The organism is Bordetella genomosp. 4 (genome assembly GCF_002261185.1).
In the GTDB taxonomy this organism is placed as follows: Bacteria; Pseudomonadota; Gammaproteobacteria; order Burkholderiales; family Burkholderiaceae_B; genus Bordetella_A.
This window is the reverse complement of sequence record NZ_NEVQ01000013.1, coordinates 629,806-687,476: the sequence shown is the minus strand read 5'-3', so window position 1 is coordinate 687,476 and position 57,671 is coordinate 629,806. Positions and strand designations below refer to the sequence as shown.

General features: G+C 53.4%; 45 protein-coding genes and 3 pseudogenes (2 of these 48 only partly in view). 37 read left to right on the top strand and 11 right to left on the bottom strand.

From position 1 onward, the window contains the following. The 11 genes from CAL20_RS13405 to CAL20_RS13355 form a co-directional block, all read left to right on the top strand. Positions 1-84: the 3' end of an AAA family ATPase gene (locus CAL20_RS13405; RefSeq protein ID WP_094838111.1), read on the top strand. Its footprint begins 2,547 nt before the window's first position; 84 of the gene's 2,631 nt are visible here — the last part of the coding sequence; the start codon falls outside the window, past its left edge; its stop codon occupies positions 82-84. Positions 85-369: 285 nt separating this feature from the next. Beyond that, a complete protein-coding gene (locus tag CAL20_RS13400) occupies positions 370-3,270 on the top strand; it encodes a monovalent cation/H+ antiporter subunit A (protein ID WP_094838110.1) in 2,901 nt (966 codons plus the stop codon). Continuing rightward, positions 3,270-3,614, top strand: coding sequence for a Na+/H+ antiporter subunit C (locus CAL20_RS13395; RefSeq protein ID WP_094838109.1), 345 nt, complete (start codon positions 3,270-3,272; stop codon positions 3,612-3,614). The genes CAL20_RS13400 and CAL20_RS13395 overlap by 1 nt, the downstream gene beginning before the upstream one ends. Next, on the top strand, positions 3,611-5,236 hold the full coding sequence (locus CAL20_RS13390; RefSeq protein WP_094821632.1) for a monovalent cation/H+ antiporter subunit D: 1,626 nt from the start codon (positions 3,611-3,613) through the stop codon (positions 5,234-5,236). The genes CAL20_RS13395 and CAL20_RS13390 overlap by 4 nt, the downstream gene beginning before the upstream one ends. Beyond that, positions 5,236-5,712 (top strand): Na+/H+ antiporter subunit E, encoded by a 477-nt coding sequence (locus CAL20_RS13385; protein WP_094821631.1) that lies wholly within the window; start codon positions 5,236-5,238, stop codon positions 5,710-5,712. Before CAL20_RS13390 ends, CAL20_RS13385 begins: the two co-directional genes overlap by 1 nt. Then, positions 5,709-5,990 (top strand): K+/H+ antiporter subunit F, encoded by a 282-nt coding sequence (locus CAL20_RS13380; protein ID WP_094821630.1) that lies wholly within the window; start codon positions 5,709-5,711, stop codon positions 5,988-5,990. The genes CAL20_RS13385 and CAL20_RS13380 overlap by 4 nt, the downstream gene beginning before the upstream one ends. Beyond that, positions 5,987-6,319 carry a monovalent cation/H(+) antiporter subunit G gene (mnhG, locus tag CAL20_RS13375; protein ID WP_094821629.1) on the top strand — a complete coding sequence of 111 codons (333 nt, stop codon included), beginning with the start codon at positions 5,987-5,989 and terminating at the stop codon, positions 6,317-6,319. Before CAL20_RS13380 ends, mnhG begins: the two co-directional genes overlap by 4 nt. Positions 6,320-6,445: 126 nt before the next feature. Next, a complete protein-coding gene (locus CAL20_RS13370) occupies positions 6,446-7,012 on the top strand; it encodes a hypothetical protein (protein WP_094838108.1) in 567 nt (188 codons plus the stop codon). A gap of 57 nt (positions 7,013-7,069) precedes the next feature. Continuing rightward, positions 7,070-7,918: an HAD family hydrolase gene (locus tag CAL20_RS13365; protein ID WP_094821627.1), complete on the top strand. Its 849-nt coding sequence runs from the start codon at positions 7,070-7,072 to the stop codon at positions 7,916-7,918. Positions 7,919-7,955: 37 nt separating this feature from the next. Next, complete coding sequence (tadA, locus tag CAL20_RS13360) at positions 7,956-8,405, top strand: tRNA adenosine(34) deaminase TadA (protein WP_217903926.1); 450 nt, start codon at positions 7,956-7,958, stop codon at positions 8,403-8,405. Beyond that, positions 8,402-9,394, top strand: coding sequence for an LD-carboxypeptidase (locus CAL20_RS13355; protein ID WP_094821625.1), 993 nt, complete (start codon positions 8,402-8,404; stop codon positions 9,392-9,394). The genes tadA and CAL20_RS13355 overlap by 4 nt, the downstream gene beginning before the upstream one ends. Before the next feature lie 315 nt (positions 9,395-9,709). On the opposite strand, the gene CAL20_RS13350 is transcribed toward CAL20_RS13355, so the two are convergent. From CAL20_RS13350 to CAL20_RS13330, 5 genes and pseudogenes are all read right to left on the bottom strand, one after another. Then, complete coding sequence (locus CAL20_RS13350; protein ID WP_094838107.1) at positions 9,710-10,507, bottom strand: enoyl-CoA hydratase/isomerase family protein; 798 nt, start codon at positions 10,505-10,507, stop codon at positions 9,710-9,712. Between the two features lie 78 nt (positions 10,508-10,585). Then, positions 10,586-12,550, bottom strand: a complete 1,965-nt coding sequence (locus CAL20_RS13345) for a TRAP transporter large permease (protein ID WP_094838106.1) — start codon at positions 12,548-12,550, stop codon at positions 10,586-10,588. A gap of 62 nt (positions 12,551-12,612) precedes the next feature. Next, positions 12,613-13,242, bottom strand: a pseudogene (locus CAL20_RS13340) (TRAP transporter small permease subunit); the annotation flags it as partial. Between the two features lie 270 nt (positions 13,243-13,512). After that, entirely contained in the window at positions 13,513-14,637 is a 1,125-nt protein-coding gene (locus CAL20_RS13335) for a TRAP transporter substrate-binding protein (RefSeq protein WP_094838105.1), read from the bottom strand. A 211-nt stretch (positions 14,638-14,848) separates the two neighbouring features. Continuing rightward, on the bottom strand, positions 14,849-15,952 hold the full coding sequence (locus CAL20_RS13330) for a glycosyltransferase family 4 protein (protein ID WP_143277069.1): 1,104 nt from the start codon (positions 15,950-15,952) through the stop codon (positions 14,849-14,851). A gap of 86 nt (positions 15,953-16,038) precedes the next feature. On the opposite strand from CAL20_RS13330, the gene rfbB reads away from it, so the two are divergent. The 22 genes from rfbB (at position 16,039) to CAL20_RS13220 (ending at position 45,874) form a co-directional block, all read left to right on the top strand. Then, positions 16,039-17,115 (top strand): dTDP-glucose 4,6-dehydratase, encoded by a 1,077-nt coding sequence (gene rfbB, locus CAL20_RS13325; protein ID WP_094838103.1) that lies wholly within the window; start codon positions 16,039-16,041, stop codon positions 17,113-17,115. Beyond that, positions 17,073-18,017, top strand: a complete 945-nt coding sequence (rfbD, locus tag CAL20_RS13320; RefSeq protein ID WP_094838102.1) for a dTDP-4-dehydrorhamnose reductase — start codon at positions 17,073-17,075, stop codon at positions 18,015-18,017. Before rfbB ends, rfbD begins: the two co-directional genes overlap by 43 nt. A gap of 21 nt (positions 18,018-18,038) precedes the next feature. Continuing rightward, entirely contained in the window at positions 18,039-18,917 is an 879-nt protein-coding gene (gene rfbA / locus CAL20_RS13315; protein ID WP_094838101.1) for a glucose-1-phosphate thymidylyltransferase RfbA, read from the top strand. A gap of 10 nt (positions 18,918-18,927) precedes the next feature. Next, positions 18,928-19,479: a dTDP-4-dehydrorhamnose 3,5-epimerase gene (rfbC, locus tag CAL20_RS13310; protein WP_094838100.1), complete on the top strand. Its 552-nt coding sequence runs from the start codon at positions 18,928-18,930 to the stop codon at positions 19,477-19,479. Between the two features lie 9 nt (positions 19,480-19,488). Beyond that, positions 19,489-21,489 carry a capsular polysaccharide biosynthesis protein gene (locus CAL20_RS13305; RefSeq protein ID WP_094838099.1) on the top strand — a complete coding sequence of 667 codons (2,001 nt, stop codon included), beginning with the start codon at positions 19,489-19,491 and terminating at the stop codon, positions 21,487-21,489. 202 nt (positions 21,490-21,691) lie between these two features. Continuing rightward, complete coding sequence (galU, locus tag CAL20_RS13300) at positions 21,692-22,531, top strand: UTP--glucose-1-phosphate uridylyltransferase GalU (RefSeq protein WP_094838098.1); 840 nt, start codon at positions 21,692-21,694, stop codon at positions 22,529-22,531. 50 nt (positions 22,532-22,581) lie between these two features. Then, positions 22,582-23,490: a glycosyltransferase family 2 protein gene (locus CAL20_RS13295; RefSeq protein WP_094838097.1), complete on the top strand. Its 909-nt coding sequence runs from the start codon at positions 22,582-22,584 to the stop codon at positions 23,488-23,490. A 484-nt stretch (positions 23,491-23,974) separates the two neighbouring features. Next, on the top strand, positions 23,975-25,627 hold the full coding sequence (locus CAL20_RS13290) for a glycosyltransferase family 2 protein (RefSeq protein WP_256981476.1): 1,653 nt from the start codon (positions 23,975-23,977) through the stop codon (positions 25,625-25,627). 125 nt (positions 25,628-25,752) lie between these two features. Further along, positions 25,753-26,550, top strand: coding sequence for an ABC transporter permease (locus CAL20_RS13285; RefSeq protein WP_094838096.1), 798 nt, complete (start codon positions 25,753-25,755; stop codon positions 26,548-26,550). Between the two features lie 78 nt (positions 26,551-26,628). Further along, the gene (locus CAL20_RS13280) at positions 26,629-27,210 is read left to right on the top strand and encodes an ABC transporter ATP-binding protein (protein WP_306431384.1); all 582 of its coding nucleotides are present in this window, start codon (positions 26,629-26,631) and stop codon (positions 27,208-27,210) included. A gap of 15 nt (positions 27,211-27,225) precedes the next feature. Next, positions 27,226-28,338 (top strand): ABC transporter permease, encoded by a 1,113-nt coding sequence (locus CAL20_RS13275; protein ID WP_094838094.1) that lies wholly within the window; start codon positions 27,226-27,228, stop codon positions 28,336-28,338. A 49-nt stretch (positions 28,339-28,387) separates the two neighbouring features. Continuing rightward, positions 28,388-29,443 (top strand): polysaccharide biosynthesis/export family protein, encoded by a 1,056-nt coding sequence (locus tag CAL20_RS13270; protein WP_094838093.1) that lies wholly within the window; start codon positions 28,388-28,390, stop codon positions 29,441-29,443. A gap of 164 nt (positions 29,444-29,607) precedes the next feature. Next, a complete protein-coding gene (locus tag CAL20_RS13265) occupies positions 29,608-31,587 on the top strand; it encodes a glycosyltransferase family 2 protein (RefSeq protein WP_094838092.1) in 1,980 nt (659 codons plus the stop codon). A 164-nt stretch (positions 31,588-31,751) separates the two neighbouring features. Next, positions 31,752-32,918, top strand: coding sequence for a nucleotide sugar dehydrogenase (locus CAL20_RS13260; RefSeq protein ID WP_094838091.1), 1,167 nt, complete (start codon positions 31,752-31,754; stop codon positions 32,916-32,918). A 37-nt stretch (positions 32,919-32,955) separates the two neighbouring features. Next, the gene (locus CAL20_RS25705; protein ID WP_218830712.1) at positions 32,956-33,525 is read left to right on the top strand and encodes a hypothetical protein; all 570 of its coding nucleotides are present in this window, start codon (positions 32,956-32,958) and stop codon (positions 33,523-33,525) included. A 26-nt stretch (positions 33,526-33,551) separates the two neighbouring features. Further along, complete coding sequence (locus CAL20_RS13250; RefSeq protein ID WP_094838090.1) at positions 33,552-36,398, top strand: glycosyltransferase family 2 protein; 2,847 nt, start codon at positions 33,552-33,554, stop codon at positions 36,396-36,398. 75 nt (positions 36,399-36,473) lie between these two features. Next, on the top strand, positions 36,474-37,280 hold the full coding sequence (locus tag CAL20_RS13245) for a glycosyltransferase (protein WP_094838089.1): 807 nt from the start codon (positions 36,474-36,476) through the stop codon (positions 37,278-37,280). Positions 37,281-37,490: 210 nt separating this feature from the next. Further along, the gene (locus CAL20_RS13240) at positions 37,491-38,435 is read left to right on the top strand and encodes an alginate lyase family protein (RefSeq protein ID WP_179266670.1); all 945 of its coding nucleotides are present in this window, start codon (positions 37,491-37,493) and stop codon (positions 38,433-38,435) included. Positions 38,436-38,674: 239 nt separating this feature from the next. Further along, entirely contained in the window at positions 38,675-41,764 is a 3,090-nt protein-coding gene (locus CAL20_RS13235) for a polysaccharide pyruvyl transferase family protein (protein ID WP_094838087.1), read from the top strand. A 178-nt stretch (positions 41,765-41,942) separates the two neighbouring features. Continuing rightward, positions 41,943-43,025, top strand: coding sequence for a hypothetical protein (locus CAL20_RS13230; protein ID WP_143277068.1), 1,083 nt, complete (start codon positions 41,943-41,945; stop codon positions 43,023-43,025). 1,056 nt (positions 43,026-44,081) lie between these two features. Continuing rightward, positions 44,082-45,563: a glycosyltransferase gene (locus CAL20_RS25470; protein ID WP_143277066.1), complete on the top strand. Its 1,482-nt coding sequence runs from the start codon at positions 44,082-44,084 to the stop codon at positions 45,561-45,563. A gap of 44 nt (positions 45,564-45,607) precedes the next feature. Next, complete coding sequence (locus tag CAL20_RS13220; protein WP_094838084.1) at positions 45,608-45,874, top strand: hypothetical protein; 267 nt, start codon at positions 45,608-45,610, stop codon at positions 45,872-45,874. A gap of 55 nt (positions 45,875-45,929) precedes the next feature. Here CAL20_RS13220 and CAL20_RS13215 read toward each other — a convergent pair whose 3' ends face one another. Beyond that, positions 45,930-46,847: a glycosyltransferase family 2 protein gene (locus tag CAL20_RS13215; RefSeq protein ID WP_179266668.1), complete on the bottom strand. Its 918-nt coding sequence runs from the start codon at positions 46,845-46,847 to the stop codon at positions 45,930-45,932. Between the two features lie 58 nt (positions 46,848-46,905). Beyond that, positions 46,906-48,513, bottom strand: coding sequence for a glucose-6-phosphate isomerase (gene pgi / locus CAL20_RS13210; protein WP_094838082.1), 1,608 nt, complete (start codon positions 48,511-48,513; stop codon positions 46,906-46,908). 372 nt (positions 48,514-48,885) lie between these two features. On the opposite strand from pgi, the gene CAL20_RS13205 reads away from it, so the two are divergent. Further along, positions 48,886-50,226 (top strand): capsule biosynthesis protein, encoded by a 1,341-nt coding sequence (locus CAL20_RS13205; protein ID WP_094838081.1) that lies wholly within the window; start codon positions 48,886-48,888, stop codon positions 50,224-50,226. 183 nt (positions 50,227-50,409) lie between these two features. On the opposite strand, the pseudogene CAL20_RS13200 reads toward CAL20_RS13205, so the two are convergent. Next, positions 50,410-50,532, bottom strand: a pseudogene (locus CAL20_RS13200) (transposase domain-containing protein); the annotation flags it as partial. A gap of 75 nt (positions 50,533-50,607) precedes the next feature. Here CAL20_RS13200 and tnpA point away from each other — a divergent pair. The 3 genes and pseudogenes from tnpA (at position 50,608) to tnpC (ending at position 53,050) form a co-directional block, all read left to right on the top strand. Beyond that, positions 50,608-51,015, top strand: coding sequence for an IS66-like element accessory protein TnpA (gene tnpA / locus CAL20_RS13195; protein WP_094838080.1), 408 nt, complete (start codon positions 50,608-50,610; stop codon positions 51,013-51,015). Beyond that, on the top strand, positions 51,012-51,344 hold the full coding sequence (tnpB, locus tag CAL20_RS13190; RefSeq protein ID WP_094838079.1) for an IS66 family insertion sequence element accessory protein TnpB: 333 nt from the start codon (positions 51,012-51,014) through the stop codon (positions 51,342-51,344). The genes tnpA and tnpB overlap by 4 nt, the downstream gene beginning before the upstream one ends. A 142-nt stretch (positions 51,345-51,486) precedes the next feature. Next, positions 51,487-53,050, top strand: a pseudogene (gene tnpC / locus CAL20_RS13185) (IS66 family transposase). A gap of 48 nt (positions 53,051-53,098) precedes the next feature. Here tnpC and CAL20_RS13180 read toward each other — a convergent pair. From CAL20_RS13180 to CAL20_RS13165, 3 genes are all read right to left on the bottom strand, one after another. Beyond that, a complete protein-coding gene (locus tag CAL20_RS13180) occupies positions 53,099-53,644 on the bottom strand; it encodes a Hint domain-containing protein (RefSeq protein ID WP_218830711.1) in 546 nt (181 codons plus the stop codon). A 666-nt stretch (positions 53,645-54,310) separates the two neighbouring features. Continuing rightward, entirely contained in the window at positions 54,311-56,602 is a 2,292-nt protein-coding gene (locus tag CAL20_RS13170; protein WP_094838076.1) for a tail fiber domain-containing protein, read from the bottom strand. Positions 56,603-56,708: 106 nt separating this feature from the next. After that, a protein-coding gene (locus tag CAL20_RS13165) for a hypothetical protein (RefSeq protein ID WP_094838075.1) crosses the window boundary here: on the bottom strand, positions 56,709-57,671 show its 3' portion. 168 nt of this gene lie beyond the right edge of the window; only the last 963 of its 1,131 coding nucleotides appear in the window; the start codon falls outside the window, past its right edge — the gene reads right to left on this strand; it ends in the stop codon at positions 56,709-56,711.

The window sequence follows — 57,671 nt, the reverse complement described above, 5'->3', positions numbered from 1 at the left end:
GCTTCGCGGCACCAGATGCTGCTGCTGACCTGTCATGGCGAGGCGTGGCAAGACATGGGAGTGGGGGTGCGGGCGGTGCCCTGATTGGGCCGGCTGTTTCATTTGGTTGCCTGCTAAAAGAGTCAAATTAACGCGAAAAATGTATTTAAAGCACTGATCAACCAAAAAAATCACTTAGATCGCCATGCGAACCTTACAAGAATCTGATATTTTTCGGGGTGGATACTTGGTTGGCGCTTGTCGGCAGCTTGACACCGGATTGGCGGTGTTACGGCAACGATGGGTTCAATTTCGCATCTGTATAACGTCACCCCGGTCTCAAATCTGGCTCCTGCCCAAGAGCCAGGCCGCCGGCCCTCCCGGAATACCATGTCGCTGATTCTCATACTCGCTCTGCCGTTTATCGGCAGCCTGTGCGCCGCGCTGTTGCCTTCCAACGCCCGTAATGCCGAGGCGTGGCTGGCAGGCTTGATGGCGCTGAGCTGCTTCGTCCTGGTGGCCAGTCTCTATCCCCAGGTCGCCGATGGCGGGGTGGTTCGTGCCGATCTGGAGTGGGCACCGGCACTGGGCCTGCAGTTCACCCTGCGTATGGACGGCTATGCCTGGTTGTTCGCCTTGATCGTCTCGGGCATGGGCGCTTTAGTGGTGCTCTACGCACGCTATTACATGTCGCCCGAGGATCCGGTGCCGCGGTTTTTCTCGTTTTTCCAGGCCTTCATGGCGGCCATGCTGGGCGTGGTGCTGTCGGGCAACCTGATTCAGTTGGTGCTGTTCTGGGAAATGACCAGTCTGGCGTCGTTCATGCTGATTGCCTATTGGCATCATCGCCAGGACGCCCGGCGCGGCGCGCGGATGGCGCTGACGGTCACGGGCGCGGGTGGCTTGTGTCTGCTGGCTGGGGTCTTGATCCTGGGCAATATCGTGGGCAGCTACGACATGGACCAGGTGCTGGCCGCCGGCGAGGTGGTTCGCGCTGATCCCTGGTATCCCGCCGTGTTGGTGCTCGTAGCGCTGGGCGCGCTCACCAAGAGCGCGCAATTCCCTTTCCAGTTCTGGCTGCCGAATGCCATGGCGGCGCCGACACCGGTATCGGCCTATCTGCACTCTGCCACGATGGTCAAGGCAGGGGTGTTCTTGCTGGCGAGATTTTGGCCCGTGCTATCGGGTACCGAAGAATGGTTCTGGATCATAGGCGGAGCAGGGCTGTGCTCGCTGGTCCTGGGCGCCTATGCCGCGATTTTCCAACAGGACATGAAGGGCGTGCTGGCGTACTCCACGATCAGCCATCTGGGTCTGATCACCTTGTTGTTGGGGATGAACAGCTCGTTGGGCCTGGTCGCCGCGATCTTTCATATGGTGAACCACGCCACGTTCAAGGCGTCGTTGTTCATGGCGGCCGGCATCGTCGATCACGAGACCGGTACGCGCGATCTGGGTCGTCTGAGCGGGCTCAGGCGAGCCATGCCGATAACCGCGACTTTGGCCGTGGTGGCCGCCGCTGCCATGGCAGGGGTGCCGCTGCTCAATGGCTTCATTTCCAAGGAAATGTTCTTTGCCGAGACGACCTTTGTCAGCGGCGATCCGATGATTCAATACGGTCTGCCTGCGATGGCAGTGCTGGCCAGCGCGTTCAGCGTGGCCTATTCGCTGCGTTTCATCCTTCAGGTGTTTTTCGGTCCGCCGGCAGAGGATTTGCCTCGTGCGCCGCATGAGCCGCCGCGCTTCATGCTGGTTCCGAGCGGCTTGCTGGTGCTGATGTGTTTGGTCGTGGGCGTCATCCCAGGGCTGACAGTAGGGCCGTTTCTGCATACGGCGGCACAAAGCATCCTCGGCGCCGACATGCCCGAATACAGCCTGGCCGTATGGCATGGCGTGAATCTGCCGCTGGTCATGAGTTTTGTCGCCATGCTTGCGGGCGTTTTGTTGTATGCCGGGTTACGTGCCCGCCAGCGTGCGTTGCCGGGGCAGGTGCCATTCATCTACCGTTTCGATGGCCGGCGCACGTTCGAGTTTTTGTTTGACTATTCCAGCGTCGCCGCCAGTTGGGTGCTGGCGCGTGTTTCGTCGCCACGCATGCAGATTCAGATGGTGCTGATCGTGCTGGGTGCGCTGCTTGTGGCTTGGCTGCCGTTGCAGCGCGGCCAGTGGAACGACGCGCCGTCGCCCATCACTCCCCTGGATCCGGCTTTTGCCGTACTGTGGGTGGTGGGTGCGATTTGCGCGGTCGGGGCGGCGTTTCAGGCCAAATTCCACCGATTGGCAGCATTGATTCTGGCCGGCGGCGCCGGTCTGGTGACCTGTCTGACGTTTGTCTGGTTTTCTGCGCCGGATCTGGCGTTGACGCAACTTGCGGTAGAAGTAGTAACCGTCGTGCTGTTGCTGTTGGGGCTGCGGTGGTTGCCGCGCCGTATCGAAGGCGGGGGCCAGGATGGCAGCGCCCGGGCCCGTGCGCGCCGCGCGCGCGATCTGGTGATTGCCACCGTGACAGGCACGTCGCTGGCCGCCTTGGCTTATGCCATATTGACCCGCCCGCAGGGCCAGACGGTGGCCTCGTATTTTGTGGAAAAGGCCTTGCCAGAGGGGGGCGGTACCAATGTCGTCAACGTGATTCTGGTGGATTTCCGCGGCTTTGACACCTTTGGCGAGATCACCGTGGTCGGTATTGTTGCACTGACGGTGTACGCCTTGCTGCGCCGTTTCCGGCCAGCGGCCGAAAGTATCGCTTTGCCGCGCCAGCAACGCGATCAGGGTGCCATCGTGGCGCCCGACATTCAGGCGCTGTTGCCGGACAATGCCTTGGCCCTGCCTGCCGTGCTGGTACGTTTCCTGTTACCGATCGCGGCCATGGTATCGGTGTATTTGCTCTTGCGCGGGCACAATTCGCCGGGCGGCGGGTTTGTGGGCGGCCTGGTCATGGCGACCGCCGTGATTCTGCAGTACATGGTGGGCGGCGTGTATTGGGTGGAGTCGCGCAGCCGCCTGAATCCCCAGCATTGGATCGGTTTGGGCCTGCTGTGTGCGGGCTTCACTGCGGTGTCGGCCTGGTTCGCTGCGCGTCCCTTTCTATCGGCCATGGCGTGGGATGTTTCGTTGCCCCTGATCGGCCATGTCCATCTTTCCAGCGTGTTGTTCTTTGACGTGGGCGTGTACATGCTGGTCGTGGGCGGCACCATGCTCGTGTTGGTGGCCTTGGCTCACCAATCCTTGCGCGCACAACGCAAGGCGGCGGCAGAAGCTCAAGCCGCCGCAGAATCCGGGAGTCCTGCCTAATGGAATTGATATATGCCATCGCGATTGGCGTGTTGGCCGGATCTGGCGTATGGCTGATCCTGCGGCCCCGTACGTTTCAGGTCATCATGGGACTGACCTTGATGTCCTATGCCGTCAACCTGTTTATTTTCGGAATGGGGCGGCTGACCGTCGGACGGCCTCCCGTTATCGATCCTGGCGCCACGCCGGATCCGGCCGCCATGGCCGACCCCATACCCCAGGCATTGGTGCTCACGGCTATCGTGATCGGGTTCGCAACCACCGCATTGTTTCTTGTCGTATTGCTGGCTTCTCGCGGGTTGACCGGCACCGACCACGTTGATGGCAGGGAGTCGGAATCTTGATCGATTGGTTGCAACACGCGCCTATATATCCCATTGCCGTCCCGCTGATTGCGGGCGCGGCAATGTTATTGCTGGCGGACAAGCGCCGGGGTTTACGGGCGGGAATCGGGCTGGCGGCTAGTCTCGCTCAGCTCGCGGCGGCGATTACCTTGCTCGCGCTGGCAGCCGGTGTCGGCGGCGTCTGGCCCAGTGGCGTAGGGGTGTATCTGCCCGGGGATTGGCCCGCGCCGTTCGGCATCGTGCTGGTCGTCGATCGCTTGTCGGCCGTCATGTTGACGTTGACGGCCGTGCTGGGCTTGGCGTCATTGATCTATTCCCTGGCGCGCTGGGACCACCTGGGTGTGCATTTTCATTCGCTGTTCCAGTTCCTGTTGATGGGCCTCAATGGGGCGTTCCTGACGGGGGACCTGTTCAACTTATTTGTATTTTTCGAGGTCTTGCTGGCGGCCTCGTATGGTCTGATTCTGCACGGATCGGGGGTGGCGCGCGTCAGTGCCGGCCTGCAGTACATTGCGATCAATCTGGTGGCGTCGTTTCTGCTGCTTATCAGTATTGCGCTGATCTATGGGGTCACGGGCACCCTGAATCTCGCCGATCTCGCGGTGCGCGCCGGCGTCCTGGGTGGCAGTGATCGCTTGTTGTTCGAGGCCGGCGCGGCTGTGCTGGGCCTGGCGTTTCTGGTCAAGGCCGGTGCCTGGCCGCTGAATTTCTGGCTGGTGCGCGGCTATAGCGCGGCCAGTGCGCCGGTAGCGGCCGTGTTTTCCATCATGACCAAGGTGGGCATCTACGCCTTGCTGCGCATTGGCTCGCTATTGCTGCCCACGGGGGCGCCGGCGGCATTCAGCCTTGACTGGATGTTTGCGGCTGGCCTGGCGACCTTGATTTTCGGGGCGATCGGTTTGCTCGCGACCCAGCGATTGGATCAGCTCGTCAGCTATTGCGTGATCCTTTCCGCTGGGACGCTGCTCACGGCGTTGGGCATGCCGGGCGTGCGGCTGACAGGGCCGGCGTTGTTCTATCTGTTGAGCTCCGTGCTGGCTACGGGGGCCTTTTTCATGCTGGTCGAGCTGGTCGAGCGCACCCAGACTTTCGGGGCGAATGTGCTGGCGGTCACGCTGGATATGTTCGACCTGGATGATCCAGAGAGCCCGAACCGCTCCGACGATGTGGTGGGTGTGGCGATTCCTGCGGCGATGGCGTTTCTGGGGTTGTCGTTTGTGTCGTGCGCCTTGCTCGTGACGGGGTTACCGCCATTGTCCGGCTTTGTGGCCAAGTTCTCGCTCTTGTCCGCGGCGGTTGCCGAGGCCAATGCCTCGACCCAGCCGGCGGATGCCTGGATTCTGGTGGCCGCCGTGTTGGCCGCGGGGTTGGCCGGCATCGTGGCGTTTGGGCGAGCCGGGATGCGGATTTTCTGGGGTAACGAGGAACGTACGACGCCGCGGCTGCGCGTGTTCGAGGCGGGGCCCGTTGCCGTGTTGATCCTGTTGTGTGTCGCACTCGCGGCGGGCGCGGGGCCGGTGTCGGCTTATCTGGATGATGCGGCGCGCTCGCTCGATCAACCCGCGCTATACATTGATGCGGTACTGTCGGCCAATCCGGCGCGTACCTTGGGGGGGCATTGATGCGGCGTTGGTACAAACTCCTGCTGCCTGCGGCGTTGCTCGTCTTGTGGCTGCTGCTCAACGAGTCGCTTTCTGCCGGGCAGATCGCATTAGGCCTGGCGCTCGCGCTATGGCTGGGTTTTGCGTCCAGCCGCCTGCGGCCGCTGCGCGGACGGCCTCATAAATTATGGTTGCTGCTGGGGCTGAGCCGGCGAGTGGCGATCGATATCATCCGGTCGAATATTGCGGTCGCTAAACTGATCATCGCCTATCGGCGCGAGTACACGCCGGGGTTCGTGCACATCCCGCTGGATCTGCATGACCCGCATGGCCGTGCGCTGCTGGGCTGCATCCTGACCTATACGCCAGGCACCGTGTGGGTCGATGTGTCCAACAATATTCTGACATTGCATGTGCTCGACCTGGAAAACGAAGCAGCCTGGGTCGAATTGGTCAAACAGCGCTACGAGCGTACCCTGATTGAGGTGTTTCAGTGAACCTTGTTCTATTCTGGGCCGCATCCTTTGCCTTGTTGTGTTTTGTCCTGGGCATGGCGTGTGCGACGGTGCGGCTGGTGCGCGGGCCCACCGCGCAGGACCGCGTGCTGGCGTTGGACGCGTTTTACATCAATGGCATGCTAACCATGCTGGCCTTTGGTATCCGGTCAGGCACGCCGGTGTACTTTGACGTGGCCTTGCTGATCGCCTTGTTCGGTTTTGTCGGCTCTACCGCGATGGCCAAATTTTTGCTGCGTGGCGAGGTGATCGAGCCATGAACCTCGAGATTCCATTGTGGGCGGGCATCCCGGCCAGCATCTTGCTGGTCGTAGGGGGCGTCATTTCGTTGATCGGCTCAGCCGGGTTACTACGGTTCAAGAATTTCGTCTCGCGTATTCATGCGCCGACTCTCGGCAATACCCTGGGCGCGGTCTGCGTCTTGCTGGCGTCGATTCTGGTGTTTTCCTCTATACAGCAACGTTTCGTGATTCATGAAATTCTCATCACATTGTTGCTGTTTATCACGTCGCCGGTGACGGCCATGTTGCTGATGCGGGCGGCGGTCTATCGCGGCCAGCGGGACCGTGGCGAGTTCAACTCGAAATAGGGCAGTTACATCGTCCGAATCTGCTAGCGTTTGTAACATCTGCACGCCCTCTGGTTTGCCGCTTTGGCGTACTGTAAAAGCTGAGCCGGGCGCAGTAGCAGCCTGGCCAAGTTGAAGGAGCGGAAAATGAACCTACGTATGCACAATCGGTATTGCTGCCTGGCATTTGCGACTTTGAGCGCGTTGGGCGGGATGGCAGGGATTTCTGCCGCCAACGCGGCCGATGCACCGACGGCCGCCTCTATCCAGTCTCAGTACGAATATGACGTGCAGCGCTGCAACAGCGGCCAGACCAACCAGAGCAAGGCCGTGTGCCTGCAAGAGGCAGGCGCGGCGCGCGACGAGGCCCAGCGCAAGCGGCTCGATGACGGTCAGTCGGCGAATTACAGCAACAATTCGGTCGATCGCTGCACGAAACTGCCTCAACCCCAGCGTCAGGACTGCCTGCAGCAAATGCAGTCACCCTCGACGGTAAAGGGCAGCGTGGAGAGCGGCGGTGTTCTGCGCGAAACGGTCATCCAGGTGCCTCCGTCTCAGACGGGTACGACGCCGGGGACTTCGGGCGCCATGCCTGGTAGTTCCACCGCGCCGGGTACGGTCCCAGGGGCTGCGCCGGGCAGTTCGACGACGCCGGGTACGGTAACGACGCCGCCTGCCGGGACACCCGCGACACCTGTGCCCGTGCAGCAATAAGACGGCAGAGTCGGGATCAGGCAAAATGTCGCCTATTACCGACTCTTTGCCGCATCCATGTCTGACGTCATCGCCCTGATATTCGATTTCGACGACACGCTGGCGCCAGACAGCACTTCTGGCTTCCTCGACAGCCTGGGGGTGGATACGGCTGCATTCTGGAAAGACAAAGTCGGCCCACTGCTGTCCGATCAGGACTGGGACCCTGTTCCAGCCTATCTCTACGAGATGATCGAGCTGTCGCGCAGCGGCGCGCATGGCTTGATCACGCAACAGGGCCTGCGAGACTGGGGCGCCAGGCTGCCTTTGCATGATGGCGTCACCACATTGTTCCAACGCTTGCGTGCCGCAGTCCGAGCCGAGCACCCTCAGGTGCAACTCGAGTTTTACTTGATCTCCAGCGGCATCGGCGATGTCGTGCGTTCAACACCCATCGCCCACGAATTCACCGAAATCTGGGCGTCGGAGTTCGTGTACGGCGCCGATGGCGGGATTGCTTTCCCGCGGCGCCTGGTCAGCTTCACGGACAAGACCCGTTATCTGTTCCATATTCAAAAAGGCATCATCGGACGCGAGTTTCGCAACAAGCCCTTCGAAGTCAATCGCAAAATCCCCGAGGACCGTCTGCGCGTGCCCTTTGACCAGATGGTGTTCGTTGGTGATGGCTACACTGACATCCCGTGTTTTTCCTTGATTCGCAAAGCCGGTGGTTTTGCCTTCGGTGTATGGGATCCGAAACACCGCGACAAACGCAGCCGCGCCTGGGGTTTTATCGAAGAAGGCCGCGTGTCGAATTTGAATCAGGCCCGCTATGGCGAAGAAGCGGAGCTCTATCAATGGCTCGAAGAGGCCGTCACCAGCCTGGCCGGGCGGATCGCACTGAAATCCCGGGTGTACCGTGGTTGATGTGGTGACGCTGGCGTCCCCAGCGGACGAATCATTCATGTCTCTGGCGATCGAGCAGGCCGAGGCCGCCTGGCGTGTGGGCGAAGTCCCCGTAGGTGCCGTCGTCGTCGATGCCGAGGGTCAGGTGCTCGGCACAGGTTATAACCGCACCATCACTGACAGCGATCCTACTGCGCATGCAGAGATCGTTGCATTACGCGCAGCCGCTCTGCATCTGGACAATTACCGGTTACCTGGATTGAGCCTGTACGTCACGCTGGAACCCTGCGTCATGTGCATCGGCGCCATGTTGCATGCCCGATTGGCACGTGTGGTCTACGGGGCCACGGATCCCAAGACCGGCGCCTGCGGCAGCGTGCTGGATGTGGGCGCGGTAGAGCGATTGAATCATCACACGACTGTTATAGGCGGCGTATTGGCGCAGCCTTGCGGCGATATGCTGCGGCGGTTTTTCCGCGAACGCCGTACAAAGGAATCCACGAAATGAGTACCTCTACACATCCCGCACATGGGCACGATGGGCATGATTGCGATGACGATTGCGGTCACGATCACGGCCACTCGCACCATCATCATGCCAAGCCTGCCGGCGGGATCTATTTGATTTCGCCTTCGTCTGCGGTGCGTGACCCGGACACCGTGGCGTTGGCGTGCGAGCGCCTGGCGCAAGAGGGATTCAAGACTACGGTGGATCGCGCCGCATTGGCTGTGCATCAACGTTTTGCCGGCACGGAAAAACAACGCCTGGCGGGCATCACGCGTGCGTTGAAGCAAAAACATCCGATTGTGATGGCTACGCGTGGTGGCTATGGGCTCAGCCGTTTATTGCCGCAGATCGATTGGCGCGCTGTGGCGGACAGTGGCAAGCGTTTCGTGGGGTTGAGCGATTTCACAGCGTTCAATCTGGCCTTGCTCGCGCAGACGGGGGCGGTCAGCTACAGCGGGCCGACAGCCGTTGCGGATTTTGGCGGTAAAACGGTCGACGATCTGACGGCTGCATTGTTCGGCGAGATCATGCGCGGCGAGCTGGAGATCCTCAGTTTTGAGACTCAGGACGCCGATCCTGTCGATGCGCGTGGCGTATTGTGGGGCGGCAATCTGGCCACCTTGATGTCGTTGATGGGCACGCCATATATGCCCAAAGTGCGCGGGGGTATTCTGTTCATTGAGGACGTTGCAGAGCATCCGTATCGGGTGGAGCGCATGCTGGCTCAGCTGTGGCAGGCCGGCGTGCTGCAACGCCAAAAGGCTATCGTATTCGGTCATTTCACAGACTATCGGTTGGCACCGCATGATGCCGGGTACGACATGCCCGCCGTCGTGAAATGGCTGCGTGGTGTCGTTAAAGTTCCGGTTATTACTGGGTTGCCTTATGGACACATCCGGACCAAGGCTACGCTGCCTGTTGGTCAAAAGGTTGGCATCGCTACTGAGGCGGGGATGGCACATTTGGTGATTGATGAGCATCAGCATTGAGTTTGTTTGTGCTGATGTAGGTGGGGGTTCTTAATGCGTCCCTGCCGGGCGCGTGTGGGTGGCGCCGGCCCTATCGCAGCGGCTCGGCGCAACACCAGGCGCCGAGGTCCCCTGCGGGGACTGCCCGCCGCTCAACGGGCCAGCACCACCCACACGCGCCCGACAGGGACTTGCGATGAAGGCCGGCCACGGCTGCATGGCAGCGATGGGGCGATCGGAGGCGCGCACGGTGTGATCGCTACGGATCTAGGCGCGAATAGAGGGCGATGATGCGTCAGCTTGACGCTATCTGCATGCGAACGGATGTGCTGGCGGCTAGGACGCTTCTTGGTCCGGCACCCACGATGGCGCACGTTTTTCCAGAAAAGCAGAGATACCCTCCTGGCCGTCAGGCGATGAGCGTAGCGCGGCCAAGCGGGTCGCGGTGTTTTCCAGTATGGCGTCGTCGATGGGATGTTGAGAGACGTCATGAATCAAACGCTTGGATTCTTTCAGTGCGTTGGGCGACGCCAGCATGAGTTTGCCTAGTAATGCGTTGACGTGGGCGTCGAGTTCTTCGGGTTCGCAGATGTCGTGGACGAGGCCGATGCGCCAGGCTTCGGCGGCATCGAACGTCTCCGCTGTGAGAAACCAGCGGCTGGCGGCGCGAGGGCCGATGGCGCGCAGGACGTAGGGCGAGATCATGGCGGGGATGAGGCCGAGGCGGGTTTCGGTGAGGGCGAAACGGGTGTCGCGGCCGGCGATGGCGATGTCGCAGGCGGTGGCCAGGCCGAGGCCGCCAGCCATGCAGGCGCCGTGTACGCGTGCGATGGTGGGTTTGGGGCAGGTGTAGATGGTGTGCAGCAGTGTGGCGAGGGCCAGCGCGTCGGCGCGGTTGTCGGCTTCGCTGGCTTGGGCGCTATGGCGCATGGCGTTGAGGTCGGCGCCGGCGCAAAAGACTTTGCCGTGGCCCGCCAGGACGATGGCGCGTATTTCGCTGTCGTCGGCGAGCGTCATGAACGTCTCTGTCAACTCGGCAATGAGGCGCGAGTCCAGCGCGTTGCGCACCTCAGGGCGGGCCAGCCAGATGACGGCGGTTTGCGGACCATAGGCCACTTCCAGCGTTTGCAGCATGTGAGCGGATTCCTTTTACGGTTCAAAGCGGGCCACAATGATGCGGCATGTGCGGCAGGGTGTATCGGCCCCTCGATTTCAACGATACAACACTGTCGGCAACCAAAGCCCGATGCCCGGGAACATGTACAGCAAGAAAATCGCCACGACCTGGATTCCCATGAACGGCATCATGCCCAAGAATATCTGGTTCAAGGTGACGTGCGGCGGCGAGATGCCTTTTAGATAGAACGCAGACATGGCGACCGGCGGCGACAGGAATGCGGTTTGCAGGTTCAGCGCCACGAGCAGGCCAAAGAACAGCGGGTCGATCTGGAATGTGATCAACAGGGGCACAAAGATCGGCATGAAGATGACGATGATCTCTGTCCATTCCAATGGCCAGCCCAGCAAAAAGATAATGATCTGCGCCAGCAGCATGAACTCGATCGGCGTCAGGCCCAGCGACAGCACCCATTCTTCGATGATGCGCTGACCACCCAACAGCGCGAACGCGGCGGAAAAGATCGACGACCCTACAAACAGCCAGCACACCATGGCGCTGGTCTTTGCGGTCAGGTAGACCGATTCTTTCAGCACAGGCATGTTGAGCCGCCGATAGGCCAGTGCCAACAATGCGCCTCCCATGGCCCCCATCGCGGCGGCTTCGCTCGGCGTGGCGAGTCCGAACGTGATGGAGCCCAACACCGCCGCGATCATCAATGCCAAGGGGAAAAACGACCCCATCAGCATTTTGAAGATTTCCAATCGCGCCCACGTCAGCAGCACATAAAAGACTGCGAGGATGGCCAGGCAGATGCCGAAGAATATCCAATAGCCAGTGGGGGCAGGGACGCGTGCGGGGCCTGTGTCGGATGGAGCGGGCGCGGCGCCGGCTACGGCAGAGTTGGCAGCTGTATTCGGCGCTGCAGCAGCGCTGCCCGGCGGCTCACTCAATCCACCTTCCATTGGCGGTTCGCTCAGTCCTCCCTCAACAGGCGGTTCACTCAATCCTCCTGCCATCGGAGGCTCAGCGAGTCCACCAAAATCATCACCGCCGCTGCCCAGACGCAACTCATCGGGGATCTCATACACCGTCGGCGGTTGCGTCACCAGGTAATAGACCGACCCGGTCAGCACCACAAACGCCAGTAATGGCGTCAATGCCAACATCGTGTATCGAGACAGAAATCCAAACGATACGCTGGCGTTGCGGCGACCCTTGAACAGCGTTCCCAGCAGACCGTTGACCGCATGGGTATAGCCTTGGCGCGATAATGCGTCAGCGTCGGCAGGCAGGGCGATGCGCCGTTCTTCGGCTGTCAATGGCGGCGCCATGTCGGGCCGCAATTTGGCGACGAGCATGACGTACAGTACATACAGTCCGGCCAGCATCAGCCCCGGAAAAAACGCTCCGGCATACAACTGTACGACCGACACGCCTGTCGTCGCGCCATACACGATCAACATCACCGAGGGCGGCAGCAGAATGCCCAGACATCCCCCCGCAGTAATCGAACCGGCAGTCAATCGAACGCTATAGCCGGCCTTTAACATCGCCGGCATGGCCAGCAGGCCCATCAACGTGACCACCGCACCCACGATGCCTGTGGCCGTCGCGAATATCGCGCACGTTGCGAGCGTCGCCACGGCCAATGCGCCGGGCAGCCTGGCTAACGCCAGATGCATCGAACGAAACAGCTTTTCAATCAAGTTCGCGCGTTCGACGAGATAGCCCATGAACACAAACAGCGGCACCGAGATCAACGCATCGTTGGTCATCGTGGCGTAGGTCCGCTGCACCATCAGATCCAGGGTCTGATGAATCGAGCGCTGCGCATCCGGATTCTGCAGGTAGTACGCGAGAAAGGTGAACAACACCCCCATGCCCATCAACGTAAACGCCGTCGGAAAGCCCAACATGATGGCGACCACAATCAAGGCCAGCATCAATAATCCAAGGTGTCCTGTCGTCAGATCGTGCCATGGCGTCAAGAACCCTATCATCGCCAGCACAATGCCAATACACGTCAAACCAAACCACAGTGCTTTGTGAATTTTCATTTGTTGCGCTCCTGGTCATTCTCGGAGCGGCCTGATTTGCTGCGCGCTTCGTTTGTCACTGCGCGATCCCGTTCACCGTGTTGTTCATCAGTGACATAGCGATCCAGCTTCGCGATGTCTTCGTCTTTGACGTGCACCATTTTCTTGAGCTTGTCGACGTCGACTTCCTCTACGTCCTCTTCGCGTGAGGGCCAGGCACCATCGCGCAGACAGAGCAGACAACGTCCGATTTCCGCGAAGCCTTGCAACAACAGTACTGCGCCTGCAACAGGGATAAACGCCTTAAAGGGATAAATCGGTGGACCATTCGCCATCAACGACGAGTGCTCACGAATCGCAATCGACTCTCCTGCGTAATACCATCCCGCCCAGACCAACGCGACCACACCCGGAATAAAGAACGCGATATACAAAATCACGTCCAGCCCCGCCTGCACGCGCGGGGGCAAAAAGCCGTACAGAATATCGCCACGGACGTGACCGCTTTTCGCCAGCGTATACGCGCCCGCCATCATGAACAGCACGCCGTAATACATGAGCTGCAAATCAAAGGCCCAGGCACTCGGAGTGTTGAATATGTACCGGGCGGATACTTCCCAACATATATGCACCGTCAGCACGACGATCAGCCAGGCAAAGGCCTGCCCGACGAAAGTAGACAAGCGGTCCACCATGCGTATCAGCTTTAGCATAGGGCTTGATCCAGATCAGGAGAAAATAGGGCGGTCACAACGGCGCGGTTGGGCATGACGGCGGCATAGGAAGACACTGCATTGCGGCAACGGCATCGAGGCATTCTCGTCGAAACGCCATCGAGGCACCTGCATCGAATATCCTGAAGTCCCTATATCGACTCGACGCCAACCACACAGGCACGGCTTCGCACCCGCTCACAGCATCGGGCTAATGCCCAGCACAGCAAACGGGTACGAGGCCGTGGCGCAACATCAACCAATGGCCCTTCAAGCCGCAGGTTTACGCGCAAAATAATGGTTGAATGCCATCCGGAAATTCACCGAGACGTCGTTCTGCCAGCGTCCTGCCCGTTGTGCAAACTCGCGCTGTGATTCCAGCACCTTTTTGAACAAGGGGTTTTCCGCCGAGCGTTTTTCGATCATGGTGTCCCAGATTTTCAACTGCTCTTGCAGAATCGTATCGGGCGTTTTGTAGAACTTGACGTTGTGCTCTTTCTGCAGCTTGATATAGTCGGCCGAATAGCGGTTGGCCGCTTTCCACGACATATCGGCACTCGCCGCCTGCGCGGCATAGGCGAGGATATGCTTCAGATGCTTGGGCAGCGATTCGTATTTATTCTTGTTGAACAGGATCTCGAACTGCTCGGCGCTTTGGTGAAAGCTTTGCAGCATGCAGATCTTTGAGACATCCTGAAAGCCCAGGGCCAGATCGGACGACGCGTTGTTGAATTCCGCCCCATCCAACAGGCCGCGATCCAACGCCGGCACAATTTCGCCGCCGGGCAGGGCGTTCACCGCCGCGCCCATCGCGCTATACATATCGATCGCGAGACCCACCGTGCGGAACTTCAGCCCTTTGACGTCCTCGTATTTCGTAATCGGTTTCTTGAACCAGCCAAACGGTTGTGTCGGCATCGGCCCGTACATCAGCGACACGACATTGACGCCCATCGCCTTCTGGATTTCCACCAGCAGCTCTTTGCCGCCGCCATATTCGTGCCACGCCAGCAGCATATTGGCGTCCATGCCAAACGAAGGACCCGAGCCCCACAGCGCCACCGCCGTATTCTTGCCATACCAATAGGCCACCACGCCATGGCCGCCATCCAGCGTGCCGGCGGACACCGCATCCAGCAGGTCAAAGGCCTTGACCACCGCACCGGCGGGCAGCACCTCGATCTTTAGCTGACCCTCGGCCATATCATTGACCTTGCGGGCGTAGTCCTGTGCAAACTCGTGAAAAATATCGTTGGCCGGCCACGTGCTCTGAAATCGCAGCGAAATCGGTGAACCCTGGGCACGAGTGACAGCCGGAAACCCTAGCGCCGCGGACCCTGCGATAGTGGTGGCGCCGGCAATGAAACGGCGGCGAGATGACGCGTTGTTTAGCATGGCTTGTTGTCTCCTGAGTGAACTGCATGAACCAGCGTGTTATGAAACAGCTTTAAAGGTGCAGCAAGAACAAAGCGCAATGCATGAGACTGGACGGCGCAGCCACCGACCGATCAGATTGAGAACCGGGTCGTACTACGACTTACCGCTACTGGATTAAACCTTGCTGAAAGAATCCTGACAATTAGTTGATATGTGGGGATAACCCGCATCAAGCCTGCGCAGTATGCAGGGCCTGATCCAATACCGCAGCGGATTGCACCACGGGCGCCGCGTGTTTCTCGATGGCCGTGGCGCGCATCGCATTGAGCCTGGCGCGGTCGTTCACGAGCTCGTGAATCGTCTCCACCCACAAGTCCGGGTCATTTTTTAACAACAACCCGTCTTCCCCGTGAGCGATCGCATCCACATAGGGACTCGGCGTCGAGTAGATTCCCACCGCGCCGCAGCGCGCAATGTCGTAGATCTTGCTATGCGAACGTCCCCCATTGAAAGGCGAGGGCAGGATCGGCGCCAGCCCAATATGGCCATGCAAAGTATGGCAATGGCTGATGTAGTTATGCCAGGACAGCGGATGCAAAATCCGGGTACGAGGTAAATGGCGGAATTTCTGATTGATCGTGTGATTGCCGATTAACTCGAAATGCAGGTCCGGGCATTTTTTCAGCAGCGCCTCAATAATCGGGAACAGCCATTCCATCTCGGCATGATGTGTCGCCGAGCCGTGATAAAACATTTGAATAGGGTCGCGTTCGCGCAGCGGACGCAGCATGCTCGGGCCATATGCATCGCCTATCAGCGGGCGAGGGGAAATCACCTGCGCCGTTTTAAATGAATATCGCTGACGCAGTTCCTCAGTAGAAAACCAATATTCCGACGACAGCGCCAGGATATCCGGAATAAATGCCGCGCAATACTTATTCAGTTTTTTAACATAAGCTCGCGGCAAACCCACCCAATGTTTCGGACGAAGTAAATCATCGTCCATAAAATAGGCCACTTGGCTAAGCTGGCTGCGGTGCGTGCGCAGCGCCGACACCCATCGCGAATTTAAATACCGGACGATCACGACCCCCGTTCCAGGCGCCAGATCGCCGAAATGCGGCAAGTCTTTGTCTATGTTTTTATACGAGACCGGCAGCCCGGATTCTTGCAAACGTGGGCGAATGTAATAATCAGTAGAGGGGTTGTCACTTTGTTGCAATACCAGCCATTGGCGTAGCGTATTCTGCGGCCAATGCGTTTGGCCGCCGCGCAAACGCCTCAAGCGAGAAAGTATTCTGGATAATGGCAACGTTCTAGTGAACAGCGGCAAAGGTTTATACTAGCGAGCTTGTAATAGTACATTACACGCATGCAAAACGCCTTTGCCTCGGCCGGGTTTTAAGAAACATTTGAGAAATGACAATACTTGTTACGGGCGGTGCAGGCTTTATTGGCGGTAACTTTGTTCTAGATTGGCTGGCGCAATCTGATGAGCCTGTTATCAACCTGGACAAGCTGACCTACGCAGGTAACTGCGACACCCTCGCATCGCTGCAAGGCGATGCGCGCCATCTCTTTGTGCGAGGCGATATCGCGGACCGCACCTGCGTCGACCGACTGCTGGCTCAGCACACCCCGCGCGCGGTCATCAACTTTGCTGCCGAGTCCCATGTGGACCGTTCCATCGATGGCCCTGCGCCGTTCATCCAGACCAACATCATTGGCGTATTCACCCTGCTAGAAGCCGTGCGCGCCTATCACGGATCGCTGCCGAGCGCGCAGCAAGACGAATTCCGTTTGCTGCACGTCTCCACCGACGAGGTCTATGGCTCGCTGGCCCCGTCCGATGCGCCGTTCACCGAGACGCATGCATATCAGCCCAACAGCCCGTATTCCGCCTCAAAGGCCGCGTCCGATCACCTGATCCGCGCCTGGCACCACACCTACGGGCTGCCGGTGGTGACCACAAATTGCTCGAACAATTACGGTCCCTACCAGTTTCCGGAAAAACTGATCCCGCTCGTCATCCTGAACGCTCTGGACGGCAAACCCCTGCCCATCTATGGCGATGGCCAGCAGGTGCGCGATTGGCTGTACGTCAAAGACCATTGCAGCGCCTTGCGGCGCGTCCTGCAGGCGGGCAGACCCGGCCAGACCTATAACATTGGCGGCGCCAGCGAGCGTGCCAACCTCGATGTCGTTCACACTATCTGTACCTTGCTAGACGAATTGCGACCGCGCGCAGACGGCCGATCCTACGCACGGCAAATCACCCACGTCACCGACCGGCCGGGGCACGATCGGCGCTACGCCATCGACGCCAACAAAATCGCACAGGAACTCGGATGGACTCCGTCCGAGACCTTTGCATCCGGCTTGCGCCAGACCGTCACGTGGTATCTGGATCACCCCGACTGGGTAGAGGGGGTCGTCAGCGGCGCCTACCGTGAATGGATTGCGCAGCACTACGGCCCGGCGGGAGCAAACGTTTGAAGATTCTGATCATTGGTAAAAACGGCCAGGTTGGTCATGCCCTGCAAGGCAGCCTGGCCCCGCTGGGCGAACTCGTCGCGGTAGATCGCCAGGACTGCGATCTGGCCAAGCCGGCCACCATCCAGGCCACGCTCGAGGCGCACCGGCCCGACATCATCGTCAACGCCGCCGCCTACACCGCCGTCGATCGCGCCGAGGCCGAGCCCGAGCTCGCCATGCAGATCAACGGCACCGGCCCAGAACTATTGGCCAAAGCAGCCAGCGCGTCGGGCGCGCTGCTCGTGCACTACTCGACCGACTACGTCTTTAACGGGCACAAACCCGCGGCCTATGTCGAATCCGACGAGGTTGCCCCGCAGTCCAGCTACGGCCGCAGCAAACTCGCGGGCGAGCAGGGCATCGTCCGGCATCTGCCGCAACACCTGATCCTGCGTACCAGCTGGGTACACAGCGAACATGGCGGCAATTTCATCAAGACCATTCTGCGCATTGCCCAGAACCAGGAACAGTTGAACATCGTTGCCGACCAGGTTGGCGCACCCACCAGCGCAGCGCTGATTGCCGACATCACGGCGCAGCTCATCGCCCGCTATCAGCAGAGCATAAAGACGAACACCGCTGGCGAATTTCCCTACGGTTGCTATCACCTGACGGCGGCGGGGCATACCTCGTGGTACGAATATGCCCGCCTGTTGGTGCGATTGGCACGAGAGGCCGGCATGGCGCTGCAGGCGTCGCCCGATACCATTCAGCCGATTCCAGCCTCGTCCTACACGTCCCCTGCACCCAGACCTGCCAATTGTTGTCTGGATACCTCTAAACTACGTCAAACGTTTGATGTATCTCTGCCGAACTGGGAAGACGGCGTTCAACAAACGATTGCGCAATTAGCGCGCCGATAAGATACGCAAGGATCACACTCAATGAAGAGGCGCAAGGGCATTATTCTGGCGGGAGGCTCGGGTACACGTTTGTACCCGGCCACATTGGCCGTCTCAAAACAACTATTGCCCGTCTACGACAAACCGATGATCTACTATCCGCTCAGCGTGCTGATGCTGGCGGGTATTCAGGACATCCTGGTGATTTCCACCCCGCAGGACATGCCGCGGTTTGAACAGCTGCTGGGTGACGGCAGCCAATGGGGCCTGAACCTGCAGTACGCCATTCAGCCCAATCCCGAGGGACTGGCCCAGGCCTTTCTCATCGGCGACACCTTTCTGGATGGCGCGCCCTCTGCACTGGTGCTGGGCGACAACATCTTTTACGGCCACGACTTTTCCAAGCTGCTGCACGATGCCGCAGCCCAGGAAAGCGGGGCCACCATCTTTGCCTATCACGTCCATGACCCGCAGCGCTACGGCGTCGTCGAGTTCGACAAACACGGCAAGGCCCAGAGCCTGGAAGAAAAACCCCTGCGGCCGCGTTCGCACTACGCCGTCACCGGGTTGTACTTCTATGACCATCAGGCGCCCGAGATCGCCAAAACCATCAAGCCCTCCATACGCGGCGAACTCGAAATCACCGACCTGAATCGCGCCTACCTGCAGCAAGACAAGCTCGACGTCGTCACCATGGGACGCGGCTATGCATGGCTGGACACCGGCACGCATCAGTCCATGCTAGAGGCCAGCCAGTTCATCGCCACCATCGAGGCCCGCCAAGGCCTGAAGGTCGCGTGTCCCGAGGAAATCGCCTATCGCCTGGGCTATATCAACGCGGAACAACTGGTACACCTGGCCGAGCCGTTGAGGAAAAATGGCTACGGGGAATACTTGATGAACATCGTGACCGAAATCTGAGCCCAGCCCCATGAACGTCATTCGCACCGCGATCCCCGAGGTATGCGTCTTTGAACCTCGCGTGTTCGACGATGAGCGCGGCTTTTTCTTTGAAAGCTTCAACCAACAGAGCTTCGAGGACGCCATCGGGCGGTCCGTCACGTTCGTCCAGGACAACCATTCCCATTCCGTGCGCGGCGTGTTGCGCGGCTTGCACTACCAACTGAACCCGCATGCACAGGGCAAGCTGTTGCGCGTGCTCTCGGGCGAAATCTACGACGTCGCGATCGACCTGCGGCGTGGTTCGCCCACCCTGGGGCAATGGGTAGGGGAAATCCTGTCCTCGGCAAACCGCCGCCAGCTATGGATCCCCGAGGGCTTCGCGCATGGCTTTCTCGTCCTGTCCGATTCCGCCGACGTGTCATACAAGACGACCGACTACTGGGACAAAAGCTCAGAGCGCGCCATCGTCTGGAACGACCCCCAGCTCAAAATCGACTGGCCTGCGAGTCCACAACTGATCCTGTCCGCCAAGGACCTGCAAGCCGGCACCTTTGCGCAGGCAGACCTGTTTGAATACTGATCCGCGCCGATGACGCAGCCACGCCTCATCATCTGCTCGGCCGGCGTACGCCGCAACGCGACGCTCGCTGCCTTGCTGGACGATTTCGACCTGGTCTATCCAAAACCCTCGCGGCCGCAGCCCGGCGATAGCGTGCTGGCCTGGGGGCAGCGTCCCAGCGCACAACGCGCGCAGCGCTATGCCGAAAAACATGGCCTGAACGTGTGGCATATCGAAGACGGCTTTCTGCGGTCAGTCGGCCTGGGTTTCACGGACCCGCCCTTATCCGTGGTCATGGATGACCAAGGCCTTTACCTGGATGCTGGCAGCCCGACCCGATTAGAGACCCTGATCAAACGTCCCCTGGACCCGGTGCAGCAACAGCGTGCCCTGGCATTGATGGCGGCCTGGCGCCAGGGCAGGGTATCCAAATACAACCACACCCGTGACGCCCATGCGCCGCTACCCGCAGGGTACGTGCTGGTTGTCGACCAGACCTTTGGCGACGCCTCCGTCACCGCAGGCGGCGCCAGCCCCGGGGATTTTCCGCGCATGCTGGAGGCCGCCTTGGCCGAGCATCCTGAGCGGACCATCGTCCTGAAAGTCCATCCCGACGTCGTGTCCGGCCGTAAACGCGGCTATTTCGACGTCCAGCAGGTACGCGCCATGCCGCGCGTCGTGCTGATGGACCAGGACGTGCATCCGGCAGGCCTGTTGGCCGACGCCCATGCCGTCTATACCGTGACATCCCAATTGGGTTTCGAGGCCTTGTTATGGGGCAAGCCCGTCCGCGTATTCGGCATGCCGTTCTACGCAGGCTGGGGCCTGACCCATGACGAGCAGCTTGCGCCCGAGAGGCGGCGCCAGGCAGTCTCCCTGGCACAACTGACTCACGCTGCCTTGATTGACTATTGCCGTTACGTCGACCCCGAAACGGGCCGCCGCTGCGAGGTCGAGACGGTCCTCGCCTGGATTGCTCTGCAGCGCCGCATGCGCCAGCGCTTTCCCGAGCACATCACCGCAGTCGGGTTTTCCGGCTGGAAACATGGTTTTGTCCGAGATTTCTTTGACGGCAGCCGTATCCATTTCAGCTGGTTTGCCAAACGCGCGAGCCAACACACCAGCGTCGCCAGCTGGGGCCGCAAACTCGATGCGGCTCTCGCCAGCCGTCCGCCGGAAAAACCCGTCATCCGCGTGGAGGACGGTTTCCTGCGTTCCGTGGGGTTGGGTGCAGACCTGATCCGCCCCGTATCCTGGGTGCAGGACGACGTAGGCATCTACTACGACGCCACCCGCGCCTCGAGGTTAGAGCGGATTCTGTCTGAAACCGACTTTCCCGAGCCCCTACTGGCTCGTGCGGCGGCATTGCGCGAGACCATCTGCGCGTCCGGCATCACCAAATACAACCTGTCGGGGCAAACCGCATGGTCGCGCCCGGCACAGGCACAGCGTGTACTCCTGGTCGTGGGCCAGGTCGAAACCGACGCCTCGATCCGCTATGGCGCCAGCACCGTTCGGCGCAACATGGATCTGCTGCGCGCTGTACGAGAGGCCTATCCGGACGACTACGTCTTATATAAGCCACATCCCGATGTCATGGCCGGTTTGCGTTCCTCCGGCCAAGGCGAGGGCGGTGCACTCCAATGGTGCGACGAAATCATCGGCAACGTTTCACTGGAACAGCTATTCCCCCTGGTGGATGAGGTTCATGTCCTGACGTCCCTGGCCGGTTTCGAGGCGCTGCTGCGCCACAAACCGGTTGTGACCTACGGCCAGCCGTTCTACGCAGGATGGGGATTGACCGAAGATAGGGCATTGATCGACGACGTAAAGCGCAGACGGGGCCGATCGTTGGCACTGGACGAATTGGTGGCGGGCACGCTGATCCTGTATCCCACCTACGTCAGCCGGATCACCCGTCGATTCGCCACCCCAGAGCGTGTGTTGCAAGAATTAATTGATTGGCGGCGAATGCCCCACCACAGTGCCCGTTGGCGTCATTGGATTGCCAAAATATTTCGAGAGAAATGATGCGCAATCTTGCAGGGAAGGTGCTCTAATCGACACAGTGCCGGAGAGTGGTATGACTCCGTTACACAACTGATAGATTGTTTCGTAGTGTGGCACTTCAAACCGTCAAAATGCTCAGTTAGTTTCCTGTAGTCATGTTTGCCTTTCCTTGCAGTTTCGCCTGTTAACTTCCTTCATACTCGCGTTTTCTCCGTAGGTCGCTATGAAACCAATCCGTAAAGCAGTATTTCCCGTCGCGGGTCTCGGCACTCGTTTTTTGCCGGCCACCAAAGCGATGCCCAAAGAGATGCTTCCCGTGGTGGACAAGCCTCTCATCCAATACGCGGCAGAAGAGGCCGTCGCAGCTGGCATTACCGAGTTGATTTTCGTAACTGGACGTAACAAACGTGCAATTGAGGATCATTTCGATACGATGCCCGAGCTCGAGGCCGAGCTGGAAGCGAAAAACAAGCAACAGCAGCTGCAGGCGATTCGCAGCATCCTGCCGGCGCATGTGAACTGCGTTTATATCCGTCAGCCGGCTCCGCTGGGATTGGGACATGCGGTGTTGTGCGCTGCGCCGGTGGTGGGCAATGAGCCGTTTGCTGTGTTGTTGGCGGATGACTTGATTGATGCTGAAGTCCCTGTGACGCGGCAGTTGGTGCAGGTCGCTCATTCGTGCGAGGGCAGCGTGCTGGGGATTCAGAACGTTGAGCGTCATGAGACGAATAAGTACGGGATTATTTCTGGCAATCAGTTGGACGGCGAAACGTGGCGTCTGGACTCGATGGTGGAGAAGCCTGATCCTGCGCAGGCTCCGTCGACTCAGGCCGTCGTAGGCCGTTATGTGTTGGAGCCGGAAATTTTTGAATACTTGCGTCAAACGGGGCAGGGTGCTGGTGGCGAAATTCAGTTGACCGATGGCATCGCTGCAATGCTGCGAGACCGTTCGGTTTTTGGTTATCAATACGCAGGTACTCGTTACGATTGCGGCAATAAGCAGGGTTTCTTTTCCGCTACCGTGGCTTTAGGCCGGAAATATCACGGCTTTACCACCGAATAAGTGCGACTACGCCCGATCACGGCGTCAACAGCCATTTTGATCATCATCCTATGAAGTTTGCTGTGGGTGCGATCTTCAAAAACGAAGACGCATATGTATTGGAGTGGCTGGCGTTCCACAAGATCGTCGGGTTTAGTCAGTTTTTGATTGCCGATAATGGCAGCACGGATTTGACTCGACAGATACTGTCGATCTTGCAGAAGCACGAGCCTATTGCGCTGGTAGATTATCCGGATCAACCGGATGTTCGGCCGCAGTTGGGTGCGTATAACCTGCTGACGAAGATGTGTCCGGCGGATATTGATGCGATTGCGTTTATTGATGCGGATGAGTTTGTGACACCGATGGGCGGCGCGACTTCGGTCGTGCCGAAGTTGACTGAGCTGTTTTCCGATCCCGGAGTGGGCGGAGTGGCGCTGAACTGGGCTTGTTTTGGTTCTGGCGGCCAGCGCTTTTGGGAAGAGGGGCTTGTTATTGAGCGCTTCTTGCGACGATCACTGGCGAAGTTTCCCGTGAATCAGCATTACAAGGCGGTGGTCAGGCCGGCAAACGTTGGTCATTGGGCAACACCGCATCATGCTATGTTGAAAAGCGGCCGATATGTCGATGTTCTGGGAAATAGCCTAGTCTGTCGGGATGGTCGGCAGGACAGCTTAAGCAAGTCGGTTATCTGGTCGAATATTCGCATCAACCACTATGTCGTGAAATCGTTTGAAGAATTTGTGTTGCGTAAAAGCCCCAAGGGCAGCGCTACTAAAGCCGGACGTATTAAGCATCGGAAGTACTTCGAACTGCACGATAAAAACAACGAGCAGTGCGACGATATGTTGATTTTTGTACCCGCCGTCAAAGAAGAAGTCGCTCGTTTAGAGGCCCTGGTCGCCCCCGAGCTCGAAGCGCGGGGTTCGGCTTGGCGACAGTGGTTATATAGCTTGAAATCAGGCTTACAACGGGGCTAAGTGGGCAATGTTTTCGGAGAACACTGTTTTCACGCAGCAGGCCCCAAATACTTGGCTGACTCCAGCTAGGCAGGGAGATGGAGCATCTCTCGGTGGCGTCTACTTGATCAAAGGTAGGGTGACTGGGCATGATCGTGCCTATAGCGCTGTACTGAAGCTCAGTTTAATGAACGGGCAAATGGTAGACGTTGATGTTCTGGTGACCCGACGTGGTCAGATACAAGAGATGGTCAAAGTGCCGGCCGGAATCCAAGCTCTGAGGGTCAATCCTTCATCCGACTTAACGACACCGGGTAATATCTCTCTGTCACTACGGCGTTTGTCCTGGCTCGAGTATCGTTTTCGCCAACTTCGGCGGATACTGCCCGTGTTTTTCCGGCAGCCGAAGCAACGTCGGGCCCGAGCTGGCTTAGAGTTACACACAGTATTTACCAATCTGAGTCACGCATATGCTGTGTCTTGCCGGTTTAGGGCTAATGCGTATATGCGCAGCTATGCGGACTGGCACGCTGAGTTTTATAGCGTGTCCCCGGATGACCGTCATTTAATACTCAAGCATTTACGCGAATGGGGGCAGTTTCCTCATTTTCAGGTCGTCATCCTGACGAATAGGGATGGCGCTGCGGGCTCGTCAGCCGACCAGACTCTGGATAAACAGCTTTACCCGTATTTCTCGCGGATCCACTTACCCTACGACGGTTGGGTTCAGGCTTTGACAGAGTTGTCCCAAGTCACTGCGCAACACGTGGTGGGAGGGGAAGGGGCTACGAAAAGTGCTTCCTGGACAATCATCTTACGGCACGATTCGCAATTATCCGAGGTTGCTTTGTATTGGCTTGCGCATAGTATTGTGAAGGCTAGCCAGCTAGGGGTGATTTACGCAGATCACGACAGCATCGATGTTGACAATCGCTTGTCGCAGCCGGTTTTTAAGCCGGATTGGTCACCGGAGTTACTTCGCGCAACTAACTATATCGGTGAGGCGTTTGCATGGCGTTCTAGGCCGCTATCGCCTATTTGGGACGTTGCACAGGCCGCCACTTATAGCACGGCGGGCGCATTGCATAGCTTACTATTGGCCTTAACAGCTGATACGCCTCGCGTCGAACATATACTGGCGCCAATTTGGCACTTAAATAAGGAAGGTCAATGTAATGCAATCAGTGCCAGGACGGAAACCCGCGACGTTGTCGCGGCTCATTTGCAGCGGCAAGGCCTGAGCGCGTCGGTGGAGGCTACCGGCACAGGGCGTTGTCATGTCCGTTATACCTTGCCGGAGCCGCGCCCCTTGGTCACCATCGTGATTCCCACACGCGACGGTTTGGCTCATTTGCGTTGCTGTATCGACAGCCTCTTGCAAAAAACTTTGTATCCCGCGTACGAGATCATCGTTATGGATAATCAGAGCGTTGAACCTGCAACGCTGGCGTATCTGAGGGCACTTACGATCAGATCAAACATTCGCGTTCTGCGATTTGACGAGCCATTTAATTACTCACGAATAAACAATCATGCTGTAGAACAGGCGCGCGGCGAGATTGTTTGTTTGTTGAACAACGATACGGAGGTTATTTCACCTGATTGGCTCGACGAAATGGTCAGTTTACTGATGCAGGACGGAGTAGGCGCGGTTGGCGCGAAACTATTATATGGAGACGATACCGTTCAGCACGGTGGCGATACGGTCGGGCCGGGTGGATGCGCAAACCATTTACATACGGGTATAGGCAGGGACGAGCCGGGCTACTGTGGGCGCGCCCTAGTCTCACAGGAATTATCTGCTGTGACGGCTGCGTGCTTATTGACGCACAAGTCACTGTATCAGTCCCTGGGTGGTTTGAACGAGGTTCATCTCACTGTCGCCTTCAATGACGTAGACTTCTGTTTAAGAGTGCGAGACAAAGGGTTCAGGGTGGTATGGACCCCACACGCATTGCTATACCATCATGAGTCGATCACCCGGGGTAAGGATACCAGCCCGGCGCAGGTCTTGCGCGCTCGGATGGAGGTTGAGTATATGCGTATGCGTTGGGCTCATTTGATGCATCACGACCCATTTTATAACCCGAATCTAAACTATCAACATCCTGATTTCAGTTTGAGCGGCACGCCTCATGTGGCGCTGCCTTGGAGATAGAAAGAAGGGCGCCAGCGAGGAGTAGTTCATTGCTTACCTTGCAGTCTGCAACATTCCCTCAGCGTACTTGTATGTTTTTATAGGTATACTGCGATGCAACATGGATCTACTAGAGTTTCTTCCTTATGACTCCACGTACTTCGTTCCAAATTACCCGTGCCGTAGTATTCGCGCTGTTGTTGCGCGAAATGCGCACGCGCTTTGGTCAGCGGCGGATGGGGGCATTTTGGATGTTGGCTGAACCGATTGTCCAGCTAATAGTCATGGTCGTCGTAATGGGAATAATCCGTGGTCGTGGGCCTACTCAAGGTATCCCATTTCCCGTCTTTTTGTTAACAGGTGTTGCGCCCTTTGTTATGTTCAGAGGGGTCGCGATGCTTATTATGGAAGGCCTGTCAGCCAACCGAGGGCTATTTTCGTACAAGCAAGTAACTCCAATGGATACTTTTGTGGCGAGAACGATAATGCAATGTTGTATTGCTAGTATCTCGTACATGTTTGTCTTAGCTACCTTTGCATGGTATGGCTATGATGTGAGTATTCGCAGCCCTTTAGAATGGCTCGGGTTATTGCTTCTGGGGATCGCGATGTCTTTCGGCCTGGGAATGGTGCTTGCTGTAATAGCGGATGCAATTCCCGAAATACGCACCTTTATTCGTTTCTTCTTTATGGTGCTCTATTTTTCTTCCGGTGCGATATTCCCGGTTTCTCATTTTCCTAGCTATATACTCCCCTACCTGGCTTGGAACCCATTCCTACACATGACGGAATTAATACGAAAGGCTGTATTTCCGTTTTATAGAGCGCTTGAATTAGTGTCGCTTCCTTATGTGTTGATTTGCATGGCACTGCTTCTTTGCGTTGGTCTGGGGCTTTTTAGAATAAGGCGCTCCAGGATGTTGGCGATCAAGGGAATCGTCTAGTCGATGTTTACCTTAGAGAACATTACGAAATCGTATCTCACTGCAAGTGGGAGAAAGTATATTTTCCGAAATTTATCGATGGTAGTGCCTCCCGATAAAAATATTGGCCTGATCGGTAAAAATGGTGCGGGAAAATCTACGCTTATGCGATTGTTGGCAGGAGTGGACACTCCTGATTCCGGCGTGATTCGCACGGACAAAAGTATTTCATGGCCAGTAGGGCAATCAGGAGGCTTTCAGGGTAGCTTAAGTGCACGCGACAACGTAAAGTTCGTCTGTCGGATTTACGGCTTTGTCGGGGAGGAGATGACACGTAGAGTGCGTTATGTTCAGGACTTTGCAGAAATAGGTTCCTGGTTTGACGAGCCTATCCGCACCTATTCTTCTGGGATGCGTTCGCGTATAGCATTTGGCCTCAGCATGGCTTTTGAGTTCGATTATTACCTGATTGATGAAGTGATGGCCGCCGGAGATAATTCCTTTCGAAAAAAATGCGAGGAAGTATTCCGAGAAAAGCTAGGGAAATCTAAAATTTTTCTCACTACGCATAATATGAAAGAGGTGGAACGACTTTGCGATATTGTCCTTTTGGTGGATAATGGGGAGTTAAAAGTATATGACGACGTCGCGAAGGGTATCGAGGCTTATCGAACAAAATAATGCATGGAATAGATAATGGATAGAAATAAAAAACGTCGAAATAAGCTGCTCCAGCTATTTATTATTGCGCTGCCTATGGCTATTGCAATAATTTATTATTCGTTTTTTGCCGTTGATCGTTACGCCAGTACCGCACAGGTAGTGGTAGTTGATTCAACCGGGGCTTCCAATCTGACTCAGCAAACAGCTGGAGCGGCGATATTGGCTTCTAATGCCAAACAGGTCTCGAAACAAGAAACCATTTTTTTGCTTTCTTATTTGACTTCCCCTGATCTGCTGAAAGTGCTGGAAGACAAACTTAACTGGCATGAACATTTCGCGGAGCAACTATCTGACCCGTTCTATTGGATATCTCGGAAAGTATCTCGTGAAGACTTACTGGAATATTACAAACGCATGATAACGGTCCATGTTGACGAACTCACCGGTCTCTTGACGGTAGAGGTGCAGGGGCTGACCCCTGAATTCGCTCATCTGACGTTGACGGAGATGTTAGGGCAAAGCGAGAGGTTTATTAATGATTTATCGCGCCAACTGGCAACGGATCAAGTGCGTTTCGCGGAGGATGAATTAGTCAAGGCACGCAGTGATTACGAGAGCAAGCGAGCTGCGTTAATTGAATTTCAAAGCAAAAACAGTATATTAGATGCGGAAGCCGCCGCTAAATCGCAAGCAGGAATAATTGCTACGTTGGAGGCGACCTTGGCGACGGAGCAGGCTAATCTGAATGGGCTGCTGGCCACGCTTAATTCCAGCGCACCCCAAGTTCGTCAGCAGAAGAATCGTGTAAGCGCGATAGAGAAGCAGCTGGCTTTTGAGAAAAAAGCGCTGGTGTCGTCGTCGGTCGACGGGCATCTTAATGTGGTCGCCGCCGATTTTAGGAAATTAACGGTCGACACTGAGGTCGCGGAAGAGGCCTATAAATTGAGCGTGTCGGCATTGCAAAATGCCAAAATCGAAGCAAATAAAAATATACATAGTCTGGTGACGGTGGTTCAGCCGAATATGCCGGAAGATTCGTCCTATCCGCGGAAGCTCTATAACTTATTTACGTTTTTTGTTGTTTTGCTATTTATTTATGGCATTACCCGATTCGTAATTGCCAGCATTGAGGATCATCGTGACTAGCCATATCGTTTCTTCGAGATGCCCCTCTCGGATTTTTGGGGCGCTGGGTATGTTAGTGCTGCTGTCCGGTTGTGCTGGAGGAATTTTATCGGGTGCCGGACCACGCATGACGACTATCGTGTCGACTAATGTGGAAGATCGGACAATCCCATACGAATTGATTGAGCTTGGGCCTGAGACAATAGCCGCATATGCTCGGCCTATTGATGAGCCGATTGCCCCGACAGTGTCCCCCACAAAAGCCTATGAGATTCGCTTGGTGCCAGGCGACGTACTGCAGGTGATGATCGCTGATATTGGTGAGCAGAATGCCATGTTTGCACCGTTGGCAACTGGAGGTACAAAGTTCGAGGCTCGAGTTGACTCCGCAGGGAAAATCTCGTTGCCTTATGCCGGGCGCTTTTCGGTATCAGGCAAGACACCGGAGGGGGTGGCGAGCGAAATTCGGGGCCGATTGCGAAACGTCGCCACTGATCCGCAGGTAATGGTTAGTCTGCTAGGGGACGTTTCGGGCTCCGTTTTGGTTGCGGGAGCTGTGAAGCAACCTGGTAGATTTTCTGCCCTTCAGGGCCCGCTAACGCTATTGGACGCGATTAATCTTGCGGGCGGCCCGGTGTTAGAGCCACATCTAGTTGATGTGACTGTCCGCAATGGTAAAGATGCCCAAGTCTACTCGTACCAGAGCTTATTGAATGGACTGAACAGGCCTGTTTCACCTCGTTCCGAAATTGTAGTCTCCAGATCGAGAAAGCGTTTCGTGGCCATGGGGGCTGTAGGTCAACCCGGCTTGCACGATCTGCCTTCGGACCAGTCTAGCTTATTGGAAGTGCTCGGACAGGCGGGATGGATGGATGAGGCCAAAGCCGATCCTCATGGAGTTTTTGTGTTTCGTTTGTCACGTAAGCCGGGCGCGGCCGAAGCTACGCCCGAGGTATTCTCCCTCAATATGCGCGATCCGGCCGCCATATTTTTAGCAAAGCAGTTTTTGGTACAGCCTGAAGATGCCGTCTATGTGACGAATGCTGCGGTATATGAATGGCAGAAAATTATTACGCCGATAGTCCAGGCTATTGCTGCTGGCAGGACGCTGCACAATGGATTTTAACCGCTTGATGTTGGCAAGCCTATAACGTTTGTCATCTGATATATGTCTAATAAGGTTATCGTGATGACGGCATCTTAGGGTGTGTTTTAAGGGTAAGAAGCTAGACAAACAGTCCGCTACGGTTCCATCTGCGTATTGGCGGTATCTATATTATTGAGTCAACGATGATTTTTCGACGCCGTAATCAGAAGCCGCCAAGTGAAGAGTCAATCGCATGTAGCTTGATCAGAAGTAGTGACCTTTTTGATTCTGCTTGGTATCTCGATCAATATCCTGACGTGATGCAAGCCGGTTTTGACCCGGTGCTGCACTATGTCCGCCATGGTGCGAAAGAGGGCAGGCGGCCGGGTCCATGGTTCGATATCGAGCGATATCTGGGGGCACAGGCGAATAGGGCCGCGATTCAGAATCCATTGCTACATTATCTCGAAAATCGAGATAAATTTATTTTACCCGAGGCGGCACCGAAGCGAGGTTATTCGAGCTTTGGCGAGTTTCTCAACTGTGCGATGCTCAGCCCAGTAACTCTAGCACCATTCAAAGAAGAGGATAAACGGTGTTTTGCTGTGATGGAGTCTATCGCAAAATATCTTGTTCGGCAGACGAACGGGGATGAGACGCTCAAGATATCAGTCATCATGCCCGTGCGAAATCGGGCGCGAACTTTACAGCAGGCAATCGATTCAGTTGTTGCTCAACGGTATCGAAATTTCGAGCTGATTATAGTTGATGATGGCAGCAATGACGCGTCCGTCTCTATTGCGCAGACCGCCATGCTTCGGGATTCTCGTATTCGTTTGATAAGGATTGAGCAACCTCGTGGTGTATGTGTAGCACGAAATGTTGGGCTGGCGAATGCTACAGGTGAGATTGTTGGCTATCTAGATTCGGACAATACCTGGTTAGAAGATTATCTCGGCGCGGCAGTCGGGGCATTTCGTCTTTTGCCGACGGCCGACGCAATCTACGGCGGTCAATATATCTATGCAGAGAGCGATTTAAGCCAGCTATCGGCGGTGCGTTTTGGCCCGATGAATGTTTCTTTGTTAGAGCAACATAATTATATTGATCTGAATTGTTTTTTGCATAAGCGCAATATAGTGGAGAAAGGAATTCGATTCGATGAATCCTTGCAGCGACTGGTCGATTGGGATTTTATTCTGCGAATAAATTCAGGATTCCGGATAATTTCCATACCTGTGCTTCTGTCGCGTTACTATTTACACGCGGCAGAGGATACAATCACTAAAACAGTCGATATAGGACCGGCCTTACAGACTATAGCATTTAGGAACTCCCAGACTTCGCTTCTTTCGACGGATAACACCTTAAAAAAACGGATCTGCGTCATTATTCCTAGTTACCAAGCACTGCATTTCCTTCGGGATTGTATCAATGCTCTTGCGTCGTACTTGGATCAGGATTTGTTTGAACTCATCGTCGTAGACAACAATTCTGATCACGAAGTAAAGCAGTATCTCAAAAGCATAGAGAATAAAAAAATTAAAATAATATTTAACGACGTCAATTATGGTTTTTCGTATGCGGTGAACCAGGGCGCGACCATGGCGTCGCTCGACGCGGACATTGTATTGATGAATAACGACGCTCGCATCGAGGCAGGCGGTTTGACGCGGCTACAGGAGATCGCCTATGAGGCGTCGGATATTGCGATGTCAGTACCCCGTCAAGTTTTGCCCGCAGGCGCAGAGAATATAAGTCTGCACGTTCCGTATGCGACAACGAGCCTGGCCTGCGACGTGAGTCTATCGAAGCACCACAAGAATATAGCCTCAGTCGACCTGTTTCATGATGGGCGTCGCGTCGAATTGAGTTTTGCACCCTTCTTTTGCGTTTATATAAAACGTCCGGTATGGGACGCTTGTGGCGGATTGGATTATGAAAATGGACGACACTATCGATCCGACCGAATAATGTGCGATTTTATCAAACAAGTGCTGAGACAGCGGATTGTCTATACTCCTGACGCGACAGTCCATCATGGCGCTCAAATTGCGACAAGAGAACTTGCCCAGCGGGATGGCGACGGCAATGAATACGATTCGATGTTGACCAAGAATATTTGGCCTGCTGATTTAGCGGCCCGCTTAAAGATTGACAGACGGCCCTGGGCTTCCGATTAAGGGTTTTACAGCACCATATATATTGTCTAAATTAAGTATTTTTTAATATTGGACTGGATGCGAGGTTGGTAAAAATATTTGCCCATTCTTATACGCTCTATATAGTCTGAATAGCGTATAAGAGCAGAGTCTGATAGCGTTTCGATATAGAGTAAGGAAATTTAATGAAGATCGCGATTGCTGGTACAGGGTACGTGGGTTTGTCTAACGGCATACTGCTTGCTCAGAATCATGAAGTTGTGGCCCTGGATATCATTCCAGAAAAGGTCGAGATGTTGCAGCGTAAAGAATCGCCAATTGCCGATGCGGAAATTGAGTTCTATTTGAAAAATAAGCCTCTTAATTTCCGTGCCACACTCGATAAGTATGAGGCTTATGGCGGTGCTGATTACGTTTTGATCGCTACGCCTACCGACTATGATCCTGAAACTAATTACTTTAATACGAAGTCTATTGAAGCGGTTATTAGGGACGTAATGGCTATCAACCCGGATGCCGTCATGATCATAAAGTCGACAGTCCCTGTAGGATATACCGCTCACATCACTAAAGAGCTAAATTGCAATCAGGTAATATTCTCACCGGAGTTTTTGCGCGAAGGTCGAGCCCTTTATGATAATTTGCATCCGGCAAGAATAATTGTCGGAGAGAAGTCAAAAAGAGCCGAAGTATTCGCGGAACTACTTCGCGATGCCGCTGTAAGCCGGGACGTTCCTATTTTATATACAGGACCTACCGAGGCAGAGGCAATTAAGCTTTTTGCTAACACGTACTTGGCGATGCGAGTATCTTTTTTCAATGAGCTGGACACTTATTCCGCTATTCATGGACTGAGTACAAAACAGATCATCGAAGGAGTGTGCTTGGATCCACGGGTAGCGACTGGCTATAACAATCCTTCCTTTGGCTACGGCGGATATTGCCTTCCTAAGGATACAAAGCAATTGCTGGCCAATTATCAACTAGTTCCTCAGAACTTAATTCACGCCATCGTTGCATCCAATACGACTAGGAAAGATTTTATAGCCGAAGACATTTTGAGCCGTAACCCTAAAGTAGTGGGTATTCATCGGCTAATCATGAAAAGTGGCTCTGACAACTTTCGCTCATCTAGCATTCAGGGTGTAATGAAGCGTATAAAAGCGAAGGGTGTAGACATTGTTGTGTACGAGCCCACTATAGATGACGCGGAATTTTTCCATTCTCCGGTTGTGAAAGATTTTGAGGAATTTAAAAGTATATCGGATGTCATTATCACCAACCGGATGAGCGACGCACTCAATGACGTTGCAGAGAAAGTTTACACTAGGGATATCTTTGGACGTGATTAATTAACGGGTTTTCTGACAATATATTGAGAACATAGCTATGAAAGATTTGGTGACGTCTCATAAGGTCAGCAAAAAGGATAATGTGCACAGTAAATCTGACTTGCTAGCCAAGTCCAGTAAACCCGAAGGTGGCGCTAAGGATACAAGCGCGATCGAGCACGTCAAGAGCTTGTCTGACAAATGGATAGCTGCTCAGAAGCTAGCGGATACCCGACTGCAGGAGATTATTATTCTCAGTAGGCTGGTGTTTGAACTCCGGAAGCAGATTGGATCGGTGCAGATGGCTGCTAGCTCGAGCACATCAAAACCTCGGAGAAAGAGCCTGTGGGGAATTTCGTCGTGGATGAAGCGCGGCGATTCGAAACTCAAAGGAGACTTGCTGGCACTAAGGAAGACCCCTTTTTTCGATCAGGCATGGTACTTAGAACAATATCCGGACGTTCGAATTAGTGGCCTTGATCCGGCGCTCCATTATTTAAAGTTTGGCGCTAAAGAAGGACGTGACCCTGGTCCTAAGTTCAGTACATTGGAGTATCTGAGAACGCATGCGGAGCTGAGAGATTCTGGAGAAAATCCCTTATTGCACTATATAAAGAGAAATGGTTAATCAATTGCATGAGCGAGAAGTGATCAATGGATAAAGTGATATCGACTATTAGAGATTCGGGTCTACTGGATCCGGAGTGGTATCTCTCAGAATATCCCGATGTAGTTGTTCTGAACATGGATCCAGTAGATCACTATGTGCAATTGGGTGCATCTTTATACCGAGATCCAGGACCGAATTTTTCTACTAGAGCGTATTTGCTGGATAATCCAGACGTACTCCGAGCGGGTATTAATCCTCTCTATCATTTTTTAATTTGGGGCGAAAATGAAGGGCGCGAGAGTCGGCGTGCGGGCCAACGTTTTCCAATCTCAGATGAAAAGTCGCCGATTCCGACCTTCGATTCGTTGAAGTTCGAGTCGCTGACGGCTAAATCCGCTGAGCCGGATAATCTGATTTCGCTACCAGATTGGCACCTTCCTAGACAGAACTTAATCTCCAAAGGACAGCTACTAACTCCGTTTTCCGTAATGGACCTGGAGGTGAAGTTATGGGGAGGTTATTCGTCGTACGCTTTACCCATTCTGGAAAAGATGAAATATATTTCATCGACCAGCATTATTGAAAAAATAAATATCGGCTGGCATCTGGCTAGATGGTATTTTGTGGAAGGGCAGTTTGATGTTGCGCTGAAAAATATCCTGTTTTCCAAGTATTATTGCATCCGCTTCCACCGCAGGCTCAGTGTGCCATTAATGAAGCTAGCGGTTGTGGAGAGCCAGTGCTTGGCTCGAATGGGAAAAATGACGCGTGCTAGAAAAGCTTTGGTCAATATTTCGTCTAGGATACCCGACAGTCCGAACTTAAATTTAGCATGGGCAGCTGTTTCAGGTGAAAAGGATTTTTTCGATGAGAATTCATTGTCAGAAAGGGATGCTCCGTTAGCATGGATTAATAAACTGTTTGAAGATCGGGGATTGGCCACGCTACAGAAACGGGATGAAAATGCCCCCCTTAGTTTTTTTAATTTCACTGCTCAGGAAGTTGCTCCGTTACCCCGATCTGATACGCCAGAGAAAATATCTATCATCATCCCGGCTTACGGGGCAGAAGAGACTATACATATTCCCATAACGAGTTTGTTGAAACAAACGTGGTCTAATCTCGAGATAATAGTGGTCGACGATTGCAGTCCTGATGGAACAGCGAATGTCGTGGAAGAGCTCGCCCGTCAAGACGAACGGGTTAGGCTCATTCGCAAAGAAGTAAACGGTGGGGCATATCCGGCACGGAATCTGGGGTTGAAATATGTCACTGGCGATTACATTATGGTCCACGACAGTGACGACTGGTCTCACCCGCAGAAGCTCGAAATACAAATGGCTGGACTGAAGGCTGCTGATAATCCCGTTGCCGTTATATCACATTGGGTTCGATTTAATCAGTATCTACGACCTGTTGGGGCGTGGCGTCCAACAGGAAGCTTTTTTGATTTGAACTTTTCTTCCTTGATGTTCAAGCGCGAAGTTTTACAGGCAATGGGAGGGTGGGACGAAGTTCGTGTAAGCGGGGATGCTGAATTTAGAGCACGAATCGTTCGGAAGTATGGAAAAGATGCTCTTGTAAAAATTTCACAAGGCTATCTCTTGTCTGTATCTTTAATGCGGGACGATTCGTTAACTCAAACAAAAGTGACTCACCTGAGAAGTTTGGACTTTGGACTAAGATGGTTATATCGTGACGCCTATCAATATTGGCATGGCTCTGATCGTTTCCGTGATAATTCCGCACTAGAGTCCGGATCCGCTCGACCTTTCCCCGTACCAAAAATTCTCAGGTCACGTGTGAATCAAGGCGGGAGTTTTGACTTCTTGATCGTTACCGATCTTGCTGCTGGTGCGTGGGTACCGGAGTTATTGTCATATATACAGGCTTCCCGTGAGCATGGTTGGAGCACTGCGCTATACCATTGGCCTCGCTATGAGAGCTATGTGCATGCGCCCATTGATCCCCGCGTGTATGAGGCGTGTCAGCAATATGATTTAGAAATTATCACTAATGGGGATGAGATCACGGTGAGATCGGCTCTGGTGCCACATCCCGAAATTTTTCAGTATAGACTCGATCAGTTTCCCCAAATGGATGTAGAGCAAGTCGCGGTCGTCGCTACAGAAGCTTTAATTCCGAATGATGATGTTGATGGTTCCGGTTCGTTCAGCTCTGCGACCACGCGAGGGGCAAAGATTAACGTCGTAAAATCCCATCTTTTACAGTTATTTGGCACTAGCGGAACATGGTGGCCCATTTCTGTTTCTGTACATTCCAAATTGGCAGATGTCGACCCGAGCATCAACATTTCCCCGGATATCTGGTTGCCGTTAGTTGACCTGAATGACCGGAAACTAGACGTCGCGTTGTCACGTCGAAAGCGGAATGTGCCGAATTTGGGAAGATATTATGGCGCTTCTCCTGAGATAGGTGGAAGTTGGCCTGATAGCTTTAAGGATGTGAAGAGAGCATACTGCGTGGATAGTAATATGAAAGTCCATTTCGTGGGAGACGAAGATGTGGTGTGTAGCCATTTTGGGAGGCGGCCAAACAATTGGACGTTTAAACGTGAAGCAGATGTGGGTATTCCTGAATTTTTAACCGAGATAGATTTCTATATTTATTATCCGGATCGTAATTATTTTGGAATATTTGATCCGGTTATACCGCATGCCTTGTATTGGGGAATACCAGTAGTTACTTACCCGGCGTTAAGAGAAGTCTTTAGGAACGCTGCAATCTACTCTACACCAGAAAAAGTGGCTTCAACTATTGCTGAGTATTGGGCCGATAAAAACAGGTATGCCGATATAAGTCAAAGATCAAGAAAGTTCGCCCTTGATTATTGTGATACGCGAAGTTTGATTTCCCGATTTATGCAATAACTTAAGATCATCGTTACTATTAGTTCTTATTGGCCGAGACCAAGATATTTAAATAATATAATTACAAGGATAATTATGCGACAACATATTTTCGTGATGATTCGATATTCCGTGCTTTCTAAAAGCTTGAGCGAAAGCTGGGTGGTAGGTCGAGACGAATTCGAGAACTATCGGGCTAATCTGTTCGCGACAGATCGTCTTCAAGCGAGACAAGATTTGTTTGAGCGAATTACGTTGCCGTCATTGGTTCAACAGACAAAACGTCCTTCAGCGGATTGGTTGACAGTTTTTTTGCTTGTCTCAGAGGAAATGCCCGAGCACAGTCGCCAACAATTGGCAGACTTGGTATCCAAGTATGATTGGATAAGAATTGCTCCGCTTCCTGTGGAAAACACGACACTCGGCGCTCCGGTAGCCGCAGCATTGCGCCAGGAAAACGGGGAGCTGGCTTACGCTACCGTTCGATTGGATGACGATGATGCCTTGTCGTATGATTACTTCGAGCGACTTTTGGAATACGTGCAGCCCAGCTTCGATGGATTTTGTATTTCGTTTGGTAAGGGCGTGGCTGCTTTAATGCAAGACGGTAAGTTCACTTCTTTCCGAGAATACTACTTTCCAAAGTGTGCTCAAGGAATGGCTTTCGTAAATTATAAACCCAAAGCGAAACCGGCTAAGCTGAAATCGGTATACGCATTAGGTCATCATCAGCGCGTTGATAAACGTGTACCGACCATTCTTGACTCTAGATATCATAGCTTCTTGAGAGCAATTCATGATCACGCAGATACGAAGATAGAAAAATCAGCGACTAATGCCTATTTGAAGATGGAAGAAATTGAAGCAAAGCAGGTGGCCGAAATTTTTAACATTATATTGTGATTGGTGTGCTTATTTCGATGTTCTTCCGATTCAGAGAATATCGTATTGTGCTCTATCTGCACTTTATAGCACCTTTTATTTTCTCGCCGCGGTATTCCTTTTTAGCTAACAGTCAAAAGGGTGCATAAATTGTCCTTATTTCGAAATTTTTCCTTGAGGTCGGCTTTAGGATTTAGGTTTGCGAGCGCTCTTGCTGCCGCGGTGTTGTTTTTGGGTTCTGCCGAATCTCGCGCTTTTGAATGCCCGCTTGCCCCCGAGGTCGCTAGAAATATTAATACTCGCAGCGTATATATCGACAAACAGGCCTCCATAGCTGACCCCAAGCAGGAAGCGAGAAATAGGAAGATAAGAGCTCCGATCGATCAATTTCAAAAAGATATCAATCGCATTGCGGATGACTATTATCGACAACCTTCTCGGGAAAAGTTGGAATGTGGACAACGATATCTGGAGAAATGGGCGTCTGGTAGGGCGTTGTTGGGACCTAAAGTGTCGGGTAACGGTGCGCTCGTAAGGTTTTGGGCTGCCGGAACGATCGGCATTGCTGTGTTGAAACTGGGCCTTAACGACACAAATAGCTCGCCCGTTCTATGGAATTGGCTTCGCGATCTTGGGGCCGAAGTAGAGGAATTTATTAATCAGCGAAAACGAGAAAGTAATCTATATTATTGGTCAGGATATTCGCTGGGCGTTATGGGGCTAGTACTAGATGATAAATCATATCAAGATAGGTCTCGTGATATTTTCTTATCATCTCTTCGAGATATAGAGGCCGATGGCACGTTGCCTCTCGAGCTGCGAAGAGGCCAAAGGGCAGCGATTTATCATGCTTTTGCGGCGCAAGCTATTTTCGGCCTTGCGTTGCTTCACAATGCAAACTTTGAAGAGCTCAATAAAGGCCCATTTGGTAGACTAGTTGAGTTGTTAAAAGCTACTGCAACCGACCCTTCGTACATTGCTAACAAAGTTGGCGTAAAACAGATGCGCATTTCAGAGCCGGGATGGATTTCTTTGTATGACAGCTTGGTGGCAGGTACATCGGCAGCGGATGTCATCGATCGCGGAAACGTTCGCTGCCCTCAGATCCTAAGACTCGGGGGAGATCTGTGCCAATTAACCATTATGCGATCCGGGGCGACTCCTGTACATAGATAAGGGCATAAGTGAAGAGCTAGGTTCAGTTTGGTTCTGCGTAATTTTGGTTCAATTGGCTTGTCCTTATTGGAGTCAAGATATGCTGGTAGGTCAATGTAGTCCTCGTAGATTTCGTTGATTGATAGACGGGGTTGTGGAATGAAATAAGCCGCGCTGATTGGTTAGTGGCTTGGAAAATCCCTGATAGTCAGATCGTCTTGGTCTCGCCGTTTATGTTTTTGAAAGGCTGTGGTTAATACATGTTCAAAGAAATATCCCAAAAGATAGGCTCATTTTTGCGAAGTACTAAGTTGGATCAATACTTGGTCAGAAAATGGGTATACCGAAATATTTCCTATGTCCTGGATTTTGTATACCAGGACGTCAAGTTCGGTTTCGATGTGTCGCCTCTTAGTAACGGTCGCTTTCTCCTAGAACTAGTCGAACGGCGTCATAAAAACGTCCCGATCCTAGTCAGCACCGCAAATAGGAAGCAGATTCTCGCCAGGAGTGCGCCTATAGATGACGTCATAAGCTTGATTGGCAAAACCATAAATCAGGCTATCGTAGAGATCGATACCTTTCATTCGAATAATGATAGTTCGGGAACTTCAGTGTCTAGCCGTCGCCGAACTGTTGCGCCGACGGCAAAGAGCCTTCGGGTCGGTGTGTTGACCTTGCCTCTTAACGCGAATATTGGCGGCAATCTACAGGCTTACGCGATGATGGAGGCGCTCAGAAAATTGGGGCATTCTCCAGTATTCATCAACAGCAAGCGCCTACCCGATGATGATGAATCGAAGCAACCACCAGTTGGTCCAGCGGATCTTTCAAAGCCTTTATTGGCAAGCAGTGTCAAGTTAGGGGCTCGTTTATCGAACACCTCCTTTACTGATAAGTACCTTGTACCGATCACGGTGCCGTTTAATTCATCGGAACTGCTTGCCCGGGACATAGATCGCTTAGGTCTCGACGCCATCGTTGCGGGAAGTGATCAAATATGGCGGCCGAGGTATGCGAGATCTCACCTGACCAGTTTTTTCTTCGGGTTTCTGCCTGAGGATAGCAAAATTAAACGTATTAGCTACGCTGCGTCATTCGGTGCTCCTAATTGGGAGTTCAGCGAGGATCAAACTCGCGAGGCGGCTCGTTTAATAAAATATTTTGACGCAGTCGGTGTCCGTGAGGATCGAGGTGTTGAGTTGTGTTCCTCCTATTTGGGAGTGGAAGCCAAGCATGTCCTTGATCCGACGTTATTACTTGCTCGGGGCGATTATGCGCAAGTAATTGCTGAGGCGAAACAGACTTCGAACGTTGGACAGGTAGTCGCATATGTTCTTGACGTAACTGACGATAAGGTGGCTGTCGTAGAAGAACTATCAAAATCTCTTGGGCTTAACGCGTTTTCCACCACCGGTGACGCCTTTCCCGTTCATAAAAATGGAGGTGAGGGGGCGAAGGGCGATAAGTCTGTGCAGCAATGGTTAGCGTCCTTAGACAATGCCGCCTTCGTGGTTACCGACTCGTTTCACGGGGTTGCGTTTTGCATCTTGTTCAATAAACCTTTCATAGCCTATGGGAATCCAAGTCGGGGTATATCTCGTTTCACGTCCTTGCTGAAAATAGTGGGCTTAGAGGATAGATTGGTTATCAAGTCTTCGGACGTGGATATCAACAAGATGCTTGAACCTGTTAATTGGAACGTGGTCAACGAAAGACTCGCCAATTGGCGGGCTGAGTCCTTTGGGTTTTTGAGGAAGGCTTTGTCTAGTTCGAAAGAAATTCGAGCTTCCCCGTCGCCAAATGGGACATCCCGCTCTGCTGTAGTAACGAAAATTAATCATGTGTCAACAACGCCGCGGAGCGAAGCTGCGCACTCGAATCCGATTTGCGTTCCGCTTAACGTACTATGTTCTGGATGCGGTGTCTGTGTATCTGAATCTCAAGGCTCTCTTGGTATGGCCTGGAGCAAGGATGGTTTTCTAGTCCCGGAGCAGAAATCTAAGGTGATACCGATCAGCGCCGTTAAAGTATGTCCATTTAATCCTAGTCCAGATAAGGAGGTCGAAGATGAGGATGCGATCGGGGAACTATTTTTTTCCAGCGCGAAAAATGTAGATGCGAAAGCGGGGCGGTACGAGAATGCATATATCGGATATAGTAAGGAATATCGCCCCACGTCATCCTCGGGAGGGATTGCAACTTATGTGTTCGACCAACTGTTGAAGCGAGGCGAGGTCGATTATCTCTTTATCGTTCGTAGCGATGGCGGTGGCGGATATAAATATCAGATATTTGATAAAGAGGACGATATACGAAGTATCTCGAAAACGCGCTATTTCCCTGTGTCGTTGGAAGAGCTGTTTACGGTTCTAGCGAGGAAGAAAGGACGGGTTGCTGTTTCTGGAGTGGCGTGTTTCATCAAGGCTATACGTCTTAAACAGCACTATTATCCTGAACTAAAGGACCGAATTCCCTTTCTTATTGGTATTATTTGTGGCGGACTAAAGAGCAGGAATTATACGGATTTTCTCGCACAAAGTGCTGGCATTAAAGGTCCATATACAAATCCAAGCTATAGAGTAAAGGATCCTAATAGTTCCGCCAAGGAGTATTCGTTCTCGGCCATAGACAGAAATTCCCTCGTACATGAAGTAAAAATGCAACGCCTTGGGGATATGTGGGGCTCAGGCCTATTTAAAGCACGAGCATGCGATTTCTGTACAGATGTATTAACGGAGCTTGCTGATATATCGTTGGGCGATGCTTGGTTACCCGAATATAAGGCCGATGGAATGGGCAACAGCGTTGTTGTTACCCGAAGTCAATTAGCGGAGAAAATTATCCAGTCTGGAATTGAGTCTGGCGAGCTTGTTCTTGACGCGGCCCCGATTTCTAGTATCTCACGATCTCAAGGTGGTGGTTTCAGGCACAAGCGCGCCAGTCTTAAGTTTCGGATATGGCAAGCTAATAATTTCTCCAGTATTCCAGTTCCCGTCATTCGGCCCAGATTGTTGACTAACGTCCCGATTTCTGAAGCGTTAATTCAGATTCGTAGGGAGCGAGCACGATCTAAAAGCCTGCTATATTGGAACAAGACTTTGAACGTAAGATCTTTTCGGAAAAGAATGCGATCGACGCTCCAAGATCTAAAGGTAGCCACTGCTGCCCGCAAAAATAGAGACGAAGATCCTTTGGATATTGGGCAGCCCATAGGGCGTTGGGTGCTGCGTAAGATTGAGAGCGGTCAAATTAATTTTCATATGCTGCGCACGGTACTCGAGATTGGTCGGCGGCGGAAAGCTGATAGCAAGGAACTGCAAAGAACTAGTACTACGGAAGTTAAATAAACTAGGGTTCGAAGAATAATTTTCGGAAGCGGGATTATTTTAGACTCCTGATACAATGCCAGTAACTGTTGATAGTGTACTGGCACTGTATATACCGAGAATCGGGCTCCGTATTTGTGTTATTGATTGTTAGAGATGGCCTCGCATGTGAGCATCAGGCCTCTGCTTGGAGAATGGCGTGGGGACAAGAGGTGATTTAATAGACGACGCAGCAGGGAATGAAGGTGGAATGACAGGGGAGTTTACTGCAGGCGAGGGGAGCGAACTTATAAACGTTTCCGCACAGACGCTGAGCCGAACCGTGGATATCGACACAGGGGTGAAGAGGCCGTTTTCTGGTTGGGATGTGCGCGACGAGGATGTTTGGGGGGGAGTAAAGCATAACTTTGAGACTCTGGACCAATTTCAGAGCGCTGTAAACCTAGAGGACGGACTTACAAAGATTGGAATCGGCCCGACATTCGTTGATATCTACGCGACTATAAGACACGGAAATCCGCTTTTTATCTATTTTAATGGCGCCCCGAAGGATCGAAGATCGGTAAAATTTCCAATATTCTCGGGTAGTAGGATACATCCTTCTGATGAGTGCTCTAGACTGTCAATTAGTGATCCTGCGTTGCACATTTCAGAGAAGTTTAAATTGGGATGGTACGCTGGCTCGAAATATTTTGAAACGCAGAAGATTGTAATTCCGGCGATTTTGGACAAAATAATATCCCTTGCTAAGCCTAGCACGATAGTATTCGTTGGGGGCTCTGGAGGCGGATTTGCAAGCTTGTTTTTTTCTAGACTGTGTCCGGGCTCAATAGCCGTCGTGTGTAATCCTCAAACGAATATTTTGAGGTATCACAAGACGATGGTTCGAAAATTTCTTAGTATTTGCTACAACGTATATAGCATAAGCGCGGCAGCTAAAGACAGCGAAGTTACTTGCCGAATTACAAAAGACTTATGCCGCATGTATGATCCGAGGAAAGGCGGGTTGCGCAATAAAATAATATACATGCAAAATATAAACGATCGATTTCACTATGAGCAGCATTATCGGCTATTTGCGCAGGCGCTAGGGGTAACTGTCGCGGACGAAGTGGGCTTTAGCCAACAAGGAAATTTTCTGTCGCTTATCGGCGACTGGGGCAAAGGCCATAGCGCGGCGCCAAGGGATCTCTGGACATTAATTCTGAGAAATATAGTGTTATATGAGAAAAATCTTAACGACTTAATTGAAAGGAACGAGGGCGAGAAATTGGTGAGGTAAATCTTTTGTGGCGGAGCTGAAGCTTCTCCTTATGTTTCGTCTATGTAGTAAGACTAGATACGTGCAGAAGGGCTATATGCTTGATCGGTTACTGACCAAATCTCGTTTGGAAAAATTTCCGGATATCGCGTTTATTGGTGGCAACGCATACGAAATTCAGCAGTATTGCGAGAGTTTGTCTACGAATCACGTGGTTACGCCGTCTGGTAATAGAATAATATTCAAACGCGCGAATAGTGTGGAGTCTCTCAAGAAGACATTTGTTTATTTTAGTGGCAAAGGAAGTACCATTATTCTTGAGAATCTAAAAGGGGTCTACGGGCTTGACATAGCGTGTGTAAATGGGTCCCAAGTACATATTAAGGCCCCCGTGTCCGTGAGAGGCCTTACTATTTTATGTTCGCAGAAAAGCAGGATTGGCATTGATAGTGGCTGCCTCATTTCCCGAGATGTCGTTATTTACGCATCGAACGCACATGCGCTATATAACGTGGCTGATGGGATGAGAAGATTTAAGGCTGAGGTCGTTATCTCTAAACACGTTTGGCTTGGACAAGGCACCCGTATATTAACGGGCGCACGTGTAGGAGCGGGCTCGGTGATTGGATCGTATAGCGTTTTGTCCGGTCGGATACCGAACAATTGTGCGGCGGCTGGGAATCCCTGTCGTGTAACGAGCAAAGATATTTTTTGGACAAGCGCAAATGCAGTTAAAGATCAAAGCTACTATGAGTATCTGGCCTCCTCGGGACATCCAAAACCAGACTTTATAAAGTTGACAGAGAATTCCGAATGAAAGGCAGTGTCACGGTTTAGCTGATTCATTGTCTTAAAACCTTTCATTGAGACATTGCACAGTAGCTAAGCCGGTTCTTTTGAAGAAAAAAGTATTTAAACCGCTCTCAAAATGGATGTGGGGGGTCTCGTCGCCCAAGTCTCCGAGAATTAGAGGCGTTGTTCCCTTGGCGCGTCGTTTGCTCAATACTGCGGTAGGCTAAGTTATTGATTTGATTTAACCGCAGGGCGTATTTGTATTTTTCGGTGTGAGTTTCCATTATGCAGCTCGACGTCATTAACTCGCGAGTCTACAGAAATCCATATCAGAGACTATTATATACCGCGATAGAATCAAGGTATAACTTGGTTTCCGGCACATTAAGCGAAGTGATCGCTAAGCAACTGATAACTCGGCGCTCGATATACCACATTCATTGGGAAGAAGCCCTTTTCGTGAAATGTAATACGGTCGCTCAAGCACTGCAAACTCAACGTGTATACGTCGATATGCTGAAGCGATATATATCTATAGGAGGGAAGGTCGTATGGACATTGCATAATATCAAGCCTCATGAGTCGCGCTTCGTTCAAACCCTTCTTTCATTGCGCAGAGAGCTTGCTCTATTGTCACATCGTATTTTGGTGCACAATCGGGCTGCGTTGTCGATATTGCAAGACCAAACTGCATTAACCGACTTAAATAAAGTCTCGATCTTGCCTCATCCCGCATATTTCAATGTCTATGAGTCAATCGAGAAAACTACCGCATCTGCAGGACAACTACCCGTTCATCCTCGCACGATCCTGCATTTTGGTATGGTGCGTGAATACAAGGGGATCCCTGCGCTAGTGCGCAAACTGTCCAGGGAGTTCATGTCGGAGCACCAATTATCCCTACACGTATGTGGCGAACCTCTTCGAGCGGATTCTTTTTTGGAGGAGCTTGTGGCCGAATGTGAGAGGCGGCCAGATATCAAGCTTAGTCTCCGCTCCGTCCCTGTCAACCAAGTCGCAGAATTGTTGCGGTCCCACGCGGGATTAATCCTTCCATATCATAAGGTGTTTTCGTCTGGGGTGGCCGTACTGTCGTTAAGCTTAGGGATCCCCACTGTGGCACCGAATACTTCAGCAATGAGGGAGTTGTTTCCCGAGTCGTCGCACCATCTATTATTCAATCCGCGTTCTACAAAGGATATGCGGCGTGCGGTGTTGACCTTGGTAGAAATGTCGCCGAAAACTCGCAAGAAGATGGCACACGACTACATTGCTCGAGCAAATTCGTATCATCCGCACATAGTGAGCAAGGCACTAGGCATGATTTACGATGAATTGTTGATTACGCAGGGAGACGATGGGGCTGCGGTAGAGTCCAGAGCCCGGCGCGCAAGCTACGAGGGCTGCATCATACGACAATCACGTCCCCCGGCGTTATTCCAACGGGTTTTGGATGATCGGGGGGCGATAATAGGGCGCTTGCATAATAACGAAGATGCCTTGCTGAATTTCCGACAACAGTTAGCGCTGGAACTAATAGCGGCCGCGTTCGTGGGGCCTAGCCGAACGGGCGCGGCAGATGAGTTGATCTTGAATTCCGGCTGCGATGCTGAAGAGCTTGTTGCAGAGCGGGCTCGACTGGATGGAGCCTACGCTGTGCAGATTTACACTAAGATTCTGATGCAGTTAGACAAATCTTCATCGAATAGTAATATAAATGGAACCCGAGGCGTAGTCAGAAGGGTTGCAGAGCCCCGCAGCTTTTGAAAACTCGTGTACTCTCTCAGTTTCAATTTAAATTAGGAATTAAAATGGCGACTCGTACTTCCAAGACGGCTGCTGCGGCACGCTCCAATGAACAATTAGCTTTAGAGTTGGTAAAAGCTACGTTGCTGGGCAGTGTGCGGACCAGTATTTCTGATGAATTGATTTTGGGTAATGTCAAAGATGCTAATAAGTTGGTGTTGGAGCGAGCCCGACTTGATGGCGCGTATGCCGTACGACTATACACCGATATTATAGGTCGGTTGGAAAAGTTATCATTGCTCGAACAAGGGGTGAGCGGTAGCCAAAAGTAAGGCTCGAATCGCCCAGAAATCGTTGAGGCTGTTAAGTTTGAGCATGTCCGCCAGTTTATTTTTTTTGCAATAAGCTCTGCGCTAATGTTCGCCAACGAGAGGGGGTCTGTAATGGTCCCCCTACACGATCAAATGTTGTTTCAATCAACTTTGTGAGTCTTTCGTATTCCGCCTTGACTGCTGCGCTAAATTGGGTGGCTATGAGGTCTTCTTCTTCGTTTCTATCGTGGCTAGTGAAATACTTTTTATGTTTGATCCGCGTTTTTTTTGTAGCACTGCCACGGCGGCTTTTGCCGATCAGAAACTCCTCTAGTGATTTGGTGGCATAGTGATTAATGCGAGCGCCACTCCAGATGATATTGCTGCTTAATCCTTTGCCATGCTTTGGGTGAGGAACGATATCGATACCCGTGGCATCAACATATCGGCCATTAGAAAGGAGTGCGAAATGGGGATTGGCAAAACCTACGACGCGGTCCGGCCGCGCTAACGTTTTGATGTGGTAATGCACGCCGAAATCGTGTTTGGCTCGTTTCGTGAAGCGGTCAATAACCATTCCCTCCTCAGCAAATAAGGCTCCGCCTGATCCAAAGTTCGCCCAATTCAAGCCTACAGCGCTGATGTTTGTATTTCGGAATAACCGTTCCAATAGTGGGATGAGAGAGGTTGAGCCATCCATGGGAAGCAGGTATTCATCTGCGTCAATAAATGCTACGACATCACACTGGTCGCGTGCGCGTGCCAATAAGGCCGCATAGGCGGGTATTTGTGCGTTACCATTTTTTGGGGTAGGAAAACGAAGGTATTGCACTAGCCTATGCGCAGCTAGTGCTTCCAGTATTTCGCTGGTGCCATCATTGCTTTCGTTGTCGGCGATAAAAAAGAACTCAACGCCGACAACGCGATGATAGGCAATCCATTCCACTAAAGAGTCGGCTTCATTTTTGACGATGGCCGCTACACTTAATTTCAATGACACTCGTTCGCTTTGTTATTGTTGGACAGCAGACGAGTATATCTCGGCCAGCGATTTACTGTGAGGGGCGGGGCGCGAACCGTTGTAACCAATGCTGTGTAGACGCATCATGAGACATCTTCGTGACAGTCTTGCCATCCGCAATATTCTGCCAATCTTTGCGTATTCGGGAGGTTAGTGTTTTTCCCAGTTCTACGCCCCATTGGTCGAAAGGATTGATCCCCCAGATCAGGGCTTGTACAAACACCTTGTGCTCGTATAGTGCTATCAATGCACCCAGCGTATAAGGGCTCAGGCGTGGTAATACGATCAGGCTAGAAGGCCGGCCTCCTGGGTAAACTTTGTGCTTGGCGAGCCACTTGGCATACTCAGGATCGGTATTTTTGTCCATTTCGGCGAGGACATCCTCATAGGATTTTCCGCGTAACAAGGCCTCACGTTGCGCCAAGCAGTTGGCAATTAGCTGTTGATGGTGATCGGGCCAGCGGTGGTCTGCCTGTTGGCAGACGATGAAATCGACCGCCGCACCGTCGCCTTGGTGCAACCATTGGAAGAAAGTATGTTGGGCATCGGTGCCTGGCATTCCCCATACTGCAGGTCCAGTGGGGACACCTACCGCCTCGCCTGCCAAGGTGACAGACTTGCCTAACGATTCCATTTCCAATTGCTGTAGATAAGGCACTAAATGGAAGAGCCGTGAGTCGTAGACTGAAATATTTAGCGAGCTAAACCCCAGTACGCTACGGTTGGCTACGCCAGCCAAGGCGAGCTGTACGGGGGCATTACGGTTGATCGGCGCGGTACGGAAGTGCTCGTCCATAGCGTGGGCACCTGCAAGCATACCGGCCATTACATCAGTACCTACGGTCAGAGCGGCGGACACGCAAACGGAGGACCAGAAAGAGAATCGGCCGCCCACCCAATCCCAAAACGGAAAAATCTGGTCTTTGGGTACGCCAAATTTGCGAGCTATAGTGGGTCGAGCAGTAACGGCCACTAGTTGGCGTTCGGGATGTTTCACGCCAGCGGCCCGAAGCCATTCGATCGCACGTTGCGCGTTCTCCAGTGTTTCCGCAGTGGTGAACGATTTGGACGCGATCACCACGACGGTTTCATGCGGATTTAGACCTGACAGGCCTCCCTCAATAGCATGACCGTCGATGTTGGCCACGAAACGGATATCGCGCCATGTACCGGTATAGCCGAAAGCAGCGACGGTCAGACGCAAACCCCAGTCGCTCCCGCCAATACCAATATGTAATACATGACGCCACCGTCGTTCGTTATCGGCCCGCTGTACAAATTGCAGTAGCCGAGTTCGCTCATGAGCCACCTCAGGCGTAGGAGAGGGCTCACGTAACATGGAGTGCCACGCAGCGCGATCTTCTGTGTGGTTAACGATGCCCCCCTCTAGCAATTCGCGGCGCATTTGTTTGAAATTGCGAACTCGCAGCAGTGCATGAGAGGCCTCGGTAAATGCCTCTGAGGAGGGTTGAGCGCTGAGATCGATGCTGAGACCGGCGGCTTCGATGATACGCAACGTTCCCCCCTTTCGGTCTGCTTGCTCGGCCGCCTCTTGAAAAGCTTGCCATTCGGGCATCGAGGGTAGGGCAGGCGAATCGCTGACGGGAACAGGGGTCAAAGTGGAGGCTGAGTCTTTCATCGGTATTTGTTGCAGTCGCGGGGGCAAACGTAAATCAGATCACGCTCGCTAAGTTCTGGCGTCAGCGAAGCGGCGGGAACAACAGGTTAAGACAGTAGGCCCTCTGTATCTATAAAGGTAAGGTAACTATTTTGTTTAGTTTGTGATTATGCGGCATATGCAACCTGACGCTTCAAAGCACTTTATGATACATAAATAGGAGGGGAAAAATAAGAAATATTGCAACGCAATATTAGGGACGCAAGATTGGTAACGCTCCAAATACTTATATTCAGTTTAGGAGCAGGCATGGTGGCGATAGCGGTCAGGCGTGGGGGCGAGTACAATCATCTGCTTTTCTTGTCGGCGTTTGTGCCCCGTTAACAGTCGCGAATGATAGCTGATACGCAGCGTAGAATCCTGTTCTTGCAGGGCCCCCCTTCCACATTCTGGCGTCAGCTCTGCGATCATTTCGAATCGGCAGGCGCTATTACGCGCCGCATTAATTTTTCGATGGGGGACTGGGCTTACTGGCGCAAGGCCGGGGCAGACAACTATCGAGGTCGGTTCAGCCGGTGGGGCGACTTTTTAAGAAAGTATCTGGTTGACCACCAAATTACTGACATTTTGTACTACGCAGATCGTCTACCGTATCACGCCGTGGCACGGGAGATAGGGGCGTCACTGGGCATACGGACCTACGCGCTCGAGTTTGGCTATCTGCGGCCCGACTGGCTGACCCTTGAGCGCGGTGCCATGGGGGCCTTGTCACATTTCCCCAATGATGCGGATACTATCCGGCAGATTGCTCGGAATGTGCGCAGCTTTGTACAGCCCAAGGAGCACTTTACCCACCGTTTTGCGCAAGAAGCGACCAACGAGGTGGTTTATAACTTGTTGACGGCACTCGTGCCATATGGGTACCCATTTTACCGCTCGGATAAGTACTATCACCCGCTGCTGGACTACTTAAGTTGGCTCCCTAGCGCGCTACGCAAGATGTTCACGGAACGCAAACGTTCCGACGCAGCGTTACGACTGCGCCTTGAACGCAAGCGTTATTGGATGTTGGCTTTGCAGATTCAGGCTGATTACCAATTGCGTACCAATGCGCACTATCGTCATCAGGCCGACATGATTGCCGAGGTGATCGAGTCCTTTGCCAAGCATGCGCATTCAGAGGGCCATCTAATTGTGAAGCTGCATCCATTGGATAATGGCATTGAACGCTGGGAGAGCGTGGTCGACCGCTTGGCGAAGAAACACGGCGTGGTCGATCGTGTTCTGGCTGTCAGCAAATGCGACTTGAAGCGGACAATACGGCGTAGCCGCGGAGTTATTACGATTAATTCCACTGTGGGTTTACATAGCTTGCGTGCCGGCACGCCAGTGAAAGTACTGGGGATGGCCGTGTATGACATTCCCGGTCTGACGCATCAAGGATCGCTGGACTTGTTTTGGCGTAAACCACAAAAGGTAGATAAAACCTTGCGCAATGCGCTAGTGAGTGCCTTGGCTGCCACGATTCAGGTGCATGGATCGTTTTATCATGCGGAAGGGCGGCAGTACGCTTGTCGCGAAATCGTGCGACGAGTGATGAATGATCTGGTTAATGAGCCAGGGGCTTTTGTGGAGCCACCACCTCGTTTAGAGCGCGCGCTGCAGCGGAATGTACCGATTTTCAGTTCGCTAGAGGGCAGTGGGGTGCCGCCAGGCGGAGTGATTCGATCGTAAAAATGCTGCGGGCGCTCAACGGCGAGGATTTGCATGGACCTCTCGTCGGCTGGCACGGCGCGATGGAGACGGTGGAGCACGAGGCACACCCTGTGACGAAACCAAAAACTGGCCCGTGCTCAGAAAGAATGTAAGAGTCCGGCGAACACACATTGACATGGCCGCGTCAGCGGCCGTTGTCTTTTAATTCTTGGTTTGTGCCGACCAGTTGTGCGGTAGTAATTCGTCGATGCGGTTGGCCGGGTGCGTGGGCAGGCGGGCCAGTACATCTTTCAGATAGGCATACGGATCATGGCCGTTCAGTGTTAGCGTCCGGGCAACCCATCTTGATACGTTAGGGCGTATCGAAGAGCATAAGTCTCCATTTATATAGGTGGAGCAATGCACTCTTCAGAACCTCTTGAAGTCAGTCCGGCGTCACGGCGGCGGCGATATGATCCCCAATTCAAGGCCGAACTGGTTGCCTATTGTCAGCAGCGTGGCATCTCCGTGGCCTCGGTTGCCCGGGATCACGGCATCAACGCGAATCTTGTTCGCCGTTGGATCCAGGAACATGAGCGTTATGGTGACCTCGATGTCAGCACAACACCCTCGCCGATCCAACGTGATGTCGCGGCCCAGTTCATTGCCGTGCCGGCCTCGATGAACAAACCTATCGAGCCGGCGTCACAGGCCCCTTCACCACCGATCCAGATCAAGCTTGAACGTGGCGATTTAATCGTCTCGATTCAATGGCCACTGAGCCACGCGCAGCAATGTGCTGCGTGGCTAAATGAAGTCACTCGATGATCCGTATCGACCAGATCTGGCTGGCCGTCGAGCCGATGGATATGCGCGCGGGTACTGACACGGCACTGGCCCGAGTGGTAAAGGTCTTCGGTGCTGCACAGCCACACCACGCGTATTTGTTCGCCAACCGTCGAGCTAACCGTTTAAAAGTGTTGGTACACGATGGGCTGGGCGTCTGGCTGGCGGCCAGACGGTTGCACCAGGGCGGGTTTACTTGGCCTCGTTCGGGCGAGGCGCAGCTCATGTTGAGCGACGAACAACTGCAGGCCTTGGTCATAGGTCTGCCGTGGCACCGTATCGGGCCTAACGGCGTGATTGACGTTCTCTGATCAGGCTGGATTCTGGCGACTCACTTTTACTTGGCACGTAACTGCCGCGTTATGCCATCGGGGCATGCGCCAATGGCGTAGGTGCCTCAGTCATGTAACACTTAGGGCCATGACTACGCCGCCGATGCCCGACCTTGCCACCATGGATGCGCCCGCCTTGCGCACGCTGTTGCTCGAGGTGCTGGCCGAGCGCGAGGCGCTCGAGCAGACGCGATCCGAGCTTGAACAATTAACAGTGCGTCAGGCACAAGCGCAAACGGTCTACCAGGACGAGATCCGATACAAGGACGCCAAGATCGCGCAGTTGACCCACGAGATCGCGAGCCTGCGTCGCTATCAATTCGGTAAAAAAGGCGAGCAGCTCTCAGGGGTACAAGGCAATCTGCTGGATGAGACCGTCAGTACGGACATCGCGGCCATTGAGACTGAACTAGAGATACTAAGCGGCCAGCCCCTATCCAGACCGGCCAACCGCCCCAAGCGTGCCCGGTTACCCGAGCACTTGCCCCGCACCGAATACCGCCATGAGCCCGATAGCACGCACTGCCAGTGCGGATGCGAGTTGTTGCGCATCGGAGAAGAGGTCTCGGAGAAGCTGGATTACACACCGGGATTGTTTAGCGTAGAGCGCCACATCCGCGGCAAATGGGTGTGCAAACAATGCGCCACCCTAAAGCAGGCGCCGGTACCAGCCCATGTCATCGACAAAGGCATGGCCACTACCGGCTTGTTGGCTCACGTTCTGGTGGCCAAGTACGCCGACCATCTGCCGCTGTACCGGCAAGAGGCGATCTTCGAGCGAGCGGGCATGAAGCTGGCTCGCTCAACGCTTGCCGAATGGGTGGGAACCTGCGGCGTTCATCTGCAACCCTTGGTGGACGCCTTGCGTCAGGCGATTCTCGCGCATCGCGTGGTGCATGCCGACGAAACGCCGGTGCAAATTCCAGCCTGGCAGCAAAAAGACCCATCGAGCCTATCTCTGGGCCTATGCACCTGGTGCCTTCGAATCACTGAAGGCGGTGATCTACGACTTTACGCAAGGCCGTGCTGGTGAACACGCTCGCGCCTTCCTGGGGGACTGGCAAGGCAGTCTACTCTGTGACGACTACTCGGGCTATAAAGCCTGCTTTACTCAAGGCATGGCCGAGGTCGGCTGCATGGCGCATGCGCGGCGCAAATTCTACGAGCTGCATGCCGCGAGTAAGAGTCAGTTAGCTGAGCAAGCTCTGCAGCATATCGGTCAACTCTATGAGGTTGAACGCCAGGTCAAGGACTAGGATATCGATGCTCGAAGGCGAATACGTCAGGAACGATCCAAACCCCTGGCCGACGCGCTGCACCTCTGGATGCAAGAGCAACGCACCCGCGTTCCCGACGGCTCAGCCACCGCCAAAGCCTTCGATTACAGCCTTAAACGCTGGAGTGCGCTCACGCGCTATCTAGATGATGGGCAGTTGCCGATCGACAACAACCACATTGAGCGGCAGATCCGACCGGTTGCGGTGGGCCGGAATAATTGGCTGTTCGCGGGATCGCTGCGTGCAGGCAAACGGGCGGCTGCTGTGATGACGCTGGTTCAATCGGCCAAGCTCAATGGGCACGATCCGTATGCCTATCTCAAAGACGTACTCACGCGTCTGCCTACGCAGCCGGCCAGCCGGATCGATCAATTACTGCCGCATAACTGGCAACCGCAAACACCATAAACAGCAACGCCCGCTTATGCGGGCGTGTCAATATGGGATGGCCGGACGCTAACGTTGATGGGGTGTACGCAACGATCGAGCATGATAGTTACGCCAACCGATCCACTTAACTGTGCGCAAACCAGAGCTGCCCATGACTCTATCACCGACGGCCAACGACTCGACGGGCACCGGCCCCCGATCCGTCTCGATCAGCGTCCCATTGACAAAGCATGGTGGCGCGGACTCCGGAAGAGACGGCTCTGTGTGATATGAGATGGTCTGACCGATTTCATAGTCCGCGTTAGTGGTCGCCAGGCCATAGATATAACTTAATTCCTCCGCACCCTCATCAAGCTCAGCGTAGAGGATGCCATCGTCGGTAAACCCGAAAGTCTTCCTGAGAGCGCCGTGGAGGTCGTTATAGTGCTGAGTAATTCGCACCATTTCGTCAGCCCGAAAAAAATCATCGTTGTCGCCGACTACTGTAGTGGTCGCGGCTCCAATCTTGTGTGTGACGACGAGTTGGCCGTCTTCTTGTAGATCTAAGTAGTAGAGGTATGAGCCTGTAAAACTGACCATAATTGATCTCCCGACGGTAAAGATTTTTGCCATTGATCGCAATTTTCAGGGGTTTAACCGATTAATTTCGCAGCGTCCAGTCATTTATTGTTACACGGCCGTGCTCCGTGAGCTTTGAAATCGCCGTCATTCGCAAACGAATTGCGGCGCGCGCGAAAGGCTTGTTTATCGAGCCGGCGTCAAAGGCGGCATGAAATCTATTAAGTAACTTTGCTGAGAACTCGGAAGGACTCTGGACCGTGTTTTGGCGCAGGATCCCGTCATAGGAATGACTGCGGCATGCCTATTCGTCAGTATCCTCCGGGAGCCCCCTACGCTAGAACTCGGCTAACTTCCACGGTGTAGTTAACCTAGTCCAAATCGAGCCCGTATTTCGTCCCCACAATTGCGCCCGTTCAACGAGTAACGGTCTCCGATTTCAGCGCATTCCTCGGCTATCGACAAAGCGAATGCCATCAAGGCTGTGGGTTCGATTTCCTCAATCCCGGCGGCCTCCGCGAAAGCCGCCAGCTCATCGGCACTTAGGCCAAATTGATCGGAATCCCGCGTTCTATCATCGTTCTGGTCCATCGTCGTATCCTCAAGAAGAATCTACGGCGTGCTCAACGAGAGACACACTTCGGTGCCCCCAGGTTTTTTTATGCTTACAGTGTACGCGCCTAAATGAAAAGCGGGGCCATTAGTAGGCCCCGAATAATCTTATTTTGCCTCCAACGCTGCTACACGCGACTCTAGTGCATCCTGGGCTGCCACGATCCCCCGCATGATAAACGCGCCAAGCTCATCCCAACGGAATGAATAGACATCACCGGCCGGCCTGGCCGGGCGTACGACGATGTCTTTCCCGGTCTCTTCATCGGCATACTTCACCTCGGGCTCAGCCTCATACTCGTCATAGCAGATCGCTCCATAGGCAAATGGATCCAGATTGTGAGATCTAAACACTTCAATTGCGCGCTGAACTGTCATACCAAAATGACGGCGGGCTGTGGATCCCTTGTCAGCAATTTGCTGCAGCCATTGATACCATCCGATTTCGCGAGCCAACGCTTGCGCGCATGCGATCTCTGCGGAGGAGAGCGGCGTTACCTGCGTCTTTAATCGCGCATCAGATGTATTGATAGCACCTGTTGCCGCGTATACCTCAGACCAGCGGTACGCTGCAGATCCAAGCTGACGGCTATTGTCTACGCCAGGGCGAAAGCCTCCACCTGTTATGCGGGCAATTTCAAAAACTTCGTCTGTTGCGATGGTTGAAGCATCAGTCGCCAGGAAAGCGATGCCGGTCTGGCTAGCGTTGGCGCCGTTCTGCACTGAGGCAATGGCAGCTTTACGGCGCTCTACGCCGATCCCTCGAAATGAAATCGACCCTCCGTAGTTGTCCTGGCCGGTGGTTCCTGCACAACGCAGCGCCAAGGTTCCGAGGGAGCCTCCGCTATTTCCAGGCACAAAATTGTTCAGGTCGAGGACAGCCATTCGATTCACGAGCCCAATATTCTGCGTCGCGTCTTTTGCGAGTAGGCTTACATTGATGCCAGGAGTGTTGTTTACGTTGTTGACGTAGGTATTGCTGGTTCTGGCCACCCCATTGACCGAGATAGGCCCAGTCAGAGGAGAGGGAACATCGACTGTAATGATGTTGCTCGCGGGGGAGTCGATGTCCGACCCGGAGACATGGATGTTTCCGATGCCGAGATCGGAGCTATCGCGGACATTGATGCAAGGGCCGACCGAGTTTCGGACGGTGAATCCGTTGAAGTAGATGTCGTGGCAAGGGTAGGGCGTCGAGGTTCCGGTTTCCTTATCGACGACGAGTTGAGTCGTGATGTCCGTTCCGTTCGCCGCAGGGGTATCAACATAAAAGCTATTGATGTAGACATTCGAGCATCCGGCTATCACGGCACCTACGTTGCAGGATTGTGCCTTCAGGGTCTTCATAACGCGATAGCCGGAAACGAGCACATCCACGCATTGCTCTAGCCGAAGGCCATCCTCGTTCGAGCCCGTAAGGTTGCCGGTCGCACAATCATTGACAACGATACTGTTAATACTTAATGCGTGATATCCGCGGACCTTTATCCCACATTGGCCTGTGTTCTCCAATGTGATGTTGCTGATCCTGAGCCCGCGAGGTTGCGCAGCGGGATTGGAGAAATAGATCCCATGTTCACCGGATTCGTTAATGTAGATGTCCGAAATACTGCATCCGTTGCCGGGGGCGCCACCAATGGCGTTGTAGCCTGGGTTTGTCCCCGCGTTAGGGGATTTTCCGACAAAGGAGCCAGCGTGGACTCGGGAATTGGTCACACTCGAAAAGATGATGCCTTTTCCATAGGACGTGATCTTGAATCCTTCAATTTCCACATTGTCTGGAATGAAATCCGGGTGGTAAAGCCTGATCGGAAGTTCCCAGTTATGGATCTGCAGGTTACGCAGACGAACGTTATTGCGGAACGCCCAGATACATGCGTCTTGGTTTGCCTCTCCGAGGGGCTGTTGATCTGCACTGGAGATAATGAGCCCGTCGGCCGAGGCTCCCTCGCCGAATGACGCAAATCGACGAATGACAAACCCGCTGGGAACGTGCAGTGTCAGGTTGAGGACACGGGTGTAGTTGCCGAAGCTGAACTGCGTGTTCCTGCTCCCATCGGACCGTGCATAAGTAATGGTCGAACCGTTACCGTAAAGGATCACACTCGGAGGTAGCGGAACAAGTTGCTGCGTGACCAGATAGTTTTTGCCCTGCTCGAGCCATAAGGGTCGAGGGCTCGTAGCTAGCGCAGCATAGGCAGCTTGAAAAGCTGCAGTGTCGTCTGTAACGCCGTCACCTACTGCTCCGTAGGCCTCGATTCTTAACGGCGTGCTGCTCAGTTGGTCAAACACGGTGTCATTGGGCGATGACCCGGTGCCACCGTAATATCCAACTAATGCGGCGCCCTTTGCGGGATCTGTAGCGTTTGCAAGATCACTGCGCAATGCGTCATCAGCCATTCAAGCCTCCATTGGCGAATTCCGTTGATGTGATAACCAGCGATCAAGCTGGTTCGAGGTGTTGCTAGTTCAGCCGAAGTTCGAAAAGACCCGCCAATCGTATTGGCTAGGTGATTCGCACTTTCAATACACCACCTGTCTGATAAATCCCGTTTACAGGAATTCCAGCTGCGGCCGCTGCCGCGTCGTCGGCAGCAGCCGGGACCCCGTTGTCAAACACCCAGGAGTTTGATGACTGCCGATATGAAAGTCGCGGGGTGCCGAGCGTCTGCATGTAGATATTGCCGTTGTCCCTTACTGAAAATTGGTTGGCACCTCGGCTACCTCCTGGTAGCAGAAAATTCAGCGCTGACCGCCATACTCCGCTCGCGTATATGGGAGATGGTACGTCTCTCATGTCCAAATATCGAGGGATGGTCCGTGCATCCTCGATGTCGAATGGCGTGATTTTGGACCACATATTGAACAGCCCGCTGCTTCGGTTAGGGCCGCCCATCACGTTAATTTCTGAGTAATAAGAGCCTGCTAACCCAAGATAAAGTGGAGTACCGCTGTTGTCATAAAACTGGATGTTGAAGACTTGGTATTCACTACCATTTCGTATCACAGGAGCGTCAGCGTGCACCTCCCGAATATGGAGGTCGTAGTTGCAGAATCTGTTGAAGCCTGCAATAGTGATGGCAGCGATATTTTCCTCGGTCGATGCACTGCCGCAACTGACGGCCTGGATGCTCGCGGTGGTTCCAATAGCCAAGTTGGTGGAGAATGCGCTCTTGCAGCGATTAGCTGTGCCAGTAATTCTCGTGTTCTGCGCTCCTTTTCCGCGCAGATCCTCACCTTCTGGGATGCCCGATCGATCGTCGGAAATCACCATTCCGAGGTAGCAATCTTCAGTCAGGAAGTCAATAACGCCGCAATCGACACAGCGATTCTTGATGTCAATGGCATAGCCGGTAGTATCGGGTTGTTTAACGATTCCTCGGACATATGGCCGCACCATGTATGATGCGTACAGGTTGGCGAACAGCAGCCCTGCCGAAGTCAGGCTGGCACCATCGGTTCGTACATC

Excerpts from the sequence above, each read along its gene's own strand:
- CAL20_RS13400 (WP_094838110.1), top strand. The coding sequence starts at position 370 with ATGTCGCTGATTCTCATACTCGCTCTGCCGTTTATCGGCAGCCTGTGC.
- CAL20_RS13395 (WP_094838109.1), top strand. The coding sequence starts at position 3,270 with ATGGAATTGATATATGCCATCGCGATTGGCGTGTTGGCCGGATCTGGC.
- CAL20_RS13385 (WP_094821631.1), top strand. The coding sequence starts at position 5,236 with ATGCGGCGTTGGTACAAACTCCTGCTGCCTGCGGCGTTGCTCGTCTTG.
- mnhG (WP_094821629.1), top strand. The coding sequence starts at position 5,987 with ATGAACCTCGAGATTCCATTGTGGGCGGGCATCCCGGCCAGCATCTTG.
- CAL20_RS13370 (WP_094838108.1), top strand. The coding sequence starts at position 6,446 with ATGAACCTACGTATGCACAATCGGTATTGCTGCCTGGCATTTGCGACT.
- CAL20_RS13365 (WP_094821627.1), top strand. The coding sequence starts at position 7,070 with ATGTCTGACGTCATCGCCCTGATATTCGATTTCGACGACACGCTGGCG.
- tadA (WP_217903926.1), top strand. The coding sequence starts at position 7,956 with ATGTCTCTGGCGATCGAGCAGGCCGAGGCCGCCTGGCGTGTGGGCGAA.
- CAL20_RS13355 (WP_094821625.1), top strand. The coding sequence starts at position 8,402 with ATGAGTACCTCTACACATCCCGCACATGGGCACGATGGGCATGATTGC.
- CAL20_RS13350 (WP_094838107.1), bottom strand. The coding sequence starts at position 10,507 with ATGCTGCAAACGCTGGAAGTGGCCTATGGTCCGCAAACCGCCGTCATC.
- CAL20_RS13345 (WP_094838106.1), bottom strand. The coding sequence starts at position 12,550 with ATGAAAATTCACAAAGCACTGTGGTTTGGTTTGACGTGTATTGGCATT.
- CAL20_RS13335 (WP_094838105.1), bottom strand. The coding sequence starts at position 14,637 with ATGCTAAACAACGCGTCATCTCGCCGCCGTTTCATTGCCGGCGCCACC.
- rfbB (WP_094838103.1), top strand. The coding sequence starts at position 16,039 with ATGACAATACTTGTTACGGGCGGTGCAGGCTTTATTGGCGGTAACTTT.
- rfbD (WP_094838102.1), top strand. The coding sequence starts at position 17,073 with ATGGATTGCGCAGCACTACGGCCCGGCGGGAGCAAACGTTTGAAGATT.
- rfbA (WP_094838101.1), top strand. The coding sequence starts at position 18,039 with ATGAAGAGGCGCAAGGGCATTATTCTGGCGGGAGGCTCGGGTACACGT.
- rfbC (WP_094838100.1), top strand. The coding sequence starts at position 18,928 with ATGAACGTCATTCGCACCGCGATCCCCGAGGTATGCGTCTTTGAACCT.
- CAL20_RS13305 (WP_094838099.1), top strand. The coding sequence starts at position 19,489 with ATGACGCAGCCACGCCTCATCATCTGCTCGGCCGGCGTACGCCGCAAC.
- galU (WP_094838098.1), top strand. The coding sequence starts at position 21,692 with ATGAAACCAATCCGTAAAGCAGTATTTCCCGTCGCGGGTCTCGGCACT.
- CAL20_RS13295 (WP_094838097.1), top strand. The coding sequence starts at position 22,582 with ATGAAGTTTGCTGTGGGTGCGATCTTCAAAAACGAAGACGCATATGTA.
- CAL20_RS13290 (WP_256981476.1), top strand. The coding sequence starts at position 23,975 with ATGCGCAGCTATGCGGACTGGCACGCTGAGTTTTATAGCGTGTCCCCG.
- CAL20_RS13285 (WP_094838096.1), top strand. The coding sequence starts at position 25,753 with ATGACTCCACGTACTTCGTTCCAAATTACCCGTGCCGTAGTATTCGCG.
- CAL20_RS13280 (WP_306431384.1), top strand. The coding sequence starts at position 26,629 with ATGGTAGTGCCTCCCGATAAAAATATTGGCCTGATCGGTAAAAATGGT.
- CAL20_RS13275 (WP_094838094.1), top strand. The coding sequence starts at position 27,226 with ATGGATAGAAATAAAAAACGTCGAAATAAGCTGCTCCAGCTATTTATT.
- CAL20_RS13270 (WP_094838093.1), top strand. The coding sequence starts at position 28,388 with ATGTTAGTGCTGCTGTCCGGTTGTGCTGGAGGAATTTTATCGGGTGCC.
- CAL20_RS13265 (WP_094838092.1), top strand. The coding sequence starts at position 29,608 with ATGATTTTTCGACGCCGTAATCAGAAGCCGCCAAGTGAAGAGTCAATC.
- CAL20_RS13260 (WP_094838091.1), top strand. The coding sequence starts at position 31,752 with ATGAAGATCGCGATTGCTGGTACAGGGTACGTGGGTTTGTCTAACGGC.
- CAL20_RS25705 (WP_218830712.1), top strand. The coding sequence starts at position 32,956 with ATGAAAGATTTGGTGACGTCTCATAAGGTCAGCAAAAAGGATAATGTG.
- CAL20_RS13250 (WP_094838090.1), top strand. The coding sequence starts at position 33,552 with ATGGATAAAGTGATATCGACTATTAGAGATTCGGGTCTACTGGATCCG.
- CAL20_RS13245 (WP_094838089.1), top strand. The coding sequence starts at position 36,474 with ATGCGACAACATATTTTCGTGATGATTCGATATTCCGTGCTTTCTAAA.
- CAL20_RS13235 (WP_094838087.1), top strand. The coding sequence starts at position 38,675 with ATGTTCAAAGAAATATCCCAAAAGATAGGCTCATTTTTGCGAAGTACT.
- CAL20_RS25470 (WP_143277066.1), top strand. The coding sequence starts at position 44,082 with ATGCAGCTCGACGTCATTAACTCGCGAGTCTACAGAAATCCATATCAG.
- CAL20_RS13220 (WP_094838084.1), top strand. The coding sequence starts at position 45,608 with ATGGCGACTCGTACTTCCAAGACGGCTGCTGCGGCACGCTCCAATGAA.
- pgi (WP_094838082.1), bottom strand. The coding sequence starts at position 48,513 with ATGAAAGACTCAGCCTCCACTTTGACCCCTGTTCCCGTCAGCGATTCG.
- CAL20_RS13205 (WP_094838081.1), top strand. The coding sequence starts at position 48,886 with ATGATAGCTGATACGCAGCGTAGAATCCTGTTCTTGCAGGGCCCCCCT.
- tnpA (WP_094838080.1), top strand. The coding sequence starts at position 50,608 with ATGCACTCTTCAGAACCTCTTGAAGTCAGTCCGGCGTCACGGCGGCGG.
- tnpB (WP_094838079.1), top strand. The coding sequence starts at position 51,012 with ATGATCCGTATCGACCAGATCTGGCTGGCCGTCGAGCCGATGGATATG.
- CAL20_RS13180 (WP_218830711.1), bottom strand. The coding sequence starts at position 53,644 with ATGGCAAAAATCTTTACCGTCGGGAGATCAATTATGGTCAGTTTTACA.
- CAL20_RS13170 (WP_094838076.1), bottom strand. The coding sequence starts at position 56,602 with ATGGCTGATGACGCATTGCGCAGTGATCTTGCAAACGCTACAGATCCC.